This window comes from Pseudomonas sp. BAY1663 (assembly GCF_000582595.1).
Classification (GTDB): Bacteria; Pseudomonadota; Gammaproteobacteria; order Pseudomonadales; family Pseudomonadaceae; genus Stutzerimonas; species Stutzerimonas stutzeri_AF.
In genome coordinates this window covers 1-54,919 of sequence record NZ_AZSV01000022.1, presented here as the reverse complement: position 1 = coordinate 54,919, position 54,919 = coordinate 1, and the positions used below count along the sequence as shown (strand labels likewise).

Here is a 54,919-nt window from a genome sequence, read left to right as displayed (position 1 = left end):
TCGCCCCGGGTCGGGCCTCCCACAAAAAGCGGCCGGTGCACACCGAACCCTGTGGGAGGCGCGACCTCGCGGCGATGGCAGGCCGCAGCCTGCCAGGTACATTCCATCAGCGGGCGCATCGTCACGCCGCCGGCTGGAACAGCCGCACGCTCTGCACTTCGTCGCCCTTGGCCAGTTGCTCGCGCAAGAGCTTCTCCTGCTGGCGGGCCTTGGCGATGGAGCGTTCCTTCACCGGGCCGTAGCCGCGGATCTGTTCCGGCAGCGCGGCGATGGCCACGGCAGTGCGGTAGTTGGTCGGCTTGAGCTGGGCCAGCAGCTCGTCCACGGTCTTCTCGTACTCGCTGATCAACTGGCGTTCGACGCGGCGGTCGTGGCCATAGCCGAACGGGTCCAGAGGCGTGCCGCGCAGGAAGCGCAGCTTGGCCAGCACGCCGAACACATTGAGCATCCACGGCCCCAGCTGGCGCTTGCGCGGCTCGCCGGTGACGGGGTCACGCTTGGCCAGCCAGGCCGGGGCGAGGTGGAACTGCAGCTTGTAGTCGCCCTCGAACTGCGCCTGGAGCTGCTGGCGGAATTCCGGCTCGCTGTAGAGCCGCGCCACCTCGTACTCGTCCTTGTAGGCCAGCAGCTTGAAGTAGTAGCGCGCCACCGCCTTGGACAGCGCCAGATCGTCGGCACTGTCGGCGTCGCGCACGCGCTCGACCAGCTGCCGGTAGCGGCGCGCCAGCCCGGCGTTCTGGTAGCGGGTAAGGAAATCCACGCGCCATTCGACGATCTCTTCCAGGGTTTTACAGATTGGTTCGGCGACCTCGACCGGGCGCGCCAGCCCTTCCACCGCCTCGCGCTCGAGCACCGCGCGACGGCCCCAGCGGAAGGCCTGCAGGTTCAGTTCGGCCGATACGCCGTTGAGCGCGATGGCCTTCTCGATGGCTTCGGCGGAGACCGGCAGCAGCCCCTGCTGGTAGGCGAAACCGAGCAGGAACAGGTTGGTGGCGATGCTGTCGCCGAGCAGGTGGGTGGCCAGCCGGGTGGCGTCGACGAAGTGGGTCTTCTCGGCACCGACCGCGTCGCTGATCGCCTGGCGCATGGCCGGGCCCGGCACCTGGGCGTCGGGATTGCGGGTGAACTCGGCGGTGGCCGATTCGTGGCTGTTGACCACGGCGTTGCTGATCCGCTCGTTGAGGCGGGTCAGCGACTCGTCGCCGGCCGCCACCACCAGGTCGCAGCCCAGCAGCAGGTCGGCTTCGCCGGCGGCGATGCGCACGGCGTAGATGTCGCTCTGCCTGGCGGCGATGCGCACGTGGGTGGTCACCGGGCCGAACTTCTGCGCCAGGCCGGCCTGGTCGAGCACGCTGCAACCCTTGCCCTCCAGATGCGCGGCCATGCCGATCAGCGCGCCGAGGGTGGTCACGCCGCTGCCGCCGACGCCGGGGATCAGCACGTTCCACGGCCGTTCCAGCGACGGGTGTTGCGGTTCGGGCAGTTGCGCCGGATCGATGCCCCCGGCGACGGCCTGCGGCTTGCGCAACTGACCGCCGTGCACGGTGACGAAGCTCGGGCAGAAGCCCTCGACGCAGGAGTAGTCCTTGTTGCAGGCGTTCTGGTCGATCTCGCGCTTGCGCCCCAGCTCAGTCTCCAGCGGCAGCACCGACAGGCAGTTGGACTTCTCGCCGCAATCGCCGCAGCCTCGCACACGGCGGGGTTGATGAACACGCGCTTGGCCGGGTCCTCGAGTTTGCCGCGCTTGCGCCGGCGGCGCTTCTCGGTGGCGCAGGTCTGGTCGTAGATGATCACCGAGACGCCCTTGAATTCGCGCAGCTCGCGCTGCACGGCATCCAGCTCGCGGCGGTGATGGAAGCTGGTGATCGGCGCGAAGGTGTCGCGGCTCGGGTACTTGTCCGGCTCGTCGCTGACCAGGGCGATGCGCTTGACGCCCTCGTGGAAGATCTGCCGGCTGAGCTGGTCGACACGCAGCTCGCCGTCGATCGGCTGGCCGCCGGTCATGGCCACGGCGTCGTTGTAGAGCACCTTGTAGGTGATGTTGACGCCCGCCGCCACGGCCGCGCGGATCGCCAGGCTGCCGGAGTGGAAGTAGGTGCCGTCGCCGAGGTTCTGGAACATGTGCGGGGTGTCGGTGAACGGCGCCTGGCCGATCCAGTTGACGCCCTCGCCCCCCATCTGGGTGAAGGTCTCGGTGCGCCGGTCCATCCACTGCACCATGTAGTGACAGCCGATGCCGGCCGAGGCGCGGCTGCCCTCGGGGACCTTGGTCGAGGTGTTGTGCGGGCAGCCGGAGCAGTAGTGCGGGGTGCGCACGGTGTCGTAGCTGCGCGCGGCCAGGGCCTTCTCCTTGGCGTCGAGGAAGGCCAGGCGGGTCTGGATGCTGTCGCTGGTGTAGATCGGCGCGAGGCGCTTGGCGATGACCCGGGCGATCATCGCCGGGGTCAGTTCGCTGAGGTTGGGCAGCAGCGAATTGCCCTGCTCGTCGAATTCGCCGACCACCCGCGGGCGCTTGCTGACCGGCCAGTTGTAGAGCTGCCCGGTGAGCTGGTCCTCGAGGATGCTGCGTTTTTCCTCGACCACCAGGATCTCGTCCAGGCCCTGGGCGAATTCGTGCACCGAGACCGGCTCCAGCGGCCAGCTCATGCCGACCTTGAGCACCCGCAGGCCGACCCGGGCGCACAGCGCCTCGTCCAGGCCGAGGTCGTCCAGCGCCTGGCGCACGTCGAGGTAGGACTTGCCGGTGGTGATGATGCCCAGGCGCGGATTGGGCGAATCGAGCATCACCCGGTTGAGGTTGTTGGCCCGCGCAAAAGCCCGGGCAGCGTAGATCTTGAACAGGTTGAGGCGCTTTTCCTGGGCCAGCGGCGGGTCCGGCCAGCGGATGTGCACGCCGTCCTCGGGCAACTGGAAGTCCTCGGGGATGCGCGTCTGCACGCGCAGCGGGTCGACCTCCACCACGGCGGAGGAGTCGACGTTCTCGGCGATGGTCTTGAGCGCCACCCAGCAGCCGGAATAGCGCGACAGCTCCCAGCCGATGATGCCGTAGTCGAGGATTTCCTGGACGTTGGACGGGTTGAGCACCGGGATCGAGGCGGCGATGAAGGCGTGCTCGCTCTGGTGCGGCAGCGTCGAGGACTTGCAGCCGTGGTCGTCGCCGGCCAGCAGCAACACGCCGCCATGGGGCGAGACACCGGCGGCGTTGCCGTGCTTGAAGACGTCGCCGGAGCGGTCCACCCCCGGGCCCTTGCCGTACCACATGGCGAACACGCCATCGTATTTCGCGCCGGGGAACAGGTTGGCCTGCTGGCTGCCCCACACCGCGGTGGCGGCGAGCTCTTCGTTGACGCCGGGCTGGAAGTGGATGGCGTGCTGCTTGAGGTAGTCGCGCGCTTCCCAGAGGCTCTTGTCCAGCCCGCCCAGTGGCGAGCCGCGATAGCCGGAAATGAAGCCACCGGTGTTCAGGCCGCGGGCCTGGTCACGCTGGTGCTGCAGCATCGGCAGGCGGGTCAGCGCCTGGGTGCCGGTGAGGTACAGATGACCGGTTGCGAGCCGGTACTTGTCATCCAGACGGATCTCGGCCAGAGACATGGGGCGCTCCTAATTTGTTGTTATCGGAGTCTGGGCGGCATCGTGTGCTGCCCGCCTGACGGGTCGTGGGCAGCCGCACGGAAGCTGTCCCACGCCGGCGATCGGCAGGGGATCGCCCCGCCGTCGCGTGTCGATTAAAAGTCTGGCCGTGACGCGGAGAGATTTTCTTTCTACTTTTGCGGTAGAACAGTGCTTCTGTGCATGAATCATTCGCCTACAAGAAGAAAACAGGAACAGCCATGCAAACCTCGCCCCTGAGCAGCATCGACCGCAAGATTCTCCTGCTGCTGCAACACAACGCCGACCTGTCCGCGGCGGAAATCGCCGAGAAGGTGGAACTGTCGCAATCGCCGTGCTGGCGGCGGATCAACCGCATGCAGGAAGAAGGGCTGATCGAGCGCAAGGTCGCCCTGCTCAACCCGAAGAAGCTCGGGCTGAACATGACGGTGTTCGTCAACATCAAGCTCTCGGCGCACGGGCGCAGCAACCTCGACGAGTTCGAGCAGGCGGTGGTCGGCTATCCCGAGGTGCTGGAGTGCTACACCATGGCCGGCGAGTCGGACTACCTGCTCAAGGTGCTGGCCAAGGACATCGACAGCTACGAACGCTTCCTGCGCGACCAGCTGCTGCAGCGGCCGCACGTGCAGGAAGCGCACTCGCACATCGCCATGAGCGAGGTGAAACGGACCACGGAATTGCCGCTGGATTGAGCGGGGCCGGGGCAATCGGTGGACAAGGCTTCGCCGTTAGCCACCCTACGCGTCGTCAGCGCTAATCGGCCGTAGGGTGGAAAACGGCCAATGGCCTTTTCCACCAACGCAGCGCCACGACTGTGGCTAATCCCCCGGAAGCCCTTCCACCCGGCCGCCCAGGCCGATGCCGCGCGCCTCGAACCAGCCGCGATTCGCCTCCAGCGCATAGCGCGCCGGGGCCTGCGAACAGCGGACCGCGGTGCTGAGCGGCTCCAGTTCGAACAGGTCGACGATCACCCCGTCCTCATCGAGAAACACCGCCGACAGCGGCAACGGCGTGTCCTTCATCCACAGGCAGTGGTGCCGCACCTCGTCGAAGCGGAACAGCATGCCGCCGTCCGCCGCCAGTTCGGTACGCCGCATCAGGCCACGCCGGCGCGCCTCGGCGGTGACGGCATATTCGGCCTCCAGCCGATGCGTGCCCAGCTGCAATGACAGCGGCTCGGCCGCCTGCGCGAGCGGGGCGAAGAACAGCGACATCAGAAGCGCAATACGCATCGACCTACCCTCCCTGAAAGCGGCCGCGGCGGGAACAGCCCCAGCGGACGATACTCATAAGCGAAACGATCGCCGCCATGCGGCGCGCCATAACGACAACAAGCGAGGTGAAACCATGATCCACAGAATAACCGCTGCCAGCGTCTACCTGGTGCAACGCTTCCTGCCCTCACCTTTCGTCTTCGCCATCCTGCTCACACTGATCGTACTGATCGCGGCCATGCTCGGCACCGGCCAGGGCCTGCCGGCCATGGCACAGCACTGGGGCAACGGTCTGTGGAACCTGCTGGCGTTCACCATGCAGATGTCGCTGATCCTGGTCACCGGCCATGCCCTGGCACGCGCCCCGGCGATCAACCGCCTGCTCGATCGCATGGCGCGAACGCCGCAGACGCCCGGACAGGCCATCGTGCTGGTCACGCTGGTGGCGCTGGCCGGCTCCTGGATCAACTGGGGCTTCGGCCTGGTCATCGGCGCGGTGTTCGCCCGCGCCCTGGCGCGTCAGGTACGCGGGGTCGACTACCCGCTGCTGGTGGCCTCGGCCTATTCGGGCTTCCTGATCTGGCACGGCGGCTTCTCCGGTTCGATTCCGCTGTCGCTGGCCAGCGGCGGTGCGGACCTGGAGAAGATGAGCGGCGGCGTGCTGAGCGAAGCCATCGGCGTCGGCCAGACGCTGTTCGCGCCCTACAACCTGATCATCATCGCCGTGCTGGTGGTCGGCCTGCCGCTGCTGAACTGGGCCATGCAGCCGAAGACGCCGAAGGTGGTGGACCCGGCGCTGCTGGAGGAACCACAGCCGGCCGATATCCCGCGGGCAAGCGCCACCCAGCGCCTGGACGACAGCCGCATCCTCGGCCTGGTCGTGGTGGCGCTGGCGCTGCTGTTCTTCTACCAGCACTTCCGCGCCAACGGCCTGGCCCTGAGCCTGAACATCGTGATCTCGATCTTCCTCTTCGCCGGGCTGCTGATGCACGGCACGCCGGAGCGCTACATGCGCGCCATCGAGGAGAGCATCCGCGGCATCGCCGGCATCGTCGTGCAATTCCCCTTCTACGCCGGGATCATGGGATGATGGTCGGCGCCAACACCGCCGGCGTCTCCCTCGGCCGTCAGGTCACCGATACCTTCATCGCCTGGTCGTCGGCCGACAGCTTTCCGGTACTGGCATTCCTCAGCGCCGGCCTGGTCAACGTCTTCGTGCCCTCCGGCGGCGGCCAATGGGCGGTGCAAGGGCCGGTCATGCTGCCGGCCGGCGCCGCGCTGGGCGTGGCGCCAGAAGTCACGGCCATGGCGATCGCCTGGGGTGATGCCTGGACCAACATGATCCAGCCGTTCTGGGCCCTGCCGCTGCTGGGCATCGCCGGGCTGGGCGCGCGCGACATCATGGGCTACTGCCTGCTCAGCCTGGTGTTCTCCGGCGTAGTGATCGCCGGCGGGTTGTACTGGCTGAGCTGAACCCTCCGCGCCGGCCGCCTGCGGCCGGCGCGCGGCCAATGTCCGGATTCATGGACATGCATGTCCGGCACGGCGGACATGCGCCTCGTCCACGTTTCTGGACACTCTCGTAAAACTCCTTTTCTATCAATAAGTTGCGTACTGGCACGGATCTCGCTATCCCTATCCGCGCGGCACGCCCGCAGCCGAACAACAACAACAGACCGCCTGCCGTGCAGCAGCGAGCCTCCCGGATGCCTCGGCAGCATTCGGTCGCGCCGCAGCGGGCCAGGAGAATCGTCCCGATGAGCGTCATCATCGCGCTTGCTGCTCTCACCCTGCTGATGCTCGCGGCCTACCGTGGCTACAGCGTCATCCTCTTCGCCCCCATCGCGGCCATGGGCGCCGTGCTGCTGACCGACCCGTCGGCGGTGGCGCCGGCCTTCACCGGCATCTTCATGGAGAAGATGGTCGGCTTCATCAAGCTGTACTTCCCGGTGTTCCTGCTCGGCGCAGTGTTCGGCAAGCTGATCGAACTGTCCGGCTTCTCGCGCTCCATCGTCGCCGCGGCGATCCGCCTGCTCGGCACCAGCCAGGCGATGCTGGTGATCGTGCTGGTCTGCGCGCTGCTAACCTACGGCGGCGTGTCGCTGTTCGTGGTGGTGTTCGCGGTCTATCCGTTCGCCGCCGAGATGTTCCGCCAGAGCAACATGCCCAAGCGGCTGATCCCGGCCACCATCGCCCTCGGCGCGTTCACCTTCACCATGACCGCGCTGCCGGGTACGCCGCAGATCCAGAACATCATCCCCACCACCTTCTTCAACACCACCACCTGGGCGGCGCCCTGGCTGGGCCTGCTCGGCACGCTGTTCGTCTTCGGCCTCGGCATGCTCTACCTCAAGTGGCAGTTGCGCAAAGCCCTGGCCGCCGGCGAGGGCTATGGCAGCAACCTGCGCAACGAACCGGAGACGCCGTCGGACATCGCGCTGCCCAATCCCTGGCTGGCGCTGTCGCCGCTGATCCTGGTGCTGGTGGCCAACCTGCTGTTCACCCGCTGGATTCCGCAGGCCTATGGTGCCAGCCACAGCCTGCAACTGGGCGGCATGAGCGCCCCGCTGGTCACCGAGGTGGGCAAGGTAACGGCGATCTGGGCGGTGGAAGCGGCGCTGCTGCTGGGCATCCTGCTGGTGGTGGCGAGCAGTTTCCGCACCCTGCACGGCAAGCTGGCCGAGGGCAGCCGCACCGCGGTGGCCGGCTCGCTGCTGGCGGCGATGAACACCGCCTCGGAATTCGGCTTCGGTGCGGTGATCGCCTCGCTGCCGGGCTTCATCAGCGTCGCCGGTACGCTGTCGGCGATCCCCAATCCGCTGATCAACGAAGCCATCACCGTCAACCTGCTGGCCGGCATCACCGGCTCGGCTTCCGGCGGCATGAGTATCGCGCTCGCCGCGATGGCGGAGAATTTCGTCGCCGCCGCCAACGCCGCGCAGATCCCGCTGGAGGTGCTGCACCGGGTCGCCTCGATGGCCTCCGGCGGCCTCGACACCCTGCCGCACAACGGCGCGGTGATCACCCTGCTGGCCGTCACCGGCCTGACCCACCGCGAGTCCTACAAGGACATCTTCGCCATCACGCTGATCGCCACCACGGCGGCCTTCTTCGTGATCGGCGTGTTCTACCTGACCGGCATCGTCTGAGCGATGCGCACCCGTTGGCGGGCGGCTCGGCCAGCGCTCGCTACGCTTGTGTTGACTCACCCCAAAACAACGACCTCGAAGCGGGAGACCCCCTCATGAATCTCAAAGGCAAGACCGCGCTGGTCACCGGCTCCACCAGTGGCATCGGCCTCGGCATCGCGCTGAAGCTGGCCGAGGCCGGCGCCGACCTGCTGCTCAACGGCTTCGGCGACAGCGCTGCGGCGGTGGCCGAGGTGGCCAGGCACGGCGGCAAGGTGCACCACCACCCGGCGGACATGGCCAGCGCACAGCAGATCGGCGAGCTGTTCGCCTACGCCGAAGAGACGTTCGGCGGCGTCGATATCCTGGTCAACAACGCCGGCATCCAGCATGTGGCGCCGGTGGAGCAATTTCCCGTCGAGCGCTGGGACATGATCATCGCCATCAACCTCAGCTCGGCGTTCCACACCACGCGCCTGGCGCTGCCGGGCATGCGCCGGCGAGGCTGGGGGCGGATCATCAACGTCGCCTCGGCCCACGGGCTGGTCGGCTCGGCGCAGAAGTCCGCCTATGTCGCCGCCAAGCACGGGCTGGTCGGGCTGACCAAGGTGGTGGCGCTGGAGACCGCCACCACGCCGATCACCTGCAACGCCATCTGCCCGGGCTGGGTGTTGACGCCGCTGGTGCAGCAGCAGATCGACGAGCGCGCCCGCCAGGATGGCGACGTGCAGCGCGCCCGCCACGACCTGCTGGCCGAGAAGCAGCCGTCGCTGGATTTCGTCACCCCGGCGCAACTGGGCGCACTGGCGCTGTTCCTCTGCAGCGAGGCCGGCGACCAGGTACGCGGCGCGGCCTGGAACATGGACGGCGGCTGGGTCGCACAGTAGCCCGCCAGCGGCTTTTGCTGACCTGCGACAAAGCGGCCGGACAAAAGACGCGCGGCCGCTTGGCAAGCGCAACGTGCTGGGGATAGGGTCTTGTTGCCATCCCCCAGCGAAACCGCCCGCATGACCACGATTGCCAGCGACACACCGACCAGCGGCAAAGCCCCCGTGCACCTGGCCCTGCGCCGGGTCGCCATCGACACCTACCGCGAAAACGTCGCCTACCTGCACCGCGACTGCGCCGCCTGCCGCGCCGAGGGTTTCCAGGCGCTGGCCAAGGTGGAGATCCGCGTCAACGGCAAGCGCATCCTGGCCAGCCTCAACCTGGTGGACGACCCGGCCATCGTCGGTATCACCGAGCTGGGCTTGTCCGAGGACGCCTTCGCCCAGCTCGGCGCCGAGGCCGGCGTGCCCGCCGCGATCGCCCAGGCCGAGCCGGCCGCCTCCATCCCGGCGCTGCACCGCAAGATCGCCGGCGAACGCCTGCTCCGCGAAGACTTCCAGGCCATCGTGCGCGACATCGCCGAGCACCGCTATTCGAAGATCGAGCTGACCGCCTTCGTCGTCGCCTGCAACCAGGGCGAACTGGACCGCGAGGAGGTGTACTTCCTCACCGACGCCATGGCCCGGGTCGGCCGCCGCCTCGACTGGCATGAGCACCCGGTGGTGGACAAGCACTGCATCGGCGGCATTCCCGGCAACCGCACCTCGATGCTGGTGGTGCCGATCGTCGCCGCCCACGGCATGCTCTGCCCGAAGACCAGCTCGCGGGCGATCACCTCGCCGGCCGGCACCGCCGACACCATGGAGGTGCTGGCCAACGTCCAGCTGCCATTCGAGCGCCTCTGCGAGATGGTCCGCGACGAGCGCGGCTGCCTGGTCTGGGGCGGCACCAGCGAGCTGTCGCCGGCCGACGACGTGCTGATCGCGGTGGAGCGGCCGCTGTCGATCGACTCGCCGGGACAGATGGTCGCCTCGATCCTGTCGAAGAAGATCGCCGCCGGCTCCACCCACCTGCTGCTGGACATTCCCATCGGCCCCACCGCCAAGGTGCGCTCGATGGCCGAGGCGCAGCGCCTGCGCAAGCTGTTCGAGTTCGTCGCCTCGCGCCTGGGGCTGACCCTGGACGTGGTGATCACCGACGGCCGCCAGCCCATCGGCGCCGGCATCGGCCCGGTGCTGGAGGCGCGCGACGTGATGCGCGTACTGCAGAACGACCCGCGCGCGCCCAACGACCTGCGGCAGAAGGCGCTGCGCCTGGCCGGCCGCATGCTCGAGTTCGATCCCGACGTGCGCGGCGGCGACGGCTATGCCATCGCCCGCGACATCCTCGAATCCGGCCGGGCGCTGAAGAAGATGCATTCGATCATCGAGGCCCAGGGCGGCAAGGTCTTCGACCACAACCAGCCGCCGCTGGCCAAGCTCAGTTTCGACGTGCTGGCCGACCGCGATGCGATGGTCACCGGCATCGACAACCTGCAGCTGGCGCGCATCGCCCGGCTGGCCGGCGCGCCCAAGGTCCAGGGCGCCGGCGTCGACCTGCTGCGCAAGCTCGGCGAGCCCGTGCAGGCCGGCGACTGCCTGTATCGCGTCTACGCGGACTTCCCCGCCGACCTCGCCTTCGCCCGCCAGGCCAGCGAGCGCGCCAGCGGCTTCAGCCTCGGCCATGCCGACCAGCTTCCGACCGTCTACGTGGAGTTCTGATGCACAGCCTGCTGCTGTATTTCGCCGACGAACGCGACGCCGCCCTGCGCCTGGCCGAGGCCTGCGGCCTGCCGGCCGCCATGGTCGAGCGCCACCGTTTTCCCGATGACGAGCTGCGCCTGCGCCTGCCGCTGGCCGAGGGCGAGGCGCTGGCCGGGCAACTGGTGCTCTACCGCGGCCTCGACCACCCCAACGAGAAGCTCGTCGAGCTGCTGCTGGTGGCCGGCGAGGCGCGGCGCCTGGGCGCCCGGCGGCTGATCCTGGTCGCGCCGTACCTGGCCTACATGCGCCAGGACATCGCCTTCAATCCCGGCGAGGTGGTCAGCCAGCGGGTGATCGGCCAGCTCCTCGCCAGCCAGTTCGACGGCTTGATCACCGTCGATCCGCACCTGCATCGCGTCGCCACCCTGCACGAAGCGGTGCCGCTGGCCGCGGCGGTGGCCCTTTGCGCGGCGCCGGCGCTGGCCCGGCTGATCGCCGAACGCCATCCCGACGCGCTGCTGCTCGGCCCGGACGCCGAAGCCAGGCAGTGGATCGAGGCCGCCGCCGCGGCGCACGGTTTCGAACATGGCGTATGCAGCAAGGTGCGCCACGGCGATCATCGGGTCGAGATCGCGCTGCCGGCGCTGGATTTTGCCGGGCGCCGCGTGGTGCTGCTGGACGATGTCGCCAGCTCCGGTCGCACCCTGGCCCAGGCCGCGCAGAAGCTGCTGGCGGCCGGCGCGGCCTCGGTGGACGTGGCGGTGACCCATGCGCTGTTCGCCGGCGATGCGCTCGAGGTGATCCGCGCGGCCGGCGTCGGCCAGATCTGGAGCACCGACTGCATCGCCCACGAAAGCAACGCGGTGTACATGGCAACGCAGCTGGCCGAGGCGCTGCGCCCGCTGCTGCGTTGACACAGTCAATGCACGCGCGTGGCCTGCACGGATGTGCGTGGAGGGCTGAAATCCGCCCTGCCTAGCCGCCCTGTCGCCTCAGGTCACGTGCACAGCCAACCCGCAGGAGCCCGGGGGACGCCGAGTCCTTGCCGGCGATCATCGGCGTCGCGGCGAATCGCCCGCAAGCGGCGCCTACGATAGCCATGGCCACAGCCGCCTACCACTGCAGTTGCAGCGTGCTGTCGAATGCGCGTGGTTCCCCGCTCAACGGATCGCGAAAACGCAGGCCGCGCGCCAGCAGCTTGAGCGGCCGCGCGTAGTCGTCCGTGTCGCGCTCGTCACGTTCGAGCAGCCGCGGGTAGAACGGGTCGTTGCAGATGCCGGCGCCGAGCGAGGCCATGTGCAGGCGCAACTGGTGCTTGCGGCCGCTGATCGGCGACAGCCCGTAGCGCCAGAGCTCGCCCCGGCGTTCGAGCACCTCGATCAGCGTCTCGCTGTTAGGCTCGCCCGCGCCTTCGCGCATCAGGAAGAACGGCTCGCCGGCGACCATGCGCAGACGCCGGCGCAGCGGGAAATCGAGCTGCGGCAGCGCCGGGCAGATCGCTTCGTAGCGCTTGTGGATCTCGCGCCGGCGAAACAGCGCCTGGTAGGCGCCGCGGCTTTCGCGGTTGCTGGAGAACAGCACCAGCCCGGCGGTGAGCCGGTCGATGCGGTGGATCGGCACCAGGTCGGGGTTGCCCAGGCGCTTGCCCAGGCGGGCCAGCAGCGTTTCCTCGACGTACTCGCCGGCGGGCATCACCGCGAGGAAATGCGGCTTGTCGACCACCACCAGATGGTCGTCGACATGGAGGATGCGTTCCTCGAACGGCACCGGCGTCTCGTTCGGCACCTCACGGAAGTAGTGGATGCGCAACCCGGGCCGATAGGGATGCTGCGCAGTGATCGGCCGCCGCTCGGCATCCAGCACCCGGCCGCGGGCCATGCGGTCGAGCCAGGTCATGCGGTCGATGGCCGGGAAACGATCGCACAGGCAATCGAGCACGGTGCGCCAGTCGCCTGGAGGCAGGTGCACGGTGCTGGGGCGGGAGTTCGAAGCGGGCATGGTGCGAAGATGGCGACGGGCGGGGCCGGCGATGATAACCGCTATGCGCTTGGCTGGCCTCCCCGGCGGCAGGGCGGACGAACGCCCTGCATGGGAAAGGCGCGGTCAGTCTTCCTTGTCCTTGGTGACTTCGCCGGTCCGGCCGTCGATCCGGAACTCGTACTTCTTGCCGTCCTGCTTCAGGCCCTCGCCTTCCCAGCCATCGTTGTCGGCCTCGATGCCGTGCAGCTCGGTGTAGCCGGCAGCCTTGGCCTTTTCCACGGCCTGCTCGAGAGTGATCCAGTCGGCACCGGGCCTGTCCGCCGCGAAGGCGGCAGCGGAACCCAGGATGGCAACGGCGAACGCGGCGGTCAGGGGTTTGTTGTACATCTCGTCTTTCCTTCTGCGAACGAACGGGTCGAGCCGCCGTTGCGGCTCATGGGATTACGAGCCCGGCAACCGGCGGGAAGTTCAACCGTACGCCCGGGCGAATCGCATGGCCAGGTGTCGATTCCGCCCGGCGCCATTCGATACATACTCAGGAGCCCTGCCGCGCGATGGGCCGCAGCAGGTTTGCGAACTCACGCCACCGGAGGTTCCCATGAGCACGCACAAGGTCGTATCCGAACAGGACTGGCTGGCCGCCCACAGCGCCCATCTGCTCGAGGAGAAGCAGCTCACCCACCAGCGCGACGCCCTCCATGCCAAGCGCCGCCAGCTGCCCTGGCGCCGCATCGAACAGGACTACATCTTCCACGACGCCAGTGGCCCGGCTCGCCTCGGCGAGCTGTTCGCCGGGCGCAGCCAACTGATCATCAAGCACTTCATGTTCGGCCCGGACTGGACCGAGGGCTGCGTCGGCTGCTCGTTCGAGGCGGATCACATCCAGGGCGCGCTGGTGCACCTGGAGCACCACGACGTCAGCTTCGCCGCCATCTCGCGGGCTCCGTTCGACAGGCTGGAGGCGTTCCGCCGGCGCATGGCTGGCACTTCCGCTGGCTGTCGTCGGCCGGCAGCAGTTTCAACCGCGACTTTCACGTGTCCTTCGAGCCCGACGACATCGTCGCTGGCAAGGTCTTCTACAACTATGTCTGGCAGCCCTTCGTCTGCGAGGAGCTGTCGGGGTTCAGCGTGTTCCTGCGCGACGAGCAGGGCGACATCTTCCACACCTTCTCCGCCTATGGGCGCGGCGCGGAAGAGCTGCTCGGCACCTATGTGCTGCTGGACATGACGCCCCACGGCCGCAACGAGAACGGCCCGAACCACGACCTCACCGACTGGGTGCGCCATCACGACCGCTACGGCAGCGGCGGCGGCGTCATGCCGAACGGGCGCCCCAGCTCGGATACCGGCGGTTGCTGCCACGACTAGTCGCCTGTGGCGCCGGAAGCTGACGATGCGCGGCGGCGGCCGTCGCACGCGAGCGAGGGATGCCTGTCTCGGCGACGCGGGGCGTTCAGCTTCGCGTAAGCCCATGGCCGTAACCTGTGCAGCGTCGAAACCAACCACAGGTAACCCACCATGAAAACCCTCGCAACCGTACTGACCGCCGCCACCCTCGCCTTCGGCGCCAACCTGGCACTGGCCAAGGACCTCGGCCCGGACGAGGCCCTGCGCCTGCGCGACGCCGGCACCATCCTGTCCTTCGAGAAACTCAACGAAGCGGCCCTGGCCAAGCACCCCGGCGCCACCGTCGAGGAAACCGAGCTGGAGGAAGAATACGGCCGTTACGTCTACCAGCTTGAATTGCGCGACGCCAAAGGTGTGCAATGGGACCTGGAGCTCGACGCCAAGACCGGCGAAGTGCTGAAGGACCAACAGGACGACTGATGCCAGCGATGCGCGCCTCCCTTTCCCTGACACTGGCCCTGCTGCTCGCCGCCACCCCGGTGGCGAGCCGCGACCTGGACCAGGACGAAGCCCTGCGGCTGCGCCGCGAGGGCCTCATCATGCCGCTGGAAAACCTGCTGCAACACGCCCTGGAACGCTATCCGGGCGCACGCCTGCTGGAAGCGGAGCTGGAGGAGGAGGACGGCATCTACGTCTACGAGATCGAACTGCTCACCACCGAGGGCGTCGCCCGCGAGCTGGAACTCGATGCCCGCGACGGCCGCCTGCTCAAGGATGAGGAAGACTGAATGCGCCTGCTGCTGGTCGAAGACAACGTGCCTCTGGCCGACGAACTGGCCGCCAGCCTCGGTCGCCACGGCTATGCCATCGACTGGCTGGCCGACGGCCGCGACGCCGACTACCAGGCACCAGCGAGCCCTACGACCTCATCGTGCTCGACCTCGGCCTGCCCGGCAAACCGGGGCTCGAGGTGCTGCGCGACTGGCGCGCGCGCGGGCTGACGGCACCGGTGCTGATCCTCACCGCCCGCGGCTCCTGGGCCGAGCGCATCGAGGGGCTCAAGGCCGGCGCCGACGACTACCTGACCAAACCCTTCCATCCCGAGGAATTGCTGCTGCGCATCCAGGCCCTGCTGCGCCGCGCCCATGGCCTGGCCAACCAGCCGCTACTGCGCGCCGGCGGGCTGGAGCTGGACGAGGGCCGCCAGAGCTGCCGCAAGAACGGCGAGGAAATCGCACTGACCGCCGGCGAATTCCGCCTGCTGCGCTACTTCATGCTGCATCCCGGCCAGCTGCTGTCGAAGACCCAGCTGGCCGAACACCTCTACGACGGCGAGACCGAGCGCGACTCCAACGTCATCGAGGTGCATGTCAACCGCCTGCGCGGCAAGCTCGGTCGCGAACTGATAGAAACCCGCCGCGGCCAGGGCTATCGCTTCGGCAACCAGCCGTGAGATCCATCCAGCGCAGCCTCGCCCTAGGGCTGGTCGCGGCGCTGCTGGTGGTCGCCCTGCTGCTGGTGCAGACCAGCCTCTGGCTGTTCGAAGCGGGCCTCAAGCGCAGCCTGGAGGCCGACCTGCGCGAAGAAGCCGAGGGTCTGCTGATCGCCGTGGTCAACGGCCCCGACGGCGTGCAGCTGGATACCCAGCGGCTCAGCCCGCGCTACCAGCGGGCCTTTTCCGGCCACTATTTCCAGATCCAGCTACCCGACCGCACCTGGCGCTCGCGCTCGCTCTGGGACGCCACGCCGCAATGGCCGCAGGCGCCCGGCCTGGCCAGCGAACTGCTGGACGGCCCGCAACGGCAGCGTCTGCTGAGCTATCGCGCGCAGTACCGGCGCGAAGGCCAGCCCATCGTCATCAGCGTCGCGCAGGACTATACGCCAGTGCTCGACAGCTTCGCCCGGGTGCGTCTGAGCGGCCTGGGCCTGGTCGGCGTGGCGCTGCTGGTGTTCCTGCTGGTGCAGCGCTACGCCATGGCCCTGGCGCTGCGCCCGCTGGAGCGCATCCGCCAGCAGATCGCGCAACTGCAGCAGGGCCAGCGCCAGCAGCTCGACAGCCAGGCGCCGCTGGAATTGCAGCCGCTGGTGGCGCAGATCAACCACCTGCTGGCGCATACCGAAGACACCCTGCAACGCTCGCGCCACGCGCTGGGCAACCTCGGCCATGCGCTGAAGACACCCCTGGCGGTACTCGGCAGCCTGACCCGGCGCGAGGAGCTGGCCGCCTATCCGGAGCTGCAGGCGGGCCTGCAGGAGCAGCTGGCGCAGATCCAGCAGCGCGTCAGCCGCGAGCTCGGCCGCGCCCGGCTGGCCGCGGACGTGCTGCCCGGCGCGCACTTCGACTGCGACGCGGAACTGCCGGCACTGTTCGAAACGCTGGCGATGATCCACCGCCAGGACCTCGACCTGCGCTGGCAGGCGCCGCCCAGCTGCCGCCTGCCGCGCGACCGCGAGGACATGCTGGAGCTGCTCGGCAACCTGCTGGACAACGCCTGCAAATGGGCCCGGAGCAAGGTCGTGCTGACCATCGAGCAGGCCGACGGCGGCTATCGGCTGCGCGTCGAGGACGACGGCCCGGGCATCGCGCCGGCGCAGCGCGAGAAGGTTCTCGCCCGCGGCGCCCGCCTGGACGAGTCGGCGCAAGGCCATGGCCTCGGGCTGGGCATCGTCGACGACATCGTCGCGGCCTGGCGCGGCGAATGGACACTGGACGACAGCCCGCTGGGCGGGCTGCGGGTCACGATCCGCCTGCCGGCGGGACATTGAGGCGGGACCAAGCAGCAACGCTGTCGCGCAGCAAACAGGGGGGCAGGTTCCTGTAGGAGCGTGGCCATGCGCGCGAATCGCGGGCATGGCCCGCTCTTACAGAAAGCCGGCTTGCCGGCGAGCATCGGCGTTGCGCGCCGATCGCCCGCAAGGACTCGGCGTCCCCCAGGCTCCTGCAAAAGACATCCTGTGCCATGGCCATGGAACGGATGTGGTGTCGTTCGCAGGCAGGGCCTGCTCCAACAAGGGGCAGCGCCTAGTGCGGGCGGGCCAGCTCGTTGCGCATATCTTCGAGAATGGTCTCCACCAGCAGGGTGTTCTGCACCTGGTGCCCAGCCATGACCCGTGTCGCCTCGGTGCCGTTGATCGGGTAGCCGACATGGACCACCAGGCGGCCGTCCGCCTGCGGCTCGACGCGCGTGCGGTACTGTGAGGTGAAGGTTTCGGCCAGGTGGCGGGACAAGGTCTTCATCGAGCGTCTCGAAGCAATGAGCCTGTCACAGAGACCTTGCCCCGCGCCTGGAGATTCCAGCCGTCCATCGGGATGGTGTGCCAGGTTCACCAAACGCTCATCTAGCGGCCTGTGCGGTTAGCGGATTAAAACCACCGAACGGTCCTGGGTTCCCAAGACGCGACGAACCACAGGGCTACAGCGAAGACCGCAACGCGGTATCGGGCCATGAACGTCGAAATGGACTGCTGCCCACTAGCCAGCCGGCAGATCGACGCTGAAGCAGGCGCCCGACGACTCGTTGCGCGCCGTCAGCTCCCCCCCCATCTGGCGAATGATGCCGTAGCTCACGGACAGCCCGAGGCCTGTGCCCTGTCCCACCGGTTTGGTGGTGAAGAACGGATCGAACACCCGCTCCAACAGCTCCGGCTCGATGCCACCGGCATTGTCCTGCACCTCGACCCGAACCCGCCCCTCCCGTGCCCCGGCGCCCAGCCGGACCCACGGCTGCAGCGTCGGCTCGCGCGCTTTGCGCTCCAGCAAGGCATCTCGTGCGTTGACCAGCAGATTGATCAGTACTTGCTCCAGTTGGTCAGCGTGGCCGCAGACCTCCGGTAGTTCAGCCAGCTCCAACTCCAGCCGGATACCCTGCTGTTGCATATCCTCGCATATCAGAGCGACAGCCCCCTCGATGGCCGCCCGTGGCCGGAAGCGTTGCCATTCGATCTCGGAACGCCGGCCGAAGCCGCGCATGTGATTGACGATCCGCGCGGCACGCTGGACCTGCCCCTCGATGCGTTCGAGCTTGGCCGCCAGGTACTCATCGGTCAGCCCACCGTTCTCCACGCGCTTGAGCAGATTCATCAGCGCCGCCCGCATCACGTTGAGCGGCTGACTGATCTCGTGGGCAATACCCGTGGCCATGGTTCCCAGAGTGGCCATCTTCGCACTCTGGTGCAGTTGCTGGCGGGAACGGTGCAGCTCCGTGTCGTCGCGACCGACCGCCTGAATCTCGACGAGCCGCCCCGCGCAGTCGAAGACCCCACGCTCCGCCCATAGCCACCAGGCGTGCTCATGTCCCGGCAATTGCACACGGATCTCCGCAGTGCACAGCGGTTGTTCCGGAGTCAGCGCAGCAATGCGCCGGCGAAATGCCTCGCACTGCTCGTCAGATAAATAGTCCACCAGGCTCAGACTGCCGACCAGCTCCGGCGGGCAGCCCAGGTAGTCCAGCAGCGGACGGTTGGCGAAACTCAGGGACAGGTCTGGGCGGTAACGGCAGATCATACTGGGCGAGTCCTCCACTAGCAGGCGGTAGCGCTCCTCGCTCTGCCGGACCCGCTCAGCCGCCTCGCGCGCCTCGGTCACGTCGAGATACAGCCCGACCGCTTCCAGTGGCCGTCCGTAGTCGTCACGCAGCATCTTGGCCTCGTCGAGTATCCAGTGATAGCCGCCGTGGCGATCACGCATGCGATAGTGACAGCTCGCCTTGCCCTCACGTAGTAGCCGGCGCGTGCGCTTCAGGAAGATGTCCCGGTCGTCCTCATGTACCAATGACAGCAGCGAGCGTTCGCACAGCTCGGCCAGCGTCCAGCCCAGCACGACCTCGAGACTCGCGCTGAAAAATTCCGGCCGCAGCACGCCCTCCTCGCAATGCTGCACGTAAATGATGGCCGGGGCGCTGTCTACCAGACTCTCCAAGCGCGCGGTGGCTGCCGCCGCAACCGCTTCGTTCGCCTTGATATCGTCAATGTCGACGGCGAAACCGATGACCCGCTGCCGCTGCGCCCGGGCGCTAAGCCGGAACCAGCGCCAGCTCCCCGCCACGGACAGACGCAGGGCCTGCACGAACTGCCCGCCTGCGGCTGCAACGTCGGCTAGGCGAACACGGAATTCGTCGCGGTCCGCCGGGTGCACCAGAGCAGGCCAATCCACCTCCGACTCCCCGGCCACCCCCAACGCATCCCCCAGGCAGGGCCCGAGCAGGTAGCGGCCGGTCTGCGAGCAGTATTCCCACCAGCCGCTGCCGAGCATGTCCTGCAGGCACGCATTGCGCTCGTCTTCCTCCCTGCGGGTCTCGTCGCGTAGGTGCTGGAGCCAGGGTGCAACCACGCCGTCCACCAGTCGCATCCAGTCTTCGCGGGTCAAGTCACTGGTCTCGGCCGTCCCGGCATGACACACCAGATACGCCTCGACGCCGTCGCGCCCGCCATGGGGCACCAGCCAGAGGTCGCCGGTGGCATCCAGTCGCACGCTTCGCGGCGCGTTATCGACCAGGCCCGGCAGTCGCTGCAGTGCGCGCTCATCGGGGAAAGCCGGCGCTCTCGGTTGCACGAACCGGCGAGCCAGCCGCCAGCGCCGATCCGCCTGGGCTACCAGCACCCCCGCGCCGGGGATGGCCAGGCGCAGGACCAAGCCTTCGAGGAACTCGTCCAGCAGCGTATCCCGGTCGGTATTACGCGCCAATCGCAAGCGTCGTCCCAGCTCAGCGCCATGATCCAGCAGCCGCAGGCGCCTTTCCTGAGCCCTGGCGCGCTCGACCTGATCGCTCACATCCAGCAGCCACAGCGACCAGCCACCAGGCAACCGCTCCAGCCAGCCCCGGGTGTGCAGGCGGGTACCGGCTCTTCCCCTGAAAGCCAGGTCGAGCGCCTGGCCCTCCAGTATCGGAAAGTCCTCGGCGGCCCAGGCGGGTGGCTCGGCCAGCAAATGAGCGAGTTCGATGCCCGCAGTATTCACCGCATCATCCAGCCGTGCCGCCAACGCGCCCTTGCAATCACGCACTCTGCACGCTGTATCCAGCTCGATATAAAGGCCCTGCCAAATTGATACATCCATCACACAATTAATGGCGCCCGATTTTTGACTTATACCGAATTGATTCAACTGGTTGTTCATATCCCTGCCCAGAACTTCAAATCCTCGAGAACCAGAAAGACGAAACTGCCGCTATTCCCTAGAATTAAAAGTCTTCATCGAAAACACCAGTTACCTATGATAGGCCGTCGTTTTTAGTGACCCGGAGAAGGGTAATGCTGCAAATACTTCTGATTGCCTGGATATTGCTATGCGCCGCTATCGATGCTCGATTTCGGCGTGTCCCCAACCTGCTCGTCGGTATCGGCCTGATCGGTGCACTGCTGGTCCTGCTGCTGTCCAGTCAGACATTGACCGGCGCATCCTGGAACCAAGCCATGATGGCCCTGCTGGCCGGCCTGCTGCTGGGCGTGCCCGGATATCGCCGGGGCCAGATGGGTGCCGGCGACGTCAAACTGCTGGCCGTGCTCGGCCTGGCCAGCGACCTCATGCATCTGCTGTTCAGTGTCGTTGGTGCCGGCCTAGCCCTTGTGGTCTGGGGCTTGGCGGCAGCCCGTCTATGGCGGTACCTGCCTGCAGCCACCCGCACGAACCTGGCGCATTTCGCGCCGGAAAACATCCAGCGGCTCCCTTACATACCGTTTCTGCTAGTGGGTTTTCTGGGTGCGACTGCGTTGCTTGTATAACTAAAGAATTAACACTTTCGGCTAGCAACCCAGAAAAGCATTGACCAATATCAACATGGGATTACTGCTTCCGTATAATCACCAAAAAAAACAAGTACTGTCTTAGAACAACATCCTCAACTCAGCCTTGCCCTCATTAAGAACGGAATAGGTCCCAACATGAATAACACGGCAATACATAAAATCCTCATTATTGACAACGAGCCTTTTATCGTCGAAGAACTTTGTGAGTTCTTCTGCGAGCATGGTCACAGTTGCGTCGGCGCGGGATCATCGCAGGAAGCCTTCGAGCGCTTCCATGGCGACCCCGCGATCTCTATCGTCCTGACTGACCTCTACATGCCGGGCATCAATGGCATCCAGCTGGTGCAAACCCTGCACGAACAGGCCGGCGGGCATCGCTCTTTCGAAGCCATCCTGTTCACCGGGCAGTCTGACAAGCAGGACGTTATCCAAGCCATGCGCACCGGCTTTGCCGACTACTATCAGAAACCGCTGCACCTCGCCGACCTGCTCGCTGGCGTCGAACGGCTCGCTAGCCGGCTCGACAAGCGGAACCGCGAGCAACATCTGGGCAACCTCAGCCAGCGCCTGCAAAACCTCACCTCGTCGCTGGAGGAGCTCTGCCTGGACATCCACAAGTTCCAGCAATTGCCGGCACAGGCCCCGGAAGCCCATATGCTGGCCCGACAGCCCGCCGACTCGCTGGCCAACAAGCTGTCGCGCCGCCAGTTCGAGGTGTTACAACTGATCTCCCGGGGCATGACCAACTACCAGATCGCCTGCGCACTGGGCATCCGTGAGAACACGGTCAAACTCTACGTCTCGCAGATCCTGCGCATCACCAACATGCACAATCGCACCCAGTTGGCGTTGGCCTTGTCACCCAGCCAACCCTATCTATGAGCCACGGGGGACACCCGCTATTCATACACCCGGCCTTGACCTTCAGCGCTGCACGCTATCCCCGACATCCTCTTCGAAGAACTCCGGAATCGGATGTTTGAAGCTCTCCAGCCAGCGCTGCAGGACCAGTTCACGCTCGGCTGGCGTCGCCTGCTGTGGATGCCTGGAAGCCGCGCCACCCTCGCGCTGCAGCTGCAGCCAGGCGTCGCTCGTCGTCGGCACAGCGGCAACCAGCCTCCCACCCTCGTCAGCAGCCGCCCCCAGCGACAACAACAGAACGCCCCCCCCAATGGCTCGTTTCAGCATTTCATTGTCTCCTCATTCAGAACCACGAAACCTATTCCGGCGGGTTATTCGATACCGGTGATCGGTACCACCTGGCGTACGGGGGCCGACTGTACCTGTTGCACCCCGCTGCGGGCCGGAGGCAGCGCAGCGGAAGACGGCTGCGCAACGCGGACGACCGATGGCCGTGGTGCCTCGGCATTCGCCACCGCCCTGGACGGCACGGCAACCGGAGCCGGCGCCATGGCCGTCGCCGGCTTGACCGGCGCCACGGTGGTGGGCCCCTTCGCGGCGCCCGGGGCATCCTCTTCGCGCAAGCGCAGCGCGCGCTGCTCGGCCTCGCGAAACTGCGCCGGCGTCAGTTTGCGGCGACTCACCAACTCGCTGGCCTGAGGCCAGCGATTCTGGTACAGCAACAGGGTCAGCAGGTTCTCCGCCGCCCGGTTGTCGCGCTCGTTCAGCTCCAGCGCAGTGACCAGCTCGAAGTGGGCCTCCGGCAATTGGCGCAGGTTCAGGTAAACCACGCCGAGGTCGTTGCGCATGGCATCGTCGGTCGGCACTAGGCTGACGGCGCCACGCAGGTGTTCCAGCGCTTCGTCGTAGCGCCTGGCACTGGCGGCCAACTGCCCCAAGCCGTGATGGGCCTCGGCTGTCAGGCAACTGCCGAGCAACCCGCGGTACAGCCCTTGCGCTTCGCTGCGGCCCAACAGGCGCAGGATACGCGCCTTGCGCAGGCGGGCCTCCGGCAAATCGCCCGGCAGCCGTTCAAGGTTGGCCAACGCCGCATGCAGACGACCGCCCTCGAACATCTCCTGGGACAGGTTAATGGCCAGTTCCTGATCATGGGTCAGCGGCGCGCAGGTCGAAGGCGACGACGATATGCGCTCGATCAGCCAGGGCGAGCCCGAGGGCCCGCCCGCACATCCGGTCAAGGTTCCGATGACCAACAGCAAACCGCTCAATCGCCTCATCCTATTTCTCCCAAGGCCCGGATAATCGCTATGAAACCCGGCCCTGCCAGTACGATCAGCAGGGCCGGAAAAAGAAAGGTGATCATGACCACGGACATCTTCGCCGACAGCTTGGAGACCTTTTCCTGCAAGGCGCTCATGCGTCGATCGTCGATCAGCCGCTTCATCGTCAGCAGCGAAGCCATGGCGCCGCCCCCCTGCTGGATCAGTTGCTCGAGGATCACGAAGCAATCGGTGACCTCATCCACATCGACCAGTGCAGCCACATAGCGCAGCTCCTGGCCCAATTCGAGGCCGGCATCGACCCGCTGCAGGGCCTGCTGCAGCTCGGCAGCCAATTCGGGAAGAATCCCCTGGCCCTCGGCGGCCAGCACGCGCAACGCCTGCTCGACGGTCATGCCGACTTCGAAGAGGATGCGCAGCAGCGGGATGGCCGTGGAAATCTCTAGGGCCAGACGCGCCTGGCGCGCCGCGGCCGCCCGGGCCAGAAGCCGCTTGGGCACCAGGTAGCCGATGCCCAGGGCGAACAGCGGCGCCAGCCAGGCATGCTGCTGCGCCCCAGGCGCCAGCCACCCGGCAAGAACGGCCAGGCCGGCCAGCAGCAGCGGCAGGCCGAACTGGATGACCAGGAACAGGGTGCGCTGACGCGCCTGCCGCCAACCCAAGCGGTCGAGCAGTTGGCGCACCTCCGGGTCCAGGCTGCGCGCGCGGCGGACCAGAGAGCCGCTGTCGAGTTCGTGCAACAACCGCGCACCGCGCGCCACGCCGCCCACGCCCAGGCGCTCCACCACCTGGCGGCGGTGCCAGTGCTGACGCAGGATATTGCTCACCAGCAACACGGCGGCGGCCAGCAGCAGTGCCACGCTGAGAATCGTCGGGCCGTTCATCAGACACTCCTCTGCATGCGCCACAGCAGGAAGCTGCCGGCGGCCTGCAGTACGAAGGCGGCCAACAACACCAGCTTGCCGGTAGCATCTGCCCACAGGCCGAGCAGGAATGCCGGGGTGCTGATGAAAATGTACGCAGCCAGGGAGACCGGTAGGCCGGCCAGAACCAGCGCCGAGATGCGCGTCTCGCCGGTCATCGCCCGCAGCTGGCGGGCGGCCCGCTCGCGATCGCGGATCATGCCGATAAGATTCTCCAGCAGCTCGCTGGCGTTGCCGCCGTAGCGCTGGTTGACCCGCACGCCGAGAGCGAGGATGCGGAATTCGTCCTGCTCGTAGAGTTCGGCGAAGTCGTCCAGAGCCTCGTCCAGCGGCATGCCCCGCTCGATATTGCGGCGGCTGCGGGCAAAGCCCGCGTGCAGTGGCTCGACCGCATTCTGCATGGCCAGCAGGACGCCGTCGCCCAGAGTGCGGCCGGACTTCAGGCTGCGGATCACATGATCGAGGAACGGCGGCAACTGTTCGATCATCCGCCGTACCCGCTGCCGGTAGCGCCAGGCCAGGTAGGCGCGCAGTACCAGGGGCGGCAGCAGCGCCATCGCCAGCAACAGCGGCCAGTTGCCACCGAGCAGGGCACTTAGCACCAGGCCTGCCAGCCAGCTCGTCAACCAAGCGCCCAGGCGGCGACCATCCACCTGCAGGCCGGCGCGCAGCAACGCGCGCTCCAGCCGCTGCCGGCCTGCGTCACGTGCCACGGCCGGCTGTGCGTCGGTCAGCCGCTGCAACACCTGCTCCGAGCGTGCCTGGCGCCAGCCGCGGCGCAACAGGATACTTCCCGCTGCCAGGCTCACCAGAGCCACCAGCCCATCACTGCCATCATTCGCGTTCCTCCTTGTGCGGCCCTAGCTATCGCTGCGCAGCTTTTCCCCGGCAGGATTCACTGCCTCGCGCAGGAAGCCGCCGCTGCCGCGCCGCTCCAGACGGAACAGCGTGTTGGTGACGTACTGGCCCTCACGCAGGCCAACCACTTCGAGGACTTCACTGACGCAGCGGCGGCCGTCGGCCAGACGGGTCAGCTGGATCACCAGATCGATCGCCGCACAGACGGTCTGACGCAGGGTGCGCTCTGCCACCTGCACCCCGGACAGGCCCACCAGCGTCTCCAGACGCAGCAGGGCGTCGGTCGCATTGTTGGCATGCACGGTGCTCATCGAGCCGTCGTGACCGGTATTCATCGCCGTCAGCACGTCGAGCACTTCAGCACCGCGTATCTCGCCGAGGATGATGCGGTCCGGGCGCATGCGCAGGGCGTTGCGCACCAGATCGCGGGCGCTCACCTCACCATGGCCATCAGCGTTCGGCGGCCGTGTCTCCAGGCGTACCACGTGATCGTGCTTGAGCTGCAGCTCGGCAGTATCCTCGATGGTGACGATACGCTCGTGAGCGGAGACGTTCTGGCTGAGCAGGTTGAGCAAGGTCGTCTTGCCGGTCCCGGTACCACCGCTGACCAGGATGTTGCAGCGCCGCGCTACCGCCATGTCGAGGAATTCGAGGATCTCCCTGCTCAGCGAGCGCGAGGCCAGCAGGTCGGCGCTCTTGAGCATATCCTTGCGGAATTTGCGCACCGACAGGCAGGGGCCGTCCAGGGCCACCGGCGGGATCACCGCATTGACCCGGCTGCCATCGGGCATGCGCGCATCGACCATTGGCGAGGACTCGTCGAGGCGCCGGCCGACCGGCGCCAGGATACGCTGGATCACCCGCTGCAGATGGCGCTCGTCCATGAAGCGCAGGTCGCTGTGCTGCAGCACGCCGTTACGCTCGACGAATACCCGTTGCGGGCCGTTGACCAGAATCTCGGTCACCGAGGCGTCACGCAGCAGCACCTCCAGCGGGCCGAAGCCGACCAGTTCGTCGACCAGTTCCTCGCCCAACTGGTCCATCTCGTAGCGGGACACCGCCAATTGGCGGTTGCGTACGTAGTCGCCGACCCGCTCGGCGACGAACTGTGCCAGCATCTGCCGGGTGCCATCCAGCAAGTTATGCCCCTCATCTTCGAGGGCGTCGATGATGTGGCGATGCAACGCCGCCTTCAGGCTGCGGTTGCCGAGAGACGTCTGGCCGGCGCCGAACAAGCGGCCGCGGCTCATGCGAACCGCCCCAGCAGATACGGCAGCCAGCGGCGCACGGGCGTGCCCGCGCCTTGCTCGACCAGCCGCTCGATGGCGCGGGTCAGGGCATCGCGCGGCGCCAGGCGGGACAATGGCCGTCCTTGGTTGAGCACCCGCAGACGCAGCGGTGCCGACCCCGGCAGGCTGGCGGCCAGCGGCAACTCGAAAGTACGCGCCAGGGTCGTGGCATCGGGCGCCACCCCGGGGATGTAGCGATCCACCAGCAATGCTGCCCCGTCCAGCTTGATGCCCTTGCCCTGCCAAGCCTGCAACTGGTCAAGGTTACGCCGGCAGGTAGAAACCCCCTGGTCGACGTACCAGTACAGGCGCTGGGCGTTGTTGATGCAGGTACGCAGGGCATCGCTATCAGGCTGCCCGCAGAGGTTCAGGACCACATGGGCGAAGCTCTGGCGCAGAGCGCCAAGCAACAGGTAGAGTTCAGCCGAAGTGCTGGCGGCCAGGGGCTCGTCGCCACCGCCCAAGGGCAGCACGCGCAGGCCGCCAGGGTGACGGCAGAAAGCACTGTCAATCAGATCGCTATCCAGACGCCGCAAGTTACGCAGGGCATCGCCGAAGCTGAAGGTGGATTCGACCCCCAGCAGATCCAAGCTTTCCCCGCCCAGCATACCGAGGTCGACCAGCAGAACATCCTGGCTACGGGCCTGGAGGCCGAGCGCCAACTGGCTGGTCACCAGCGCCGCGCCGGCGTCCGGCTGCACGCCGTAGAGCAGAGTCAGCCCGCCCTGCTCGCGATGCGCCGGCAATTGCGGCAGGCGCTGGATGAGGCGTCGCACCAGGCCCAGTACTTCGCTGCTGCGCAGGCCGTAGGAAATGAAGTCGCGGGCACCAGCGCGCATGGCGGAGATCACCAGCTGGTTGTCGAAGCCATCGCCGATGCCGACCACCGCCAGCATCGGCCGTGCCTCCAGCAGTCCCTCGACCAGTGCGCACTGGCTCACCATGCGCTCGCGGTCGATGCCGACGAAGACCAGGCTGGCACCGGTCACTTCGATCAATCCGAGCAGTTCCTCCAGGTGGTCCGGGGACTTCAGAACCTGCCCCAACGGGGTCAGGGTCTCCTGCAGCCAGACACCATCGTCCACGTTCTGCGCGGCGGCGAGAAAAGTGTATTCCATGCTCAACTCCCGCTCCTTACCACGACAAGCCATTGCGGCGATCGAAGCTGCCATCCTCGAACAGCAGCAGATCCAGCACGCTCGGGTCGTACTGGCGCAGCTTCTCGCCGGGCAGCTCCGGGACCTGGCTGTCGGCGGCCAGCGGCTGTACCAAGCGCGGCGTGACCACCATCAGCAGTTCACGTTCCTCGCGATCGATGCGCGAGGAGCGAAAGAAGGCGCCCAGCACCGGCAGGTCACCGAGGCCCGGCAGCTTATCCACCGCCGAGGTGTTGCGCGCGCTGATCAGGCCGCTGATGACGAAGCTCTCGCCATCGGCCAGGGATACCGTGGTATCGGTACGCCGTACGTTCAACGCGGGCACAGTGGTGCCCTGGATCGTCACACCATTGTTGAAGTCCAGCTCGCTGACCTCCGGCGCCACCTTCAGGGCGATGCGCTCGCGGGCGACCACCGTCGGCGTCAGGATCAGACGCACGCCGAATGCCTTGTAATCGATGGTCACCGAGTCGCTGCCGCTGCTCGGCACCGGCACCGGAAACTCGCCGCCGGCCAGGAAGCTGGCGCTCTGACCGCTCAGCGCCACCAGGCTGGGGCGTGCCAGGGTATAAGCAAAGCCGCTGTTCTCCAGTGCATTGAGTACGCCGAGGAACTTGCTGCTCCCGCCGCCCCAGACGATGTTGAAGCCATTCGGCGACAGCGGCAGCGCAGCGCCCGGCGTCATACCATTGACCCCACCGACCGGTACACTGTCGGGCGTGCTACCCGGCGAGCCGAACAGAAAATTGTTGGACTGGGTGCCGAAGATGTTGATGCCGACTTCCTTGAGCTTGCTGCGGTTGACCTCGACGAAGCGGATATCGGTCTGCACCTGGCTGGGCAATTCCGGCTCATCGTATTGCGGCAGCACCGGCCGGGCCACCGCGTGGGTCGCCACGCCCTGCACGAAAACCATGCTTTGCCGCGGCTCAGGCGAGCAGGTGGTCCATACGCTGACGTTGGTCGCACCGCCCTTGCGGCCGATCAGTAAAAAGCCGTTGCGATTGGTCAAGCGTACGTCGGCGACTTCGGGGTCGCCCACCGCCAGGCGTTGGATCGGCACCGGGAAACGCAGCTCGCGTTGCATGCCCTGAGCGACTTCCAGCACCGCGGGAGCTGGCTGCAAATCGCCGCAGGTGGCCCGTGCAAAGAGCGGCAGCGAAGCGGCGGCGAAGCCGCCCAACGATGTCACGAGCAGGGTCGCGGACAGGGTTCTTCTTGCGTGGTTCATCTTCCGCATCCTTGCCAATCAGGGGGTTTGCCGGGACACGTCAGTCCCGCGGTAGACCTGGACTGCCATCGCCCGAGGACGGACCAGACCGCTCTGCGGCTGGCGTGCCTGGCGCAAGGCAAGCTTCTCGAACTGGAACAGCTGGCGCTTGAGCTCCTCGACGTCACTCGCCAGGGGCGCGCCGGCATAGTAGTCGGCGAGCAAGTGCTCATCGGCGCTACGTACCGCCAGACGCAGGACGCCGACCTGCGAAGCGAGCAGGAAACGGCTCAACAGCTGCTCGGGCACGGCCAATACCGCGGTACGCGCGGGCTCCTTGCGCCGCGTCACACGTTGCTCCTTGTCCTCCTCATGCTCGGCTCTCACGGCCGGCTCGCCGGTATTGGTGGCACCAAGCGCCTCGCCGAAGCTGAGCACGCGCAGAGCGGGGATCACTACCTGCGCCGTCTGGTCACGGTTCTTCTCGCTCTCGCGTAGGTAGAGCATCACGTCTACGTAGTCGCCAGGCGCCAGGTGGCCGCCGCCACCTACCACGTCGTCTACCGCAATGGCCAGGGCACGCTCCTGCGGGCGGATCATTCGCGCCAGCGGCCCGCCCATCTCGAAGGAGGCCGCGTTCAGCATGCTGCCGGCCGGTAGCTCGCGCCACAGGGTACGGCCGAGCAGCTCCTCGACCCTGGCGAAGCTGCCCGGCGGGGCGATGCGCAAGTGCTCGACCGCCAAGTCCTCAGCGACGATGGGCACCAGCGGCTTGAGATCGCGGGCCAGCACCACCACGGAATTACGTCGCTCCTCCTTGAGGCGCGCCTCGACGCGCTCAGGTATTTGCGTCACATCCGCCAATGCAGGCGGTTCCAACTGGGGCTGGAGTGGCGCCGGTTCGGACTGGCGCGACAGTCTCACGCCCCAGTACCCCGCGACGAGCGCACCGACCAGCAGGATGCCGGCCAGCAGCAGGGTAAATCGACTACTCATGACGGCGTTCTCCTTACGACCGTGAATGGCGACATCCGCCCTCTCCCACCCTCCACTTCCCGGCTCAGCGGAAAGATGGCGACGGATGTTGGCAGGGGATACAGCGAACGGAAAATCGATGCGACGAAGGAACTCCGACGCACGAACTAATCGGGAACGCTGTATCCAACAGTCATCCCCAACGGTGCAGCGAATTAGACCCAAAGTAATTGGCAACGCCCATCGCACAATATGCTTAATGCTTTATCTATATATGCGGAAAGTGCACTCAGGGATAACATGCCGGGCAGACCATCCTCCGTCGAAAAGGACCATTCAGATGCAAGGCAAGATCATTTCCCTTTATTACAGAATTCAAACTTTTCTGCGCCGCGAGGAAGGCGCATCGGCGATCGAATATGGAATCATCGCCGGCTTGATCGCAGTGGCTATCATTACTAGCGCTGGACTGATCGGAGATAATCTCGCGGATGTATTTGACAGAATTCAGAAAGCGCTGAAACTGGGTTGAGCGATATCGACGCATTCACGCTAGTTTGAGCTCGCCAGGCGCCTCGCCACGCCTGGCTCATTTCATGAGCCCATCATGACGACACTGCTGCTGGTCGATGACGAAGCGGAATTTCTCACTGAACTGGACGAGCTGCTGACCGGCTGCGGCTTTCATTGCCTGTGCGCACCTAGCGTCGAGGCTGCGCTGGCATTGCTCGAACAGCATGACGATATCGCCTTGATCATCAGCGACCTGCGCATGCCCGACGCCAGCGGCCTGAGCCTCCTGCAGCGGCTGCGCAACGGCCCTCGCGGCTCCACCCTGCCGGTCATCGGCATGTCCGGCCACGCCGACATGCACGACGTCATCGGCCTGTTCCGCCTGGGCGTCGTCGACTTCCTGCCCAAGCCCATCTACTACGAACACCTGTTCACGGTTCTTCAGCGCTTGTTCCCGGATAGCAATTGCTGAACCCTCCACGCGCCGCAGTCGTGCGATAGCTCTTTTCGTATGGTCATGAAGATCGGGCATTCCAGCGAGTTGGCCGCTGCATGCCCTCGCGTGCGCTCCATGGCCTGACCACGAGGGTACCGAACAGCCCTCTTTCCCGGCAGAAGGAGGGCCCCATCGGAGCTACAGCCGGGCACTGAGCCAACCGCCCTCCGGACCATGCGTCTGCTTGTCCGCTGCGGTGCAAACAGTACCTACAACCAATAACTCAGGGTGAAGCCTACTCGAGGCGCACGGTCCCCGCTGTCGATCGCCCGGTCGCCCAGCGGCCTGGCCGCTTCCAGCGCAAGGTTGTAGTGCCGCCGGTCACCAATGCGTACCCCCAAGGCGAACGAGGACAGCTCGGAAGAAGCGCCGTCGCGGTTGTACCAGGCACGCGCCGCATCCAGCGCTGCATATGGCTGTACCAGGCGCAGCCAGTTGCCGTCATAAGCGAAGCTGCGGTTCAGTTCATAGCCCAGGCCCCAGCCCTTGTCGCCTCGCGCTTGGTCGTCCGGGTAGCCGCGACCGAAGTTGCGGTCGCCAAACAACACCTGCTCGCTTTCCGGCAGGGTATCGCCGGACCAGTAGAAGGCGCCGGACAGCACCCCCTGCCAGTTCCCACCCAGCTGGTCGCTCTGCAGGCCAGAGAGACGCAGACGCTGGAAGTCGAGGTCGTGGTAGCTGCGCACCTTGTCGCCCAGCACGCGCACCTCACTCTCGGCACCCAGTCCATCGATACCCTGATAGAAACCGGCACTCAACATACGCAAGCGTCCGGCATCGACCTGGCGCCAATCACCCTCCAGCGCCAGCACCCGCACCCGGCTTTCCAGCTCCACGGCCTTCTGAACCACCGGCAGAGGCGACAGCCGAGCGTAGTCACGTTTGTCCTCGACGGCGTACAGACGCGCCGTGCCGTTGAGCGTTTCCCGTGGGCTGGCCAGAAACGGATGGCTCAACCCCAGGGAAAGGCGGTCGTTGCGACGGCTCTGCTCGGTGCTGGCACCGCCGATCGCCACCAGATCCTTTGGGTCGCTACGGTAGGTGGAGGCAAATGCCTGCACGCGAGTGCCTTCGTCGTCGACGAACTGGCTGTAGTCCAGGCGCGCGTATCGCTCGTTGTCCTCGCCCGGCGGGGCCAGGACGCTGACGCTCAATTGCTCGCCCACGCGGGTCAGCGAGTTGCTGCTCACACCGATCACCGCCTGCAGGTCGTCCTGGCTGTCGTCGGCAAGGCTGGCTGAAGCGGCGAACGGCCGCAGTGCCGCCTCAGTGACCAGGGTAACCGCACCGTCGGTGGTGCTCGGCGGGGCGATACTGGCGCGCACGGTCATACCCGGGATTTGCGCCATCAGCGTGGTGTAGCGCTCGAAGGATGCCTTGCGCAGCGGGCGCTCGCCGATCAGCTTGGCGGCCAGTCGGTCGATGTAGGCCTGGGAACGGCCAGCCTTGCCACGCACTTCGTGTGCACTGATATACCCCTCGACCAACACTACCCGGACCTGGCCACTGTCCAGGTTCTGAGCGGGAACGTAGGCATAGGACAACGCGTAGCCGTCCGCCTGGTAGCGCCTTGTGATGTCTTCGGTAACGGCCAACAGCTCGCGCAGGGCCACCTTGCGGCCAATCAGCGGCTCGAACAGCCCGGCGATCTCCTCGAAGGGATAGACGCTGCCACCTTCGATCTGCACGTTGCGCAGGTCGATCGGCAGGCTCATTGGCAAACGCTGCTGGCGCGGTGCGGACAACTGCGCGTCAGGAATCCGCGGCCGGTATTCCTCGGCCGGCAGGTTGGGCGCGGGCAGCACGCTGTCCACGTCGTTGCTGTTGAGGAATGCGGGAGAATCGGCCCAGGTCGGAGCCGCCGCCAACAGGAGCAGGGATGGAAGGAAACGGGGGGAGCTTGGACGCATGTTGTGGACTCCATGACCCGCGCCCGGAAGCTGCTCCGGGCACGGGCCAGCACAAACGGGACGTTCCGGAGGGCCAGCACATGCGGCGGGGCCGCCCGGAAGGAAAAGTACGCAAGCGCCGACGCGACACCCATGGATCATGGGGGCCGCGTCCGGGCGTCAAGAGGGTTCAGTTCTGGCTGGCGCCACCAAGACCACCGAGCAGCCCGCCAAGCAGTCCTCCGTTGCCGGCCTGGGTGTCCCCAGTCAGGCCACCGGCAAGTCCACCAACCAGACCGTTGACGGTGCCCAACACCGGAGTCAAGGCGCCCTGCTCTCCGACCAAGCCGCCCACCAGGCCGCCGACCGGGGCCAGCGTGCCGCTCGGTGCAGTGAGGTTGTCCACCAGGCCGGTCACCGGAGCCAGCGCGCCGCTGGACGGATCGACCAGGCCGTTGACCAGGCCACCGACCGGGGCCAGGGCGGTGCCGTTGGTCAGAGTGCCGAGCGCACCCTGCACGTCGCTGATAGCGCCGCTGCCTTCGCCACTACCACCGCCAAGGCCGCCCAGCAGAGCGCCCGTGGTGCCGCCTGTCAGCCCCCCGAGCACTCCCTCCGCACCACCGAGCAGGCCGCCCTCACCACCCGTCAGACCGCCGAGCAGGCCACCCTCGCCGCCCGTCAAACCGCCGAGCAAGCCGCCCTCGCCGCCCGTCAGGCCTCCGAGCAGGCCGCCCTCGGCACCGGTCAGACCGACCAGTAGGCCGTTGACGGTACCGACCACCGGACTCAGAGCGCCTTCCTCTCCGACCAGACCACCCACCAGACCACCAACCGGGGCCAGGGCGCCGCTCGGTGCGGTGAGGTTGTCCACCAGGCCGGTCACTGGCGCCAGCGCACCGCTGGACGGATCGACCAAGCCATTGACCAGACCACCGACCGGAACTAGTGCCGTGCCCTCGGTCAGCGTACCGAGCGTACCCTGCACAGCACCGATGGAACCGCTGCCGTCGCCGGCACCGCCGGCCAGGCCGCCGAGCAAACCGCCCTCACCACCAGTCAGGCCGCCAAGCAGGCCATTCTCGCCCCCTGCCAGTCCACCGAGCAGCCCACTCTCCCCACCTACCAGCCCGCCGAGCAGGCCACCCTCTCCGCCCGTCAGGCCACCGAGCAGGCCGCCCTCGGCACCGGTCAGACCGACCAGTAGGCCGTTGACGGTACCAACCACCGGGCTCAGCGCACCTTCCTCACCGACCAGGCCACCTACCAGGCCTCCAACCGGCTCCAGAGCACCACCCTGACCAGTCAGCCCCTCGACCAGGCCGGTCATCGGCGCCAGCACGCCACTGGCTGGATCGACCAGGTTGTCCGCCAGCGCGCCCACCGGGGCCAGCGCCGTGCCGTTCACCAGAGTGGAGACTGTGCCCTGCGCGTCGGTGATGACACCAGAGCCCGTCTGGCCGGAAGCCAGGGTGGTGGTCACGCCATCGACCAGGCCGTTAACCCCGCCTACCACGCCACCGACAGCATCGGTCACCGGTGCCAAACCGAGCCCACCAACCACCCCGTTGACCGTGCCGAGCACCGGGGACAGTGCGCCCGACTCGCCGAGCAGGCCGCCCGTCAGGTCGCCGACCGGCTGCAGCGCACCACCCTGTCCGGTCACCCGATCCACCAGGCCGGTCACCGGCGACAGCAGGCCGGAGCTCGGGTTGGCTAGCGTATCGACCAGATCGCTCACCGGCGCCAGGCCGCCTTCACTGCCGGTCAGTTGGCCCACAGTGGTCTGCAGTTGACTCACGCTGCCGCTGCCAACGCTACCTTCGGCCAGCACACCATTAACGATACCAACCACTGGCTGCAGAACGCCGTCGCTGCCGATCACGCCCCCCAACAGATCGCCGACCGGCTGCAAGGCGCCACCGCTTCCGGTGAGGTTGTCCACCAGGCCGGTGACCGGGGCCAGCAGGCCGCTCTCAGGATCGACCAGGTTGTCCACCAGATCCGAGACCGGGGCGAGCGGAGAGCCCTCCACCGTGCTGCCTACCAGATCCTGTACATCGCTGATGGTCCCGCCAGCGAGCGGATCGCTACCATCGTTACCACCACCATCTCCGTTGCCGCTGCCATCCCCATTGCCGCCGCCACCGGAGCCGTCGCCATCACCATTGCCGCCCCCGCCGTTGCCATTACCCGGATCGACCGGGGTCGAACTGCTCGAATCGCTCACGTAGTACTTCTTGGTGGTAGCGCTGCAACCGGCCGCCATACTGACCGAAAGAATCAGGGCCAGGGCCGTGCAACTGCTTAGCGTAATGCTCTTTTTCATGTGCTCATCCTAGAACAGTGCTTGAAAACGCCCGAAAACATCGGGCGAATCTACGCAACATGAAAAACAATGAGCCAATGACGAGACAATTATTCTTTTACGACTATAGCCATTGCCGCACCGAATAAACCATAACGACTATTACATTGAAACTAGCGCCATATATATCCTAATAACTATATACAAGTAATTATTTACATCGCGCCCACCGAGCAAGGATCATATAGTTCATTACATGGAAATATCGCTCGCACGGATGTATGCCACGGTGAATAAAAAGTCGCTCAGGACACAATCCGGCGCCACCTCGATCGAGTTCGCCTTCTTCTTCGTCCTGCTCTTTTTTCTGTTCTACGGTCTGCTCGGCTACAGCATGCCGCTGTTGCTCGCCGCCACCTACCAAGAAGTGGCGGCCGACGCATTGCGCGAAGCCATTCGCCATCAGGACCTCCAGTTGGGCGACCCCATCCTCCTGCAGGCCAGCCAGCAGGTTCGCGTCCGTCAGGTCATCGCTGACTCCTGGCTGCCCGCCGACTGGTTCGCCTCCTGTAGGGGTTACCCAGACGGTCCGCTGCGGGTCACGGGCGACCTGTGGAGCGTCTGCCTGCGCCACGACAATCCACGCAGCATCCTGCCGCCGCTCTCCCTGCTCGGCTGGGAAGTGCCGCAGTTACCCGAGGAAATCCGCGGCGAAGCAGCATCCGCATCCGCTGATCCCTCCCGAGCTTGCCCACCCACCGACCAGACGAGGACCCTCCCCCCATGCGCCGCCCCAACGACCATGGCTTTCCCGGTAGGCAACGAGGCGCCTTCAGCATTCTGTCGGCCTTCGTTCTGCTGCTAGCGCTAGGCTTCCTCGCGCTGGTGCTCGACAGTGGTCGCCTATTCCTGGAAAAGCGCCGTCTACAGAAACTGGCGGACAGCGCAGCCCTGGAAGCCATCACGCGTCTGCCGCAGGGCGATTGCGCGGCTGCGTCATCACAGGCGCTGCAATACGCCAGCGAGAACGCCGGGCGGAACGGTTTTTCCACTGGCGCAGAGGGGCATACATTGACCGTCCAGTGCGTGACCCTGCAAGCCGCCGGCGGCCTGCGCAACGCCGTGCCTGCCGCCAACGGCCGCGCCGTCCGCGTTGAGGTGACGCGGCGAGTGCCGAGCAGCCTGGTGATGCGTACCTCCGTGCTGTTCTCCCCCAGCAGCCCGGAGTGGATCACGCTGGGCGCCAGTGCCGTGGCCGAGCGCAGCGAGCCCGGCGCCAGCTTCAGCGTCGGCGCCCAGTTGCTGCGCCTAGACGGCGACAAACTGCTCGGCCGACTGCTGGCCGCCGCCGGCCTCGACCCACGGACCCTCAGCGTGCTCGACTCCGAAGGGCTGGCCAACGTCGCCGTCGCCCCGGCCGGGTTGCTGCACGCCCTGGGCGTCGACCTTGGCATCGATCAGCTCAGAGCCCTGTCGCCCCAGGGCCTGGTCGAGCTAGTCGATACCCGCATCGGCCTGCTTGGCCTCGACGAGCTGCTGGATCTGTCGTTGCAGGTGGTTTCCGACTCGGTGCTCAAGGCCAAGCTGGCCCTGCTGCGCCAGGACATTCTGCGCAACCCGATACTACGTGATATACGAGTAAGGCTACTTGGAACCCCCGATACCCCCGGCCTGTTGTCCATCGAGTCGACTCCGGACGGTCAGGTCGGCCCGGCACTGGATACCCGGGTCAAGTTGGGTGACCTGCTCAAGACAAGCCTGCTGCTCGGCCTGCCGGAGGAACAGCGGGCGCTCAAGGTGGACGAGATCAGCCTGCTTGGCCTGGCGACCGTCAAGGTCGGCATCGTCGAACCACCCTCCATTGGGGTCGGCCCGGTGGGCACCACGGCGTTCAACGCCCAGATCCGCGTCCTGGTCAACGTCGACACCGACGGCGCCACTCTGGTTGGGCCACTCACCAGCCTGCTCGGCATTCGCATCAAGCTGCCGATCATCCTCGACCTGGTCAGCTCGACCGGCACCTTGGACGCCGTCGACTGCCAGGCGCCTAAGCCAACGGCCAGCATCCGGATGCAGTCGCAGCTGGGCAATCTTTGCGTGGGCAGGATGCCCGCCGACGCCCTCTGGGCCACCCGGGCAAGCTGCGCCAGTAACGTTGCCGACGAAAACCTGATCCGACTGCCCGGCCTGTCCGTTCCGGGCAAGATCGTCCTGCCCATCCTGCCATCGAACGACGAGGACGTGACGCTGACCGTCGGCGAGACCGTCTCGACCGAGGTCAACCACCTGCCCATCGGCACCCTTGTCGCGGACCTGACCCGGGAACTGCTGGAGCTGCTGAAACTCAAGGCCAACGCCAGCAGTCGCGACAAGCTGCTGGCAGACGCCGCGGCGGACGTGGCCGACAGCTATCTGGCTCTGGCGGCGCTACAGCCCACGGCGGCCGGCCAGTATTCATCCGCCGACCTCAACCGGATACGCGAACGCCTGGAACACGACGGCTTCGACTGGGATCGCCCGGGAGGCCTGCTTGGGCTGGGCACCCAGACGGTCATGCAGGAATGGCGCAGCAACGTCGGCAACCGTTGCTCCGGCACCAACAAAGCCGCCGCCTGCGTACGCGGCGAACTGGTCAAGTCCCTTCAGCAAAACAGCCAGAGCGGCCTGCTCGACGGGTTGCTGGGCAGCGTACTGGGGCTGCTGCAGAACCTGCTCGGCAATACCGTGCAACCACTGCTGGCCGAGCTGCTGACCCCCGTCGTGCAACTGCTGGAGCCGCTGCTCGACCTGGTCGGCAGTGCCCTGAGCAGCCTGCTGGCCGGCCTTGGTCTGGAACTCGGCCGTACCGATGTCGAACTCCACGCGCTGAGCTGCGGCATTCCCAGGCTGGTCAGGTAACCCCATGCCCAGTAGAGCTATTCCCATGTCCAGTCGGCAACACCAGCTCGGCGCGGTCGCCATCGAATTCGCGGCGCTCTTCGTGTCGTTCTTCGTCACCTTCTACGCCATCCTGGCCTACAGCCTTCCACTGCTGCTCACCCTCTCCTTCAAGGAGATCAGTGCCGATGCGGCGCGGGCGGCGATCAAGGTGGATCCCGCCCAAGCCCCTGCCGACTATGTCGCTGCCATCGACCGCGAAGTGTCGCGCGTCGTCGAAGCCAGTTGGCTGCCCGCACAGTGGCGCAACGGCGACTGTCCACCGCCGGGACCAGGTAGCTGGCAGCGGCTGCCGGCAACCAGTGGCACCGCCTACGGTCACCTGCGCCTCGACGACAGCCGGCCGGAGGACGGCCGCCTGCTCCTGCACGTCTGCCTACAACGCAAGTACAACCGCGATGGCCCAGCCAGCGAGGCGATGATCATCCCACCCCTGCGGCTGCTGTCCTTCAGTATCCCTGACCTGCCGGAACACGACGGCGAGACAGTCCTGCGCGGACGCACCGTGATCCGCCTTTAAAGCTCTTCCCGCAAACCATGTGGCCGGCCCCGCACGGACGCGTCGTCTCAGACCATCCGACTAGGACCAATTACATATGTACGCGCCCCCTCCCGGCAGATTTACTAGGCACATGCGATACCGACGGTCGAGCACCCGGTATGCCGCCTGCCCCGGAGGACGCCAGCATGCCCGCCAGACTCCCCAGCCGTCACGCACAGCTCCCAGCGCCAACGGAAGCGGCGCTCGACCTGTCGCTGATAAGCGCCGTCAGTATCATCCGAGACATTGCCCCCGACCCCCTCCAGATTTACGGGCACGGTGGCCAGGAACCAAGAGCCGCCACCCCCCTGCCCACGCCCACCCGGTTTTGCCAAGCCCTGCAACGAATGATGACCTACAGCCAACACGATCTGCGGCATCTGGCGCTGATCTGCATTGACCTGGACAACTTTCGAGAGGTCAATGACGACCATGGCCAGGAGGCCGGCGACCGCCTGCTGGTCATGGTCGTCGAACGCCTGCGCCATAACCTGCGCGACACCGACTTGCTTGCCCGGCTGGACAATGATCGTTTCGTCGTGGCATCCCCGCTACCGGAAGGACGCCTATTGCCGCGCCTGCTCGGTGATCGACTGCGTGGCTTGTTCGACGAGCCCTTCGAAGCCGGCGGACTATGCCTGGAGGTGAGAGCCAGTCTAGGCATCGCCATCCACTCGGGCATCGCTACCACCGCGGAAAAGCTACTGCACGACGCCACCCTGGCCATGCACCAGGCCAAGGCCGAGGGCGGCAACATCCTGCGCTTCTTCCGCAGCGAATTACGCCAGCGGGAGGAGCACGTGTACAAGACCGTCTCCCGGTTACGTCGGGCCGTAGAGCGCGGCCACCTAGAAGTGCACTACCAGTTGCAGTTCGAACTGAACGAAACCCACCGACCCTCGGGCTGGAGGCTCTGCTGCGCTGGCGCGACGGCGATGCGGGGCTGGTTCCGCCCGAACGCTTCCTGCCGCTGGCAGCCGAATACGGCTTGATGCCGGTTATCAACCGTTGGCTGGTGCGCCAGGCCTGCCGGGACAACCGCACACTGATCGATGCCGGTCTTCTCGATGTGCCGGTGGCAATCAACATCTGCGCAGACACCCTCCTGCGTGATGACTTCCTCGCCTCGGTCCGGCAGGCGCTGGAGGAAAGCGGCCTGCCGGGAGAACGCCTGGAGGTGGAAATAGTCGAAAGCACAGCCCTCCATGACCTGAACCAGGCTGCGCGCAGCATTGGTGCACTCAAGCAACTCGGCGTGAAGATGGCAATGGACGACTTCGGTACCGGCTACTCCTCGCCGGCCTTGCTCAAGAGCTTGCCGTTCGACCGGATCAAGATCGACCGCTGCTTTATCGCCATGCTACCCGACAGCCCGGTCGATCAGGCTATCGTCCAAGGCATCCTGAGCATGGCGCGCAGTGCCGGCATGCAGGTCGTCGCCGAAGGCATAGAACACCCCGCCCAGCTGGACTACCTGCGCCAGCGGGGCTGCGCCTTCGGCCAGGGCTTCTGGTACGCTCGGCCGCTGCCGCTGGCCGAGCTGCACCAGTACTTGACGGCGGCTGCCAGCCCGCTGCCATAGCGACCGGGGCCGCCGACGGTACCCTGCCGTCGGCAGGCAAACCCGCATCGCGCCACCATCGAGCACTCAATCGGAATGCACAGGTGCGTGTCTGCACCCCATCCGCCCTGGCGGAAGGTACAGTTCGCGTATCAGCAATACGCAACGACCGGCCACGAAGATCCTTGTCACTTGTCATGGCGAACATTTCAGCCCAACGAACAGCGCACCGGCCCGCTGCCGCAGCGCCCCCCTCGCTCACCAAGAGCCCTTAGCGAATGCGCCTGATCCACACCTCCGACTGGCACCTCGGCCAGACCCTCCACGGCCAGGACCGCGACCATGAGCACGCGCAGTTCCTCGACTGGCTGCTCGACCAGCTGGTCGCCCGGCAGGCCGATGCCCTGCTCATCGCCGGCGACGTCTTCGACACGGTAAACCCGCCGCTCAAGGCGCAGGAGCGCCTGTACGACTTCATCGTCCGTGCCCACGAAAAACGCCCGCAGCTGGATATCGTGATGATCGCCGGCAACCACGACTCCGGTGGGCGCATCGAGTTGCCGGCGCCGCTGATGAAGCGCATCAACGCCCATGCCGTCGGCCGCATCGGCTGGATCGCCGACGGCCAGCTGGACCACGACCGCCTGCTGCTGCCGCTGCACGACGCCAGCGGCAAGGTCGCCGCTTGGTGCCTCGCCCTGCCCTTCCTGCGCCCGGCCGAAGTCACCGGCGGCGAGGCCGGCGACGACTACCTGGCCGGCATCCGCCAGGTGCACGAGCGGCTGATCGCCGCCGCCGAAGCCGTGCGCCAGCCCGGTCAGGCGCTGGTCGCCATGAGCCATGCACACATGGCCGGCGGCGCGGTGTCGGAGGATTCCGAGCGCAATATCGTCATCGGCAACGCCGAGGCGCTGCCGGCCAGCCTGTTTCCCGAGTCCATCGCCTACGCCGCCCTCGGCCACCTGCACAAGCCGCAGCAGGTCGCCGGGCAATCGCGCATCCGCTACAGCGGCTCGCCGCTGCCGCTGTCCTTCGCCGAGGTGAACTATCCGCATCAGGTGCTGCTGGTCGAGTTCGAGGGCGAGCAGCTCAAAGGTGTCGAAAGCCTGCCGGTGCCGCGCGTGGTGGAGATGATCCGCATCGGCCGCGCGCCACTGGCCGAGGTGATCGCCGCGCTGGAAGCCCTGCCACCGACCGGCCTGTTCGACGACAACCTGCCCTGGCTGGAAGTGCGCGTGCTGCTCGACGAACCGCTGCCGGACCTGCGCCCGCGTATCGAGGCCGCGCTCGCCGGCAAGGCGGCGCGCCTGGTGCGCATCGCCAGCGAGTATGCCGGCAGGCGTGGCGAAAGCGAGTCGGAGGTGCTGCTCGGCCTCGACCAGATCGCCCCGCAGGAGCTGTTCGCCCGCGCCTGGGAAGAACAGTTCGGCAACCCGCCGGACGACCAGGCGCTGGACGACTTCACCACACTCTTGCAACGGGTCGAGTTTGCCAGCGAGGAGAGTGACGCATGAAGATCCTCGCCATCCGCCTGAAGAACCTCGCCTCGCTGGCCGGCGAGCAGGTCATCGATTTCAGCGCCGAGCCCCTGGCCAGCGCAGGTCTTTTCGCCATCACCGGGCCGACCGGCGCCGGCAAGAGCACCATCCTCGACGCCCTGTGCCTGGCGCTGTTCGGCAGCACGCCACGGCTGGACAACGTCTCGCCGTTGAACAAGGTGCCCGATCTCGATACCGAGATCGGCGGCGGCGACGAACGCAACCTGCTGCGCCGAGGCTGTGGCAGCGGCTATGCCGAGGTGGATTTCGTCGGCGTCGATGGCCGCCGCTATCGCGCCGCTGGGAGGTCAAGCGCGCGCGCGAGAAGCTCGACGGGCGCCTGCAGGCCAGCAACCAGAGCCTCACCGAGCTGGACAGCGGGCAAGTGCTGGCCAGCGGCAAGAAGCGCGAGTTCAAGGAGCTGCTGGAAGCCCGGCTCGGCCTCACCCTGGCGCAGTTCACCCGCGCCGTGCTGCTGGCGCAGAGCGAGTTCTCCGCCTTCCTCAAGGCCGACGACAACGAGCGCGGCACATTGCTGGAAAAGCTCACCGACACCGGCCTCTACAGCCGCCTCGGCCAGGCCGCCTTCGAGGCCGCCAAGCAGGCCAGGGAAAACCTCGTTCGCCTGGAGCAGCAGGCCGGCGGGCTAAAGCCACTGGAGCCGGAACAGCGCACGACGCTGGAACACGAGCACCAGGCCCAGCTCGACGAACTGAAAGCCCTGCAGCAGCAACTCAAGGCACTCGAAGCCCAGCGGCAGTGGCTCACCGAGCTGCAGCGCCTGGAGGGCGAGCGCACTGCCGCCCGCCAGCAGTTGCAGGACGCCGAAGACGAGCACGAGAGCCTGGGCGAAGCCCGGCGCATTCTCGAGCTGTTCGAGCAGCTCGCACCGCAGCGCCATCGTTTCCTCCGCCAGCAGGCGCTCGATCCGCTGCTGGGCAAGGCCGCCGACAGCCTGGCTCGCCTGCAGCGCGAGAAGCAAAGCCTGCAGCAGCGTCTCGCCGAACTGCAGGGTCAATGCGACGCGGCCGGCAACCAGCTGCGTTCGGCCGAACAGACCCGCCAGGCCGCCGAGCCGCGGCTCGTCCAGGCGCGCCGCGAGGAAGAACGCCTGAGCCATCTTAACGCCGACCTGACCACGATCCGCGAAGAAAGCGCCCGGGCCGAGGCCGACGCGCGTGCCGGCGAGGCGGCGCTCGGGCAGCTCGCCGAACGCCAGCAGCGCGTCGCCGAACAGCTCGCGGCACTGACCCGACAACTCGACACGAGTGCTGAACTGCAGCCGCTCTGCGCCGCCTGGGGCGGTTACCGTCCGCGTCTGCAACAGGCGGTGCAACTGGCCGCACGCCTGCAGCAGGGCCAGCGCGAACTTCCCGCGCTGGCGGCGCAGGCCAAGGCCGCCGAAACCGAGCAGAACCTGGCCCGCGAGGCGCTCGACGCGCTGCAACGCGAGCGCGACAGCGAAGTCGGGCTGGCCGAACAGCTTGCCCGGCTGCACCGACAGTTGGACGAATGGCGCCAGGCCGAACGCGAAAGCGAAACGCTCGGGCAACTCTGGGCGCAGCAACTGACGCTCGAGGCCAGCCGACGCGAGCTGGCCGATGCCCACGGCGGGCAGCAGGCCGAGCTGGACGGCCTGGTGCCATTGGGCAAGCAGGTGCGCGCCGAGCGCGATGCCGCCGAGCAGGCACTCAAGGTCACCCTCGCCCTGCTCGAACGCCAGCGTCTGGCGCGTAGCGAGAATGTCGAAGCTTTGCGCGCGACACTGGTTCCGGGCGAGCCCTGCCCGGTCTGCGGCAGCCATGAGCACCCCTGGCACCAGGCCGATGCGCTGCTCGCCGGCCTCGACCAGCAGGACGACGGCGAGGCCGAGCGCGTCCGCCAGGCGCTGCAGGCCCAGGATCTGCGCCTGCAGGAACTGCGCGATCGACACGTCACGCTCACTACCCAGCTGCGCCAGACGCAGCAGCGCCAGGCCGAAGTCGAGGCACAGCTGCAGGTCCTGGCGCCACGCCTGCAGGCCCTGCCTGCGCATGCGCAGCTGCTCCGGCAGCCGCAAGCGGAGCGCTCGCAATGGCTGGAACGCGAACTGGATCGGCTTCGGGAGCAGATCGCCGCCGCCAGCGGCCGCCAGCAGCAGCTGCTGGCCCTGCAACAGCGCAGCGAAACCCTGCAACAGGCCTGGCAGGCGGCACGCGAAGCCTGTGTCGAAGCGACCCAGCAGCTCGCCCGCCAGCACGACGCCCTCGCCCGCGACGGCCAGCAGCTCGACGAGGAACTTGCGGCGTTCGCCGGGCTGCTGCCGGCCGAACGGCTGCCGCGTTGGCGCGAAGACCCGGCGCAGACCTTCATGCAACTGGACGCCGACGTCGCGACGCGCCTGCAACAGCTGCAGGCGCAGGCCGAGCAGGCCGAGGAGCTGCGCCAGTGCGAGCAGCGCCTGGGTGACGAACAGCTGCAGCAGCGCCATCGGCAAGAGAAGCAGACGAGCTGCCAGGCACGCCTGGCCGAACGCGAGAAACTGCTGCTGGCCTGCCGGCAGGCACTGCGCACCAGCCTCGGTGAGCAGGCCAGCGCCAGTGCCTGGCAACAGCAACTGGACGCCGCCATCCAGGCCGCCCGCCAGGCGCAGATCGACATCGACCGCCAGCTCAACGACAGCAAGCTCGGCCTGACCCGCCTGCAGAGCGAGCAGGACAACTGCCGCCAGCGCCACGTCGAACTGGCGCAGGAGCACGAGGCGCTGCAGGCCGAACTGGCCGCCTGGCGCAGCGCCCATCCGGAGCTGGACGATGCCACCCTCGCCCAGTTGCTGCAGATGGACGACGCGCTACTGGCCGAGGCGCGCCAGCGCCTGCAGCAGAACACCGAAACCCTGACCCGTTGCCGCGAGCGCCTCGACGGCTGCCTCGGCCGGCTGGCCAGCCACCACCAACAACAGGCCGAGGCGCCGGATGCCGGGCAGTTGCAACACGAGCACGCCGAACAGCTGCAACGCTGCGAGCAGGCCGAGCAGCGCTGCGCCGAAACCCGCGCCGCGCTGCTCGACGACGACAAGCGCCGCAGCCAGAGCCAGGCGCTGCTGGCGCAGATCGACGAGGCACGCGCCGAGCAGCAGCGCTGGGGGCGTATCGCCGCGCTGATCGGCTCCAGCGACGGCGGCGCCTTCCGCAAGATCGCGCAAGGCTACAACCTCGACCTGCTGGTGCAGCACGCCAACGTGCAGCTGCGCCAGCTGGCCCGGCGCTACCGGCTCAAGCGCGGCGGCAGCCGCTGGGGCTTTTGGTGATGGATACCGAGATGGGCGACGAACTGCGCTCGGTGCACTCGCTGTCCGGCGGCGAGACCTTCCTGGTCTCCCTCGCGCTGGCGCTGGGCCTGGCCTCGATGGCATCGAGCAAGCTGCGCATCGAATCGCTGTTCATCGACGAGGGCTTCGGCAGCCTCGACCCCGAGTCGCTGCAGATCGCCATGGACGCGCTGGACTCGCTGCAGGCGCAGGGGCGCAAGGTGGCGGTGATTTCCCACGTGGCCGAGATGCACGAGCGCATTCCGGTGCAGATCCAGGTGCAGCGCCAGGGCAACGGCCAGAGCGCGCTGCGCATCGTCGGAGGGCTGTCGTAGGACCTGTCGCCGCTCGGGCAGGCCTGCGGCCTGTATCGCCGCGAGGGCGCGCCCACAGGTTCGGTGGAGGCCCGCTGCTTTTGTGGGAGGCCCGACCTCGGGGCGATGCCTTTCAAGCTTCAGGCGGGCGCGGTGGCGGCTCGCTGCTTTGCGTCGTCCACTTGTGTTTCCCCGCGCCCGGCCGTAAGGTTCGCGCGTTTTCTTATCCGCCCAGGTGTGCACGACCGCAAGGTCCGCATTAAACGGGAAGCCGGTGCGCTCGCAGGAGCAAGGCCGGCGCTGCCCCCGCAACGGTAATCGACCGCGATCCTCGGGATCGCCGTCCGCTCGACAGCCACTGTGTTCCGACATGGGAAGGCGAGCGCGATGCGCGTCGAAAGCCCGGAGACCGGCCTGACGGATTCGACTGGTGTTGCGGAGGGCAGCACCGTCAAGCGCTGCTGCCCGTCATCCCCGCGCTTGTTCCTGCCCTCCTCAAAAGTCTGCGATCTTTTGAGGAATTCCAAGAATGAAACTGTCCCGTCTCGCCCTGGCCGTAGCGCTGCTGCCCGGCGCCCAGGTGTTCGCCGATGCCGAGCAGGAGCTGCCGAGCATGCTCATCACCTCGGCCCGCCAGGCCGAACCCCGCGCCCAGGCCACGGCAGCCAACGCCGTATTCACCCGCACCGACATCGAGCGCCTGCAGGCGCGCAGCGTGCCCGAGCTGCTGCGCCGCGTGCCCGGCGTGCAGATCAGCAGTGCTGGCGGCCTGCCATCGCTATCGCTGCGCGGCACCGGCACGGCGCAGACCCTGGTGCTGGTCGACGGCCAGCGCATTGCCTCGGCCACCAGCGGCTTCGCCCGTCTCGACTACCTGGCCATCGACAATATCGAGCGCGTCGAAGTGATCCGCGGCCCGCGCTCGTCGCTCTATGGCGCGGATGCCATCGGTGGCGTCATCCAGATCTTCACCCGCAGCGGCGAGCCGGGGCTGACGCCGGAGCTCCGCCTTGCCGCCGGCAGCGACCAGACCTTCCAGCGCAGCCTGAGCCTGGCAGCCGGAACCGAGCGGACCCGCGTCCACCTGGGCGCGAGCCTCGACGAGCGCGGCGGCTTCGACATCACCCGCGACAATCGCGGCGCCGATCGCGACGACGACGGCCAGCGCAGCAAGGCGTTGCACCTGAAGCTGGATCATCGGCTGAACGCCGACTGGAAAGCCGGCCTGAGCCTCAACGATCAGCGCGGCAAGAACGAGTACGACGACGCTTACGAATTCGCCCCCGGCACGCCGCAGGACGAGTTTCGCCTCAGCAGCTACAGCGGCTACCTGGACGGCCAGCTGGCCCCTATCTGGAACAGCCGCCTGGAACTGGGCCGCAGTTTCGACCGCAACCGTGCGGTCGGTTCCAACTACAACGATGGGTTGCTGGAGACCACCCGCCATTCCGCCGCCTGGATCAACCGCCTGCAACTGGACGAGCGCCAGCAGCTGAGCCTCGGCAGCGACTGGTACGAAGACCGCCTGGACGCCACCACGGCCTATCAGGAAGACAGCCGCGACAACCTGGCCTTCTTCGCCCAGCACAGCTTCCAGGGCGAGCACTTTGGCACCGAGCTGGGCCTGCGCCACGACGACAACCAGCAGTTCGGCAGCCACAACAGCTGGAACGCGGCGTTCAGCCTGCCGGTCGGCCAGTCGCAGCGCTGGATTCTGAGCTATGGCGAGGGCTTCCGCGCGCCGACCTTCACCGACCTCTATGCTCCGCCGGCCTGGGGCCCAACCCGGACCTGGAGCCGGAGACCTCGAAGACCTACGAGCTGCAGTGGCGCGCCGAGCTGGACGATACCCTGCTCGAAGCCTCGCTCTATCGCACCGACGTCGAAGACATGATCGCCTGGGGTGGAACCCGGATGGAGAACGTCAGCCATGCGCGAATCAACGGGTTCGAGGCCAGCGCGGCGCGCGAGCTGCTGGGTTGGCAGGCCAGCCTTGGCCTGAGCATCATCGATCCGCGCGACCGGGACAGTGGCCATGTTCTGGCGCGCCGCGCCAAACGCACGCTCAGCGTCGACCTCGACCGGACCTTCGCCAGCCTGTCGGTCGGGGCTGGCTGGCATATCTCCAGCACCCGCTACGACAATGCCGCGAATAGCCGCGAGCTGTCCGGCTATGGCGTGTTCGACCTGCGCGCCGCCTGGCAGAGCCATCCGGAGCTGCGTTGGGAGGCCAAGGTCAACAACCTGTTCGATCGTGACTATGCATTGGCAACCTATGATCGCCCCGATGGGCCCAACTGGTTCGACCCGTCACGGAACTATGGGTATCGCGAAGCCGGACGTACCCTGCTGTTCGCGATGACCTGGACTCCGTCGCTCTGACCGCAAGCGGGCACGCCTTCAAGGCGCCGCCCGCACCATCACCTCGCAGAGCTTCCGGATCGCCCCCAGCATCTGGAAGCTCGGCCGCTCCAGCCCCTTGTCGGGCACTTCCAGCAACCGCCCGTTGCGTACGGCATCGAGCTGCGGCCAGGCCTGCCACTCGTCCAGCTGTGCGCCGCTGCCGGCCAGGATCACCTCCGGGTCACGGGCGAGCACCGCTTCGATGCTCACCTGCGGCGCCGCCAAGGAGAGATCGGCAAAGACGTTGCGCCCGCCACAGACCTCGATGGCTTCGCTGATGATCTGCCGGCCGCCGAGGGTATACAGCGGGCGATTCCAGATCTGGTAGAACACCCGCAGCGGGCGCTCGCGGGCGTAGCTTGTGCGCAGCTCGGCGAGCCCTGCCCGAAACTGCTCGGCCAGGCGCTCGCCCTGCTCGGCACGCCCCGCCGCCCTGCCGATCACCCTGAACTGTTCGGCCAGGCCTTCGAGGCGGGTCTGCTCCACCACCAGCACGGGAATACCGAACTGCTGCAGCTGCTCGCGCTGGCTGCGCGGCACGCTGTCCGGCCAGAGCAGGACCAGATCGGGACGCAGGCTGAGCAGGGTTTCCATTTCCACCTGGCCGTAGCGCCCCACCGAGGGCACCTGCGCCAGTGCTGCGGGCCGCTCGCCGCCATCCAGCACGCCGACCAGCCGATCCGCGGCATCCAGTTCGAGCATGATTTCACTGAGCGAGGGCGCCAGGCTCACCACCCGTTGCGCCGCTGGTGCGGGCAGCACCGCCAGCAACAGCGCGGCGAGCAGCAAGCCGCGCATCAGTGCAGCTGCCGCGGAATGCGGTAGAGCACCAGCAGCGCAAGGCTGCCGAACACCAGCAGCAATTGCGCCACCGGCTCCATGCCCGCCAGCGTGCCGGCGGCAGCGAACCAGGCCGGTAGCGAGGCGACCAGCAGGGCGCGGCGGCGAACGCGGCGCAGTTGCGCCCAGGCACTGGGTTCGGCACTGCCGTCCAGGGCCTGTTCGGCGGCGATCAGCGCATGCTTGAAGGCGGTGAAGGCCGGCAGGCTGAAGAACAGCGAGACGAGTCCAGCGGCGAACAGCGCCAGCCCCCACTCGGCCAGCGGGGCCGCGACCCGGCCGAGAACCAGTACCGGCAGCACCATCGACACGGTATGCAGCCAGCCGTCGCGGGCAAGCTGGCGGCGGGCGGCGACGCGGTTCACGACTGCTTGGCTTCGCCCTGATGGATCTCGCCGAGCATGTGGCCCAGCTTGCCGGCCTTGGTGGCGAGGTACTTGCGGTTGTGCGGGTTGTGCGCGATCTGCAGCGGCTTGCGCTCGGCGACGCGGATGCCGAAGCCCTGCAAAGCCTTGACCTTGCGCGGGTTGTTGGTCATCAGCTTGATCTCGGCGATGCCCAGGTGTTCGAGCATCGGCAGGCAGATGCCGTAGTCGCGCATATCGGGGGCGAAGCCAGGCGCTCGTTGGCCTCGACGGTGTCGGCGCCACCATCCTGCAGCTCGTAGGCGCGAATCTTGTTCAGCAAGCCGATGCCGCGGCCTTCCTGGCGCAGGTAGAGCAGGACGCCACGGCCTTCCTCGGCGATCGCCCGCAGCGCCGCCTCCAGCTGGAAGCCGCAGTCGCAGCGCAGGCTGAACAGCGCGTCGCCGGTCAGGCACTCGGAATGCAGCCGCCCCAGCACCGGCGTGCCATCGGCCACGTCGCCGAGCGTCAGCGCGACATGCTCCTTACCCGTTTCCTGATCGAGAAAACCATGCATGGTGAACACACCGAACGGCGTCGGCAGTTTGGAGGCAGCGACGAACACGACAGACACGGGAGAAACCCCAGCAGGCAGAAAAGCGGATATTGTAACACTAACTAAAAGCTGCAAGCTGCAAGCGAATCAGTACAAGGGTGGGCTTCAGCCCACCCATCGCGCCCAGCGTGGCCTAAAGCCCAGCCGCGCACCTGCATAGCTGGGTTGGCTGTTGCGAATGGACGTATCCCCTGTAGGAGTTTTAGAATGCAGCCGCATTTCGCGGGCATGGCCGAATCGTCTGCAGCTGTTCTTGCCGCCTGCCGCTGCTTTTTACAGCTTCGACTCCAGCAGCAGCACACCCTGCTCCTCGCGCCAGCTGACCCGGCCGAGAAAGCTCATGCCCAACAGCGCCTCGGTCGGCGAGCTGCCTTCGACCACCACCGCTTCCACGCCCAGCACGTCGATCGTGCCGACCTTGACGCTGTTCAGGTGCACGCGCCAGGCCTTCGCCGTGCCGCTGGCGGTACTCACCACCATCGGCCGGCCGCTGACGCGATAGTCGATGCCCAGCCGCCGCGCCTGGTTCTCGTTGATCGCCACCGAGGTGGCGCCGGTATCGACGAGAAACTGCACCGACTGGCCATTGATGGAGCCGGCGATCCAGTAGTGCCCTCCGTACCCTTGGCGACGCTCAGCTGCGTCTTGATCGGCGCGGCGTAAGCACCGCTGTATTCGCGGCTGAGGTCGTAGCGACGCTCGATGCCGTCGACCCGCAGCAGCGCGCCAGAGGCATCGGCGCTGATCACCTCGACGCCGCCGGGGCCGGTCTGCCCTGCCCGGACCAGTTTGCGCTGGCCGTCGACGTTGAGCACCGCCGCACCGGGAAACAGGCCGACCACCTGCACCATGGAGGCCGCCTGGACGATCGCCGGCGACAGCGACAGCAGGCCGGCGAACAGGATTTCGATACTACGCATGGGGCATTCCTCGGCTTGGCGCGGGGGGCCGGCACCATTTGACGCGGCAACGTGGCTCGTGACGCAACGGAATCATCCATCAGCCACGTGATCGCTGCAGCGACCAGCCGCACAATCGCGTCTAAACCAGCAGCGCCACCACTCCCTGCATCACCGCCCAGGCGGCGAGGCCGGCGAGGATATCGTCGAGCATGATGCCCAGGCCACCGTGGACGTTGCGGTCCACCCAGCTGATCGGCCAGGGCTTGGCGATGTCCATGACACGGAACACGACGAACCCGAGCAGCAGCCAGTACCAGCCTTCCGGCACCAGCCAGCAGGTGATCCAGATACCGACGAACTCGTCCCAGACGATGCCCTCGTGGTCGTGCACGCCGAGATCGCGGGCGACCTTGCCGCACAGCCAGATGCCGAACAGCATCGTCATGCCGAGCATCAGCAGGTAGCCCCAGCCGGGCAACAGCTGCCACATCGGTACGAACGGCAGGGCCACCAGCGACCCCCAGGTACCCGGCGCCTTGGGCATCAGCCCGGAACCGAAGCCGAAGGCCAGGTTGTGCCAGGGATTGTTCCAGACGGCGGGGCGCACCTGCGCGGTGGTCGCCTGCGGAATCTCGCTCAAAACGCCTTCCTTATGATGTGGGCCGGGATCGCCCCGACTCAGGCCTCGAAATGGTTGTAGCCACGCGCGGACACGGCGATTTCCTCGCCCTCGGCATCGAGCAACTGCACCCCCTGCCCGTCGACCACCCGCCCGATGACGTGCAACGGCCAGCCGCCCAGCTGCAGCGCCGGCAGCTCGGCGGCTGGCAGGGTGAAGGCCAGCACATAGTCGTCGCCACCAGCCAGCGCGCAGCGCAGCGCTTCGCTATCGCCGGCGAAACGGCGCAGCGGTTCGGACAGTGGCACGCGTTCGCGCTCGATCCGCAGCGCGACGCCCGAGGCCCTGGCGATATGCCCGCAGTCGGCCAGCAGCCCGTCGGAGATGTCCAGCGCCGCCGTGGCCTTGCCGCGCAGCGCTTCGCCCAGGGCCAGTTGCGGTTGCGGCGACCAGTAGCGGGCCAGCAGATGTTCGGCCACATCCGCCTCGGCCTCGGCCTGATGCAGCACCAGCGGCAATGCTCCGGCCGCCTCGCCGAGCACGCCGCCGACACACAGCAGATCGCCGACCTGCGCACCAGCGCGAGTCAGCGCCTGCCCGGCCGGCAGCCGGCCGAACACGGTGACGGTCAGGCACAGCGGACCACGGGTGGTGTCGCCACCGATCAGGCGCAGGCTGCAATCGAGCGCCATGGCGTCCAGCCACGGGCGAACTCGGCCAGCCAGAGCGGATCGGCAGCGGGCAGTGTCAACGCGAGGGTGAAGCCGATGGGCGTGGCGCCCATGCCGGCGAGATCGCTGGCCGCGACGGCCAGCGCCCGCTGGCCGAGCAGATGAGGATCGCAGAGCTCGGGGAAATGCACCCCGGCGACCAGGGTGTCGGTGGAAACCGCCAGCTGCTCGCCGGCGGGAATCTCCAGCAGGGCGCAATCGTCGCCGATGCCGAGCACGACTTCGCCGCCGGCCCTGGCACAAGCGGCGGCGGCGAAGTAGTGGCGGATCAGTTCGAACTCACCCAGCAAGGCGAGCCGGCCTCAGCGCTTGTGGTTGCGCACTTCGGCGCTGCGCAGCGACGGCGCCAGCTTGTCCAGCACGCCGTTGACGAACTTGTGCCCGTCGGTGGCGCCATAGACCTTGGCCAGCTCGATGCCTTCGTTGATGACCACGCGATAGGGCACGTCGATGCGCTGCATCAGCTCGTAGGTGGACAGGCGCAGGATCGCCAGTTCCACCGGATCGAGTTCCTCCAGCGGGCGGTCGAGGTTCGGCGCGATGGCCTGGTCGACCTCGCTCTTCTTGCGTGCGACCCCATTGAGCAGCTCGTGGAAGTAGGCACCGTCGACCCCGTCGAAATCGTTGTCGACGCGGAACTGCGCTTCGATCTCGTTGAGGCTCTGCCCAGCCATGTGCCACTGGTACAGCGCCTGCATCGCCAGGCTGCGCGCCACCCGGCGCGTAGCGATCTTGCCCTTGGCCTTGGGCTGCGGGGCGTCCTGGCTGTCGTCGCGATTCAGGCTCACTTGGCCTCCAGCTGCGAAAGCAGGCTCACCATTTCCAGGGCGGAGAGTGCGGCCTCGGCGCCCTTGTTGCCGGCCTTGGTGCCGGAGCGCTCGATGGCCTGTTCGATGGAATCGACGGTCAGCACGCCGAAGGCGACCGGCACACCGAACTCCATGGACACCTGGGCCAGGCCCTTGGTGCATTCGCCGGCGACGTATTCGAAGTGCGGCGTGCCACCACGAATCACCGCGCCGAGGGCGACGATGGCGTCGTATTCACCCTGCTGGGCGACCTTTTGCGCCACCAGCGGGATTTCGAAGGCGCCCGGGGCGCGGATGATGGTGATGTCGCTCTCGCTGACGCCGTGGCGCACCAACGCATCGACCGCGCCGCTGACCAGGCTCTCGACGACGAAGCTGTTGAAGCGGCCTACGACCAGGGCGTACTTGCCCTGCGGGGCGATGAAGGTTCCTTCGATGGTCTTCAGGGGCATGGAAACAAATCTCGTATAGCGTTAAAGAGCTTGTAGGCAAAATTGGCAGCCCTGCGGAGCAGCGCGTAGCGAGCGCCGGACAGACAAGGCGAAAACAGGTGAGGCGGCGGAGTTTACCGAGGTAAATGAGCAAGCCTCGCCTGTTTTCAACGCAGTATGTCCAAGCGCAGTAGCGCGGCAGCCGTTACTCGGCGGGCAGGTATTCTACAACTTCCAGATCGAAGCCGGATATCGCGTTGAACTTCATCGGCGAGCTCATCAGGCGCATCTTGCGCACGCCGAGGTCGCGCAGGATCTGCGAACCGGCGCCGACGGTGCTGTAGGTGGCCGGCGTCGGCGGCTGCTGGCGGTTGAGCTGGCTCAGCAGCTGCGGCCCGGTCAGCGGGTTGCCGAGCAGCAGCACCACGCCCTTGCCGGCCTTGGCCACCTCGCCCATCGCCGCACGCAGGCTCCAGCGCCCGGGCACGGTGACCAGCAGCAGGTCGCGCAGCGGCTCCATGTTGTGCACGCGCACCAGCGTCGGCTCCTCCGGTGAGATCTCGCCGCGGGTCAGCGCCATGTGCACGGTATCTTCCACGCCGTCGCGATAGGTGACCAGGTTGAACTGCCCGAGCTCGGTTTCCAGCGGCTGCTCGGAAACACGCTCGACGGTGCGCTCGTGGATCATCCGGTAGTGGATCAGGTCGGCGATGGTGCCGATCTTCAGCCCGTGCTGCTCGGCGAACGCCTCCAGCTCCGGCCGCCGCGCCATGGTGCCGTCGTCGTTCATGATCTCGCAGATCACGCCGCTGGGCTCGAGCCCGGCCATGCGCGCCAGGTCGCAGGCCGCCTCGGTATGTCCGGCGCGCGCCAGCACGCCGCCCGGCTGGGCCATCAGCGGGAAGATGTGGCCGGGGCTGACGATGTCCTCGGCCTGGGCATGCTTGGCCACGGCCGCCTGCACGGTACGCGCACGGTCGGCGGCGGAGATGCCGGTGGTCACGCCCTCGGCGGCCTCGATGGAGACGGTGAACTTGGTGCCGAAACCCGAGCCGTTGCGCGGCGCCATCAGCGGCAGCCGGAGCAGCTCGCAGCGCTCGCGGGTCATGGGCATGCAGATCAGGCCGCGGGCGAAGCGCGCCATGAAGTTGATGTGCTCGGCGGTGACGCATTCGGAGGCGATGATGATGTCGCCCTCGTTCTCGCGGTCCTCGTCATCCATGAGGATGACCATCTTGCCGGCGCGGATGTCTTCGATCAGTTCTTCAGCGGTATTCAGAGCCATGGGGCCGATCCTTCACTTGTTCAGGTAGCCGTGTTCGGCCAGAAAGCTTTCCGTCAGGCCCGAGGCCTTGGGTTCGGCGGCCTTGTCGCCCAGCATCAGGCGCTCCAGGTAGCGCGCCAGCAGGTCGACCTCCAGGTTCACCTGCCGCCCCGGGCGGTAGTCGGCCATGATGGTTTCGCCGAGGGTATGCGGGACGATGGTCAGCTCGAATTCGGCGCCATTGACCGCATTGACGGTGAGGCTGGTGCCATCGACGGTGATCGAGCCCTTGAGCGCGATGTAGCGGGCCAGCTCGCGCGGCGCGCGGATGCGGAACTGCACGGCGCGGGCGTTATCTTCCCGCGCCACGACCTCGCCGACACCGTCGACGTGGCCGCTGACCAGATGACCGCCGAGGCGGCTGGTGGGCGTCAGGGCCTTTTCCAGGTTGACCCGGCTGCCGGCCTTGAGATCGATGAAGGCGGTGCGCGCCAGGGTCTCGCGGCTGACGTCGGCCCAGAAGCCGTTGCCGGGCAGCTCGACGGCGGTCAGGCAGACACCGTTGACGGCGATGCTGTCGCCCAGCTTGACGTCGGCCAGGTCCAGCTTGCCGGTCTCGACCAGCACGCGGACGTCGCCGCCCTTGGGCGTGAGCGCCCGGATGGTGCCGATGGCTTCGATTATTCCTGTGAACATGCGGCCTCCCGTGGAAGGCTGTTGCAGCGGTACATACGACGAACTCCTGTTTGTGAAAAACAGGGCACGACAGATCGATGGGGATGCATGACGGGCGCACGAACGGCGCCCATCGGAATATCCCGCTCTCTCTCATCCGGACTATACCGTCGGCCCCGGAATCGCACCGGGTCTGCTGACCTTGCCGAAGCAAGCGCTCGCGGGCTAGGCCTATGGCCATTACCGCCGGTGGGGAATTGCACCCCGCCCTGAGAACGTTGCGGCCACGCCTGTGGCCGTGTGGCGTTTTATCACATTTGCCGGGGCGATGCATGAGGCACGGGCGGTTGGGGAGCGGACGGCGTTCCGCTGCGCACGTGGCGCCGAGCTTCGACATCGCACCACGGTGATGTCCGACAATCCACTCGTTGGGCTTCGCCGGTGCTCAACCTAGGCGGCCCCAACCAACCTACGCCAGGCGCGGGATCGCCACGATCATCCAGTCCTCGCCCACCGCGCGGATATCGACGATCTTCAGCTCGCGCGCCTCGTTCATGCGCTCCAGCGGCAGCTCCAGCAGCGGCCGTGCGGACGAACCGAGGAATTTGGCGGCGACGAAGATCCGGTATTCGTCGATCAGCCCGAGGCTGGCGAAGGCGCCGACCAGCCGCGGCCCGGCCTCGACCAGCACCTCGTTGGCGCCACGCGCGGCCAGCTCGCGCAACAGCGCGGCGAGGTCGACACGCTCCCGGCC

At 66.9% G+C, this 54,919-nt stretch carries 41 protein-coding genes, 9 pseudogenes and 2 riboswitches; of the genes and pseudogenes, 23 read left to right on the top strand and 27 right to left on the bottom strand.

The window, feature by feature from the left end; translation table 11 throughout:
• Window positions 1-121: 121 nt before the first annotated feature.
• Window positions 122-3,591: pseudogene (locus tag BAY1663_RS08885) on the bottom strand (indolepyruvate ferredoxin oxidoreductase family protein).
• A gap of 239 nt (window positions 3,592-3,830) precedes the next feature.
• Between BAY1663_RS08885 and BAY1663_RS08880 the strand changes: the two are divergent.
• Window positions 3,831-4,301: an Lrp/AsnC family transcriptional regulator gene (locus BAY1663_RS08880; RefSeq protein WP_037039645.1), complete on the top strand. Its 471-nt coding sequence runs from the start codon at window positions 3,831-3,833 to the stop codon at window positions 4,299-4,301.
• 126 nt (window positions 4,302-4,427) lie between these two features.
• Here BAY1663_RS08880 and BAY1663_RS08875 read toward each other — a convergent pair whose 3' ends face one another.
• Window positions 4,428-4,841 (bottom strand): DUF192 domain-containing protein, encoded by a 414-nt coding sequence (locus tag BAY1663_RS08875; protein ID WP_037039642.1) that lies wholly within the window; start codon window positions 4,839-4,841, stop codon window positions 4,428-4,430.
• 115 nt (window positions 4,842-4,956) lie between these two features.
• Between BAY1663_RS08875 and BAY1663_RS08870 the strand changes: the two are divergent.
• The 5 genes and pseudogenes from BAY1663_RS08870 to BAY1663_RS08850 all read left to right on the top strand — a co-directional run bounded on the left by BAY1663_RS08870 (window position 4,957) and on the right by BAY1663_RS08850 (window position 11,435).
• Window positions 4,957-6,296 (top strand): annotated as a pseudogene (locus tag BAY1663_RS08870) (short-chain fatty acid transporter).
• A 284-nt stretch (window positions 6,297-6,580) separates the two neighbouring features.
• Entirely contained in the window at window positions 6,581-7,972 is a 1,392-nt protein-coding gene (locus tag BAY1663_RS08865; protein ID WP_037039637.1) for a GntP family permease, read from the top strand.
• A gap of 95 nt (window positions 7,973-8,067) precedes the next feature.
• Complete coding sequence (locus BAY1663_RS08860) at window positions 8,068-8,838, top strand: 3-hydroxybutyrate dehydrogenase (protein WP_037039633.1); 771 nt, start codon at window positions 8,068-8,070, stop codon at window positions 8,836-8,838.
• Window positions 8,839-8,958: 120 nt separating this feature from the next.
• Window positions 8,959-10,539, top strand: coding sequence for a thymidine phosphorylase family protein (locus BAY1663_RS08855; RefSeq protein ID WP_037039630.1), 1,581 nt, complete (start codon window positions 8,959-8,961; stop codon window positions 10,537-10,539).
• Complete coding sequence (locus tag BAY1663_RS08850) at window positions 10,539-11,435, top strand: ribose-phosphate diphosphokinase (protein WP_037039625.1); 897 nt, start codon at window positions 10,539-10,541, stop codon at window positions 11,433-11,435. Before BAY1663_RS08855 ends, BAY1663_RS08850 begins: the two co-directional genes overlap by 1 nt.
• A 199-nt stretch (window positions 11,436-11,634) precedes the next feature.
• Here BAY1663_RS08850 and BAY1663_RS08845 read toward each other — a convergent pair whose 3' ends face one another.
• Both BAY1663_RS08845 and BAY1663_RS08840 read right to left on the bottom strand, forming a co-directional pair.
• Window positions 11,635-12,519 carry a pseudouridine synthase gene (locus tag BAY1663_RS08845; protein ID WP_051497100.1) on the bottom strand — a complete coding sequence of 295 codons (885 nt, stop codon included), beginning with the start codon at window positions 12,517-12,519 and terminating at the stop codon, window positions 11,635-11,637.
• A gap of 105 nt (window positions 12,520-12,624) precedes the next feature.
• Window positions 12,625-12,888 carry a PepSY domain-containing protein gene (locus BAY1663_RS08840; protein ID WP_037039621.1) on the bottom strand — a complete coding sequence of 88 codons (264 nt, stop codon included), beginning with the start codon at window positions 12,886-12,888 and terminating at the stop codon, window positions 12,625-12,627.
• Window positions 12,889-13,099: 211 nt separating this feature from the next.
• On the opposite strand from BAY1663_RS08840, the pseudogene BAY1663_RS08835 reads away from it, so the two are divergent.
• The 5 genes and pseudogenes from BAY1663_RS08835 (at window position 13,100) to BAY1663_RS08815 (ending at window position 16,614) form a co-directional block, all read left to right on the top strand.
• Window positions 13,100-13,869, top strand: a pseudogene (locus tag BAY1663_RS08835) (DUF899 domain-containing protein).
• Window positions 13,870-14,019: 150 nt separating this feature from the next.
• Window positions 14,020-14,328 (top strand): PepSY domain-containing protein, encoded by a 309-nt coding sequence (locus BAY1663_RS08830; RefSeq protein WP_037039619.1) that lies wholly within the window; start codon window positions 14,020-14,022, stop codon window positions 14,326-14,328.
• A gap of 8 nt (window positions 14,329-14,336) precedes the next feature.
• Window positions 14,337-14,636 (top strand): PepSY domain-containing protein, encoded by a 300-nt coding sequence (locus tag BAY1663_RS08825; protein ID WP_037039654.1) that lies wholly within the window; start codon window positions 14,337-14,339, stop codon window positions 14,634-14,636.
• A pseudogene (locus BAY1663_RS08820) lies at window positions 14,637-15,301 on the top strand (response regulator transcription factor).
• A complete protein-coding gene (locus BAY1663_RS08815; RefSeq protein WP_037039618.1) occupies window positions 15,298-16,614 on the top strand; it encodes a sensor histidine kinase in 1,317 nt (438 codons plus the stop codon). Before BAY1663_RS08820 ends, BAY1663_RS08815 begins: the two are co-directional and overlap by 4 nt.
• Before the next feature lie 256 nt (window positions 16,615-16,870).
• Here BAY1663_RS08815 and BAY1663_RS08810 read toward each other — a convergent pair whose 3' ends face one another.
• Window positions 16,871-17,086, bottom strand: coding sequence for a hypothetical protein (locus tag BAY1663_RS08810; RefSeq protein ID WP_037039617.1), 216 nt, complete (start codon window positions 17,084-17,086; stop codon window positions 16,871-16,873).
• Window positions 17,087-17,320: 234 nt separating this feature from the next.
• Window positions 17,321-19,963, bottom strand: coding sequence for a PAS domain-containing protein (locus BAY1663_RS08805; RefSeq protein ID WP_256206629.1), 2,643 nt, complete (start codon window positions 19,961-19,963; stop codon window positions 17,321-17,323).
• 134 nt (window positions 19,964-20,097) lie between these two features.
• Between BAY1663_RS08805 and BAY1663_RS08800 the strand changes: the two genes are divergently transcribed.
• The gene (locus tag BAY1663_RS08800) at window positions 20,098-20,568 is read left to right on the top strand and encodes a prepilin peptidase (RefSeq protein ID WP_037039614.1); all 471 of its coding nucleotides are present in this window, start codon (window positions 20,098-20,100) and stop codon (window positions 20,566-20,568) included.
• Window positions 20,569-20,727: 159 nt separating this feature from the next.
• Entirely contained in the window at window positions 20,728-21,474 is a 747-nt protein-coding gene (locus BAY1663_RS08795; protein WP_037039613.1) for a response regulator transcription factor, read from the top strand.
• A gap of 42 nt (window positions 21,475-21,516) precedes the next feature.
• On the opposite strand, the gene BAY1663_RS08790 is transcribed toward BAY1663_RS08795, so the two are convergent.
• The 8 genes from BAY1663_RS08790 to cpaB are packed head-to-tail and all read right to left on the bottom strand — an operon-like array spanning window position 21,517 to window position 29,166.
• Window positions 21,517-21,780, bottom strand: coding sequence for a DUF3613 domain-containing protein (locus BAY1663_RS08790; RefSeq protein WP_037039612.1), 264 nt, complete (start codon window positions 21,778-21,780; stop codon window positions 21,517-21,519).
• A 44-nt stretch (window positions 21,781-21,824) separates the two neighbouring features.
• Window positions 21,825-22,721, bottom strand: a complete 897-nt coding sequence (locus tag BAY1663_RS08785) for a tetratricopeptide repeat protein (RefSeq protein WP_256206628.1) — start codon at window positions 22,719-22,721, stop codon at window positions 21,825-21,827.
• 5 nt (window positions 22,722-22,726) lie between these two features.
• On the bottom strand, window positions 22,727-23,617 hold the full coding sequence (locus BAY1663_RS08780) for a type II secretion system F family protein (protein WP_037039611.1): 891 nt from the start codon (window positions 23,615-23,617) through the stop codon (window positions 22,727-22,729).
• Window positions 23,617-24,465, bottom strand: a complete 849-nt coding sequence (locus tag BAY1663_RS08775) for a type II secretion system F family protein (RefSeq protein WP_256206627.1) — start codon at window positions 24,463-24,465, stop codon at window positions 23,617-23,619. Before BAY1663_RS08775 ends, BAY1663_RS08780 begins: the two co-directional genes overlap by 1 nt.
• Before the next feature lie 51 nt (window positions 24,466-24,516).
• On the bottom strand, window positions 24,517-25,764 hold the full coding sequence (locus BAY1663_RS08770) for a CpaF family protein (RefSeq protein WP_037039605.1): 1,248 nt from the start codon (window positions 25,762-25,764) through the stop codon (window positions 24,517-24,519).
• Window positions 25,761-26,921 (bottom strand): pilus assembly protein, encoded by a 1,161-nt coding sequence (locus BAY1663_RS08765; RefSeq protein WP_128576179.1) that lies wholly within the window; start codon window positions 26,919-26,921, stop codon window positions 25,761-25,763. Before BAY1663_RS08765 ends, BAY1663_RS08770 begins: the two co-directional genes overlap by 4 nt.
• A 16-nt stretch (window positions 26,922-26,937) precedes the next feature.
• The gene (locus tag BAY1663_RS08760; RefSeq protein ID WP_037039601.1) at window positions 26,938-28,191 is read right to left on the bottom strand and encodes a type II and III secretion system protein family protein; all 1,254 of its coding nucleotides are present in this window, start codon (window positions 28,189-28,191) and stop codon (window positions 26,938-26,940) included.
• 18 nt (window positions 28,192-28,209) lie between these two features.
• Window positions 28,210-29,166, bottom strand: a complete 957-nt coding sequence (cpaB, locus tag BAY1663_RS08755; RefSeq protein ID WP_037039599.1) for a Flp pilus assembly protein CpaB — start codon at window positions 29,164-29,166, stop codon at window positions 28,210-28,212.
• 319 nt (window positions 29,167-29,485) lie between these two features.
• Here cpaB and BAY1663_RS08750 point away from each other — a divergent pair, with 319 nt between their 5' ends.
• Window positions 29,486-29,677 carry a Flp family type IVb pilin gene (locus BAY1663_RS08750; RefSeq protein ID WP_037039596.1) on the top strand — a complete coding sequence of 64 codons (192 nt, stop codon included), beginning with the start codon at window positions 29,486-29,488 and terminating at the stop codon, window positions 29,675-29,677.
• Window positions 29,678-29,752: 75 nt separating this feature from the next.
• Window positions 29,753-30,130 carry a response regulator gene (locus BAY1663_RS08745; RefSeq protein WP_037039593.1) on the top strand — a complete coding sequence of 126 codons (378 nt, stop codon included), beginning with the start codon at window positions 29,753-29,755 and terminating at the stop codon, window positions 30,128-30,130.
• 233 nt (window positions 30,131-30,363) lie between these two features.
• On the opposite strand, the gene BAY1663_RS08740 is transcribed toward BAY1663_RS08745, so the two are convergent.
• The gene (locus BAY1663_RS08740; RefSeq protein WP_037039590.1) at window positions 30,364-32,064 is read right to left on the bottom strand and encodes a ShlB/FhaC/HecB family hemolysin secretion/activation protein; all 1,701 of its coding nucleotides are present in this window, start codon (window positions 32,062-32,064) and stop codon (window positions 30,364-30,366) included.
• 169 nt (window positions 32,065-32,233) lie between these two features.
• Window positions 32,234-34,372: a hypothetical protein gene (locus BAY1663_RS08735; protein ID WP_128576177.1), complete on the bottom strand. Its 2,139-nt coding sequence runs from the start codon at window positions 34,370-34,372 to the stop codon at window positions 32,234-32,236.
• 235 nt (window positions 34,373-34,607) lie between these two features.
• On the opposite strand from BAY1663_RS08735, the gene BAY1663_RS24635 reads away from it, so the two are divergent.
• The 8 genes and pseudogenes from BAY1663_RS24635 to BAY1663_RS08700 all read left to right on the top strand — a co-directional run bounded on the left by BAY1663_RS24635 (window position 34,608) and on the right by BAY1663_RS08700 (window position 46,913).
• Complete coding sequence (locus BAY1663_RS24635) at window positions 34,608-35,216, top strand: hypothetical protein (RefSeq protein ID WP_177325804.1); 609 nt, start codon at window positions 34,608-34,610, stop codon at window positions 35,214-35,216.
• On the top strand, window positions 35,135-37,249 hold the full coding sequence (locus BAY1663_RS08725) for a pilus assembly protein TadG-related protein (protein ID WP_128576175.1): 2,115 nt from the start codon (window positions 35,135-35,137) through the stop codon (window positions 37,247-37,249). The genes BAY1663_RS24635 and BAY1663_RS08725 overlap by 82 nt, the downstream gene beginning before the upstream one ends.
• A 25-nt stretch (window positions 37,250-37,274) precedes the next feature.
• Entirely contained in the window at window positions 37,275-37,808 is a 534-nt protein-coding gene (locus BAY1663_RS08720; RefSeq protein WP_037039586.1) for a TadE/TadG family type IV pilus assembly protein, read from the top strand.
• A gap of 167 nt (window positions 37,809-37,975) precedes the next feature.
• Window positions 37,976-38,821 carry a GGDEF domain-containing protein gene (locus BAY1663_RS23540; RefSeq protein ID WP_164838442.1) on the top strand — a complete coding sequence of 282 codons (846 nt, stop codon included), beginning with the start codon at window positions 37,976-37,978 and terminating at the stop codon, window positions 38,819-38,821.
• The gene (locus tag BAY1663_RS24630) at window positions 38,734-39,411 is read left to right on the top strand and encodes an EAL domain-containing protein (RefSeq protein ID WP_256206631.1); all 678 of its coding nucleotides are present in this window, start codon (window positions 38,734-38,736) and stop codon (window positions 39,409-39,411) included. The genes BAY1663_RS23540 and BAY1663_RS24630 overlap by 88 nt, the downstream gene beginning before the upstream one ends.
• 257 nt (window positions 39,412-39,668) lie before the next feature.
• A complete protein-coding gene (locus tag BAY1663_RS08710) occupies window positions 39,669-40,904 on the top strand; it encodes an exonuclease SbcCD subunit D C-terminal domain-containing protein (protein WP_037039584.1) in 1,236 nt (411 codons plus the stop codon).
• Window positions 40,901-44,552: pseudogene (locus BAY1663_RS08705) on the top strand (AAA family ATPase). The gene BAY1663_RS08710 and the pseudogene BAY1663_RS08705 overlap by 4 nt, the downstream one beginning before the upstream one ends.
• Window positions 44,553-44,747: 195 nt before the next feature.
• A riboswitch (cobalamin riboswitch) is annotated at window positions 44,748-44,964 on the top strand.
• A 96-nt stretch (window positions 44,965-45,060) separates the two neighbouring features.
• Window positions 45,061-46,913: pseudogene (locus BAY1663_RS08700) on the top strand (TonB-dependent receptor domain-containing protein).
• An 18-nt stretch (window positions 46,914-46,931) separates the two neighbouring features.
• Here the strand turns inward: BAY1663_RS08700 and BAY1663_RS08695 are convergent.
• From BAY1663_RS08695 to BAY1663_RS08645, 11 genes and pseudogenes are all read right to left on the bottom strand, one after another.
• Complete coding sequence (locus tag BAY1663_RS08695) at window positions 46,932-47,732, bottom strand: cobalamin-binding protein (RefSeq protein WP_037039581.1); 801 nt, start codon at window positions 47,730-47,732, stop codon at window positions 46,932-46,934.
• The gene (locus BAY1663_RS08690; protein WP_037039579.1) at window positions 47,732-48,139 is read right to left on the bottom strand and encodes a hypothetical protein; all 408 of its coding nucleotides are present in this window, start codon (window positions 48,137-48,139) and stop codon (window positions 47,732-47,734) included. Before BAY1663_RS08690 ends, BAY1663_RS08695 begins: the two co-directional genes overlap by 1 nt.
• A pseudogene (gene ribA / locus BAY1663_RS08685) lies at window positions 48,136-48,752 on the bottom strand (GTP cyclohydrolase II). The gene BAY1663_RS08690 and the pseudogene ribA overlap by 4 nt, the downstream one beginning before the upstream one ends.
• A gap of 255 nt (window positions 48,753-49,007) precedes the next feature.
• Window positions 49,008-49,654 (bottom strand): annotated as a pseudogene (locus tag BAY1663_RS08680) (TIGR02281 family clan AA aspartic protease).
• A 121-nt stretch (window positions 49,655-49,775) separates the two neighbouring features.
• Window positions 49,776-50,276: a phosphatidylglycerophosphatase A gene (locus BAY1663_RS08675; RefSeq protein WP_037039576.1), complete on the bottom strand. Its 501-nt coding sequence runs from the start codon at window positions 50,274-50,276 to the stop codon at window positions 49,776-49,778.
• 38 nt (window positions 50,277-50,314) lie between these two features.
• Window positions 50,315-51,273 (bottom strand): annotated as a pseudogene (gene thiL, locus BAY1663_RS08670) (thiamine-phosphate kinase).
• Window positions 51,274-51,288: 15 nt separating this feature from the next.
• A complete protein-coding gene (nusB, locus tag BAY1663_RS08665; RefSeq protein WP_272888755.1) occupies window positions 51,289-51,768 on the bottom strand; it encodes a transcription antitermination factor NusB in 480 nt (159 codons plus the stop codon).
• A 2-nt stretch (window positions 51,769-51,770) separates the two neighbouring features.
• Window positions 51,771-52,247: a 6,7-dimethyl-8-ribityllumazine synthase gene (gene ribE, locus BAY1663_RS08660; RefSeq protein ID WP_037039572.1), complete on the bottom strand. Its 477-nt coding sequence runs from the start codon at window positions 52,245-52,247 to the stop codon at window positions 51,771-51,773.
• A gap of 184 nt (window positions 52,248-52,431) precedes the next feature.
• Window positions 52,432-53,511: a bifunctional 3,4-dihydroxy-2-butanone-4-phosphate synthase/GTP cyclohydrolase II gene (gene ribBA / locus BAY1663_RS08655; RefSeq protein ID WP_037039570.1), complete on the bottom strand. Its 1,080-nt coding sequence runs from the start codon at window positions 53,509-53,511 to the stop codon at window positions 52,432-52,434.
• A gap of 12 nt (window positions 53,512-53,523) precedes the next feature.
• Window positions 53,524-54,186 carry a riboflavin synthase gene (locus tag BAY1663_RS08650; protein ID WP_037039568.1) on the bottom strand — a complete coding sequence of 221 codons (663 nt, stop codon included), beginning with the start codon at window positions 54,184-54,186 and terminating at the stop codon, window positions 53,524-53,526.
• A gap of 120 nt (window positions 54,187-54,306) precedes the next feature.
• A riboswitch (FMN riboswitch) is annotated at window positions 54,307-54,446 on the bottom strand.
• A gap of 188 nt (window positions 54,447-54,634) precedes the next feature.
• The coding region (locus tag BAY1663_RS08645) for a dihydrofolate reductase family protein (RefSeq protein ID WP_037039558.1) at window positions 54,635-54,919 on the bottom strand (285 nt) is incomplete at its 5' end.

What these genes read in the sequence shown, in the direction of transcription:
- BAY1663_RS08740 (WP_037039590.1), bottom strand. Translation starts at nt 32,064, where the DNA reads ATGCGTCCAAGCTCCCCCCGTTTCCTTCCATCCCTGCTCCTGTTGGCG.
- BAY1663_RS08750 (WP_037039596.1), top strand. Translation starts at nt 29,486, where the DNA reads ATGCAAGGCAAGATCATTTCCCTTTATTACAGAATTCAAACTTTTCTG.
- BAY1663_RS08710 (WP_037039584.1), top strand. Translation starts at nt 39,669, where the DNA reads ATGCGCCTGATCCACACCTCCGACTGGCACCTCGGCCAGACCCTCCAC.
- BAY1663_RS08860 (WP_037039633.1), top strand. Translation starts at nt 8,068, where the DNA reads ATGAATCTCAAAGGCAAGACCGCGCTGGTCACCGGCTCCACCAGTGGC.
- BAY1663_RS08845 (WP_051497100.1), bottom strand. Translation starts at nt 12,519, where the DNA reads ATGCCCGCTTCGAACTCCCGCCCCAGCACCGTGCACCTGCCTCCAGGC.
- BAY1663_RS08765 (WP_128576179.1), bottom strand. Translation starts at nt 26,921, where the DNA reads ATGGAATACACTTTTCTCGCCGCCGCGCAGAACGTGGACGATGGTGTC.
- BAY1663_RS08725 (WP_128576175.1), top strand. Translation starts at nt 35,135, where the DNA reads ATGCGCCGCCCCAACGACCATGGCTTTCCCGGTAGGCAACGAGGCGCC.
- BAY1663_RS08795 (WP_037039613.1), top strand. Translation starts at nt 20,728, where the DNA reads ATGAATAACACGGCAATACATAAAATCCTCATTATTGACAACGAGCCT.
- BAY1663_RS08735 (WP_128576177.1), bottom strand. Translation starts at nt 34,372, where the DNA reads ATGAAAAAGAGCATTACGCTAAGCAGTTGCACGGCCCTGGCCCTGATT.
- BAY1663_RS08805 (WP_256206629.1), bottom strand. Translation starts at nt 19,963, where the DNA reads ATGAACAACCAGTTGAATCAATTCGGTATAAGTCAAAAATCGGGCGCC.
- BAY1663_RS08790 (WP_037039612.1), bottom strand. Translation starts at nt 21,780, where the DNA reads ATGCTGAAACGAGCCATTGGGGGGGGCGTTCTGTTGTTGTCGCTGGGG.
- BAY1663_RS08810 (WP_037039617.1), bottom strand. Translation starts at nt 17,086, where the DNA reads ATGAAGACCTTGTCCCGCCACCTGGCCGAAACCTTCACCTCACAGTAC.
- BAY1663_RS08745 (WP_037039593.1), top strand. Translation starts at nt 29,753, where the DNA reads ATGACGACACTGCTGCTGGTCGATGACGAAGCGGAATTTCTCACTGAA.
- BAY1663_RS08770 (WP_037039605.1), bottom strand. Translation starts at nt 25,764, where the DNA reads ATGAGCCGCGGCCGCTTGTTCGGCGCCGGCCAGACGTCTCTCGGCAAC.
- BAY1663_RS08760 (WP_037039601.1), bottom strand. Translation starts at nt 28,191, where the DNA reads ATGAACCACGCAAGAAGAACCCTGTCCGCGACCCTGCTCGTGACATCG.
- BAY1663_RS08865 (WP_037039637.1), top strand. Translation starts at nt 6,581, where the DNA reads ATGAGCGTCATCATCGCGCTTGCTGCTCTCACCCTGCTGATGCTCGCG.
- BAY1663_RS23540 (WP_164838442.1), top strand. Translation starts at nt 37,976, where the DNA reads ATGCCCGCCAGACTCCCCAGCCGTCACGCACAGCTCCCAGCGCCAACG.
- BAY1663_RS08850 (WP_037039625.1), top strand. Translation starts at nt 10,539, where the DNA reads ATGCACAGCCTGCTGCTGTATTTCGCCGACGAACGCGACGCCGCCCTG.
- ribE (WP_037039572.1), bottom strand. Translation starts at nt 52,247, where the DNA reads ATGCCCCTGAAGACCATCGAAGGAACCTTCATCGCCCCGCAGGGCAAG.
- BAY1663_RS08800 (WP_037039614.1), top strand. Translation starts at nt 20,098, where the DNA reads ATGCTGCAAATACTTCTGATTGCCTGGATATTGCTATGCGCCGCTATC.
- BAY1663_RS08650 (WP_037039568.1), bottom strand. Translation starts at nt 54,186, where the DNA reads ATGTTCACAGGAATAATCGAAGCCATCGGCACCATCCGGGCGCTCACG.
- BAY1663_RS08855 (WP_037039630.1), top strand. Translation starts at nt 8,959, where the DNA reads ATGACCACGATTGCCAGCGACACACCGACCAGCGGCAAAGCCCCCGTG.
- BAY1663_RS08695 (WP_037039581.1), bottom strand. Translation starts at nt 47,732, where the DNA reads ATGCGCGGCTTGCTGCTCGCCGCGCTGTTGCTGGCGGTGCTGCCCGCA.
- BAY1663_RS08780 (WP_037039611.1), bottom strand. Translation starts at nt 23,617, where the DNA reads ATGAACGGCCCGACGATTCTCAGCGTGGCACTGCTGCTGGCCGCCGCC.
- BAY1663_RS24635 (WP_177325804.1), top strand. Translation starts at nt 34,608, where the DNA reads ATGGAAATATCGCTCGCACGGATGTATGCCACGGTGAATAAAAAGTCG.
- BAY1663_RS08875 (WP_037039642.1), bottom strand. Translation starts at nt 4,841, where the DNA reads ATGCGTATTGCGCTTCTGATGTCGCTGTTCTTCGCCCCGCTCGCGCAG.
- BAY1663_RS08720 (WP_037039586.1), top strand. Translation starts at nt 37,275, where the DNA reads ATGTCCAGTCGGCAACACCAGCTCGGCGCGGTCGCCATCGAATTCGCG.
- cpaB (WP_037039599.1), bottom strand. Translation starts at nt 29,166, where the DNA reads ATGAGTAGTCGATTTACCCTGCTGCTGGCCGGCATCCTGCTGGTCGGT.
- BAY1663_RS08825 (WP_037039654.1), top strand. Translation starts at nt 14,337, where the DNA reads ATGCGCGCCTCCCTTTCCCTGACACTGGCCCTGCTGCTCGCCGCCACC.
- BAY1663_RS08880 (WP_037039645.1), top strand. Translation starts at nt 3,831, where the DNA reads ATGCAAACCTCGCCCCTGAGCAGCATCGACCGCAAGATTCTCCTGCTG.
- ribBA (WP_037039570.1), bottom strand. Translation starts at nt 53,511, where the DNA reads ATGGCTCTGAATACCGCTGAAGAACTGATCGAAGACATCCGCGCCGGC.
- BAY1663_RS08830 (WP_037039619.1), top strand. Translation starts at nt 14,020, where the DNA reads ATGAAAACCCTCGCAACCGTACTGACCGCCGCCACCCTCGCCTTCGGC.
- BAY1663_RS08840 (WP_037039621.1), bottom strand. Translation starts at nt 12,888, where the DNA reads ATGTACAACAAACCCCTGACCGCCGCGTTCGCCGTTGCCATCCTGGGT.